A 57,671-nucleotide genomic window follows, 5' to 3' on the forward strand; every position below is an offset into this window, starting at 1 on the left:
ATTCGGAGATCGAAACAGACTTCCACGTTGGCTACAATTCCACCTACGTGTGGCGTGGTCAGGATCTTGGCGACAACATGTATGAGTATGGCCTCGACGTTGCTGGTTCCTGCGATTGCGGACTCGATTGGAGCGCGGGTGTCTGGTATGCCAATCCTTCTGACAACGAAGCGAATGACGAGCTGAACATCTATGGTGAAGTTTCCAAGGACTTCAGCTACTTCACTGCTGCTCTCGGCTTCATCCACTACGAATTCGACGACACTATCGATGCTGACAACACCGAAGCTTACGGTTCTCTTGGTGCTGCCTTCTACGGCGTTGACCTTGGTGCCACTCTCTACTGGGTTGTCGATGGCGACACCGATGCCAATCCTGCTTGGGGTGAGCTGAGCGCTTCCTACGGTTACGACATCAGCGACAAGCTGAGCGCTTCTTTGGGCCTTACTTGGGGTTTCACTGTCGATGCGGACGGTGGCGATCACTACAACAGCTACAATGCGGCTCTCTCCTTTGACTACGCTGCTAGCGAGAACATCACTGTTTCTCCCTACGTGGCTTACAACGGTGCCGACGGCTACAATGTGGACCGTATCGGTGTTGAAGACTTCGACGGCATCTACGGTGGTGTTTCCGTCAGCTTCAGCTTCTAAGACTGTTTCATTCGTTTGAATTTTTCCAGAAGACGGCTCCGACTGGGTTCGGGGCCGTTTTTTTGTGATCCGGGGAAGAGTCCAGATATCTGGACAAGAAAAAACCCCGGACGAAGGTCTCGTGCCGGGGTTCGTTGGAAGGGGAACGGGGGTTCTCTTAGAGTTCTTTCAGATAGAGGTTTTTCCAGAGAATGTCACCGGATTTTCCACTGTGGACCTGGAGGGCGATGAAGCCTTCGAGGGTGGTGTGCTCGTCGTTGGTGTCGGTGTAATCGGCACGTTTTTCGCCGTTGAGCCAAGTCTGCAGGTGATTCCCCTCGCATTTGATGACGATGGTGTTCCAGTCGTCCCATTTGAAGACTTTCTCACCTTGCTCGGTGAAGGCGGCTTTCACTTCTTCGGGGGCGTCTTTATGGGGATCGAGCCAGCCACGACGTGCTTCGTCAAAGATGCCCGCGGTCCAGGAACGTGCGCCGTTTTTCCAGTTGTCGTGCTCGCATTGATAGCCCATCACCCGGCCATCGGGATCGTCACCTTTGTGAATGCCGCGGAACATGCAGCCGGAGTTGCCGTCTTTGTCGATGAATTTGAATTGGAAGACGTAAATGAAATCGCCGAAGACCTCATTGGTGCGGAGGAAGGTATTGCCTTTTACATTTTGCCCGAAGCCTCGGATAGCTCCGTCTTTCACTTCATACTCGGCTGTGCCGCCGGTTTTGCGCCAACCATCGAGGGTTTTGCCATCGAAGAGAGCGGTGAAGCCGGATTCCTCTAGCTTTGCGGTATCGAGTTGGGCGGGCAGGCCGGCGGGGAGAGCGGCTTTTTCTCCGTGATGGTCGGCCAAGGCCGGAACGGCGAGGAAGAGGGTGAGAGCGAGTGTTTTCATCATTGTTTTGGTAAAAAGTATCCTCGTTGCTTCTCGGAGATGGGCAAGGAAAGCTTTTCCATCACTACGAGGAGCTCTTCCCAGATTTTTCGCTTCTCTTGCAAAGCATCGGCATCATTGAGAAGGAGGAAGGAGGGGTGGTGGGTGACGCGGGTGGGCACCCCTTCGACTTGGTGCCAAGATCCGCGGAGGTCATCAAAACTGTCCGTGCGGTTGAGGAGGCCTTGCGCGGAGGCCGCGCCGAGGGCGACGATGGCTTTTGGTTGCACGATGGCGATTTCGGCAGCGAGAAAAGGGAGGGAAAGGTGGACTTCCTCCCGGCGGGGAGGGCGGTTGTTGGTGGTTTGCCCTGGCATGGCGGGCCGGTATTTGCAGAGGTTGGTCAGGTAGACGTCCTCCCGCGAGAGTTTCATCGCTTTGAGAATGGCGTCCAGTTTCTCGCCTGCGGGGCCGGCGAAGGGATGGCCTTTTTGCTCGTCGTGGTGGCCGGGTGCGTCGCCCACCAGCATGAGGTCGGCGGTGACCTTGCCGCTGCCGAAGACCAGGTGCTTGCGGAAGGAACCCAGCTCGCGGAAGGGGGGCCAGTGGGCGGCTAGAGACTGGAGGGAGGCGAGCTTTTCGGCAGGACTGGAGCCTTGGGGGACTGGTCGAGGTGCTGGTTCGTTACCTGCTGCCGGGGAGGGGGATGGGGTCGCCTTTTTGGCCGGGCGATCCAAGCGAGGAAGCTCTTCAGACGAAGGAGCTTGCTTCGCCAGGTCGGGGGCTTTCCTCTCACTGGGGCCATCGGGGCCGAGGGTGAGTTCTTGTTTGTAGAGTTTGCGCAATACCGCCCGGGCCTCGGGGGTGACCGCGAGGTGGGTCTCGCCCTGGGCAAGGAGTTGGCGGAGGTAGGGCAGCAACATGGCGGGGGCGAGCTTGGGTAAGTTGGGGAGGGGAAACCAGCTCTTTTTAAGGGGAAACCTTGCTCACCATGTTTGCGAAAGAGTCTTTATGAAGATCGTTGGCTCTCGCTACCGGGCGGGGTGGATTTTGAGGAAACGACGGGAATTCTCGAAGAAGTAGCGCTGGTAAAAAGGGCGGAGGCCATCGGTTAGAAAGACCGCTTGGGTGGCCCGGAGGGCGGCGGCGGGATGAGCGCCGTCGGGGAGGAACCAATCGGTGCCATAGAGCAGCTTGTCGCCGAAGTGGTTCTTATGCTCGGTTTCCTCTTGGAGCAGGTTCGTCAGCCGGTGGCCAAAGCGAGCCTGGTCCTTGGGTTCGACCACAAAGGAATTGATGGTGATCTCGCAGTAGACGTGCGGAAACTCGCGGCAGAGGGCGAGAGTCTCCTGGCCCCAGTTGGAGTAGTTCTTTTTCCCCAACCAGAATTCTTCGCCGCCGGCGTGGCCGAGGCAGAGCCGCAAGCCGGAGCGACTTTTGCCGGAGGGAGTCTTGCTTTCCAGGTAAGCCCGCCACCATTTGGGGTGGGAGTGGTGTTCGCCGTAGCCCTTCCTGGCCTCGAACTCGCCATGGCCGGCGTGGGTGAAAACGGGCACGTCATTCTCGAGGCACCAGTCCAGCACTTCGGCCAGGCGTCGGTTGAGCTCTGCGGCATCGAGGGAGCCGAAACGATTTTCCCACTGGGCACCCGGATGGCGGGTGAAGAGGGGGCGGGGTTTGCGGGGAATGTCGTTGGCCGCGGGCCGGTAGCCGGAAGGGGGGTAGATTTTGACCCCGCTGGCACCGTATTTTTCCACCGCCTCCCGGACGATGCGCAGGGCCGAGCCGGGTTGGCCGCCTTCGGTGTGATCGCGGAAGGGGTTGTAGGCGACGAACCAGAGCATGCGGCCCTTTTCCCGGGCGGCTTGTGCCCGGAGGCGGGGCAGTTGCTCTGTGACGAAGTCGTAGAAGCGGCCTTCTTCGCGCTGTTGAGCATAGACGGGGCCCAGATCCATGGCGTGGGAGACGAGGGTGATGCGGGCGCCCTGGTCTCCGTGCAATTGGCGGAAGATGGGCACCATATCGCTGTCGCTCTGGGTCAGCAGCCAGAGGAAGCGGACCAGGGCTTGATCGCTGGTGGGTCCGGAATGATGGGTGAGCAGTTCCTCAAATCCCATCATCTTTCCTGCGGTGCGAATGGCGGTGCGCTCGAGGGGATTCATTTGGTCGGCGACGGCAGTGATGCTTGCCAAACGGGTGTCAAAGTCGACTCCGGGGTCCCAGGCCCCGGCTTGGATTCCTTTTTCGATGAGCCCGATGAGGATACCACAGAGAAAGCCGGGCTGGCCTTCCTGGCGGAGCAGTTCGGGTGTGATTGCTGGCTGGGAGGCGGCTTCGCCTGCGAGTGGTCCCTCGCGGGTGAGGCGGCTGATGGCATCGGCCAGATGAATGGCGCAGCAGTCGGAGATGAGCCAGGAAAAGGGGGGGAAGAGGTCGCGTTTGCCCAAGAGAATCCCGCGCAGGGGGAGGTAGCGGGAGTTGAAAGTGTGGGTGTGAATGTCGATGATCTCGGTTTTTTGGGCCAAGGGCTCCGAGACGGGATCGATTTGTTGCAGGGCGTTCTGGAAGCGTTTTTCCGCAGGAGTGAGGGAGTGGCAGGAGAACATGAGTGGAGTGAGGGTGAGAAGAAGGAGGAGAGATTTCATGAGTCGGTGGCTGGGTGGTTGCTGGAGTGCGGGAGGTGGTGGGAAAAATGCCACTGGCGATCGCCTGCTGCAGAAGCGACGGCGGCGTGGAAGAGAATGGTGCCGATGCGGTGCCATTCGGTTCCGGAGAGTTGGCCGGAGAGGCCTTTGCGAGCCCCTTGGTCGGAAACCCAGATTTCGCCGGAGAGTGGTTCGAGCGTTTTCTCGTTGGCAAAGCGGCGGAGGATTTCCTCGCGAAAGTCGCTCTCCTGCGAGTCGGTGGTGGGGGGGCTTCCCTGCAGGACCACTTGCAGGAAACGGGGCTCTCCGGCTCCTGAGGTGAGAACGTGAAGGGGGCGGGTCCAGGGGCTCCGGCTTTGGAAGGGGTAGGTGATGAGAGTGAGAAGAAGGAGGGGCAGGCTTTGGCGTGACAGACGGAGAGTGGCCGGGGGCGAATTGCTGAGGTGGCTACCGATGATGCTGGGGGCGTGCAGGCCGCCAAAATCTTCGTGGAGAAGAAGTGTGTGGACTTTGTCGTGCTCATTTTCCCGGGGGAAAAGTTGGCAGGCGAGTCCCAGCGAACGGGGGTGTCCATTCTTGGTCTCGGCAGTGAAGGAGGAAAGACGGGCGAGGAGGGGGAAGTTGGTGCCGGGGGCGAGCAGGCCTTGGTAGGGGTTGTCTTTGTTTTCGGCGATTTGCCAAGTTCCCTTTAGGCAAATGCCATTGGCGTTGATGAGTTTGGGGTAACCCTGGCCGGTGGCGCGGAAGGGGGCTTGCGAGTGGAGGATGCGCCGCTGGGCGGCGAGGTAGTCGAAGAGGGGGTGGCGGGTGAGCGTGCCCCACAGAAGGCGCCGAAAGGAAAGCTGGTGAAGGGGGAGCTCCTGATAGGGCTCGGCGGAGAGCTTTTGCCAGGTTTCCTCGCAGGAGAGGGGAGTGGCCTGGCGGTCTTCGTAGTCGAAAGCCTGTCCTCCCCTGGAGGGGTTCGCAGCCTGGCGTGCGTGGAATTCTCCCCCCTTCCAAGCGATAAAAAAGAAGAAAGAGGCGGCGGCGAGAGTGGTGAGCACGAGGGTGAGGAGGAGGAGAGCGAGCTTGAGGCTGGGAGCAAACGAAGCGGCTCCTGCCAGAAGGGTGAGGGCGGGCGCTCCGGCGAGGAAGAGCAGGCCGAGTTGGGCGGGGAGGAGGCGGGAGCGGGCCCAGAGCTTGGGGGTGACGAGGCCGAGAGCGAGAAGCAGGGCTAGAAGGGGGAAGGCCACTTTGCGCCAATTGGCCGGGGTGAGGTCCGGGCGGGGGGAGGGGACCCGGGCCGGGTGATGGGAGAGAGCAGGACCAGTCCACGGGGGCGCGAGATAGGGGAATGCCGCGAGGAAGGGTTTGTCATTTCCCCGGGCCGCATCGTAGTGGGGATCGTCGGTCTTGGCGACTTCCAGCAATTGCCCGTCGCCTTGGATGGCCAAGGGGAGGAGCACGTCATCATTCAGCGCGCGGCCATTGGGGAAGCGAGCCCTTTGACCCGGGCCCGTCGGCAGGCGGAAGATGACGACGTCGGGGGCGGCGTCGTAGGGGCGATGGGCGAAGAGTGGGGAGAGGAAGGTGCGCCGAAAGTCCTCTTCCAGGGTTGGTTGCTCGTGACGGCGGAGGATTTCCCGCACGTGTTGCGAGGGTGGCAGGGTGTTGAGGAGCTCGAAGCGGGGTAGCTGGGTGCGCTGGGCCCGCCCGACATGCTCGACCTTGCGGCCCTTGCGCCAGGCTTCCCCCCAGACGATGACCTCCTGAGCGTCGTCCAGGGTATTGAGCGGGAGGCTGATGATGGCGGCGACCACGTTGTGTCGCTCGAAGCGGGGAAGGAGGAAGGGATCGTCGAAGAGACCGGAAGCCACATTGATGCGCCCGGGCACAAAGTCTCCCTCGGTGAGGGCCTTGCCTGTCGAGAGTCCGGTGACTTCAAAGCGGGCAATTTTTCCTTGTTCATCGAAGGTGAAATCAAAGGCAATGTCGGCGGCAATCTGTTCGGGGTGGTCGAAGTGGCCCCCGTAGCGCTGCTGCATCATGGCCTTATCGTGGCGCAGGCCGAGAGTCCCTCCCCGATTCAGATCGAGGGCGAGGCGATACTCCAGATTGTCGAAGTCGAGAGGCAGAGCCTCTTGGGGCGGGCCCAAACCGGGGAAAACCCCGAGAATGAGGACGAGAGCCCCGGGGGGATGGCTGGAGTCGCTGAAAACGTAAAGATCGGTCAAGCGGGCTTCCCCATCCTGGGCAGGTTTCAGGGGGTTGATGACGAGGGGGTCGGCGTGATCAGAGCTCGCCAGAGGAAGGGAGAGGGCCCCGGAGAGCAGCAGGACTAGGCCGGGAAGGTGGAAGAACGGGAGCTTCATGGCGTGCCTAGTCGTGATCGGTCGCTGGCTCCGGTCCGTTGTTCAAATCGCGCAGTACCCGATTTCCAATTTGTTGACCCAAGGCGCGGTAGCTCTCCCATTGGGCGCTATCGAAGGATTGGTCCAGGGTGGAGTCTTGGGGGAAGTGGGGCCAATTGCTGGCGTAGTTGAGAATGTCGCCCGAGAGCTCGCGATTCAGGCTGGGCTTGATGAGCAAGAGCCAGCTCACCTGTCGCTCCGGGCTATCCTGATCGCCGGGACCGTGTTCATAGGTGATGCGGGCCAGAGCGGCGTGGGGGCCATTGCCCTTGAAATCCCGGGTGAGCTGGTCCAGTGAGCCGAGATAGCGAGCGTCGATCCAAGAGCCGAAGTGGGCTCGGGCCTGGTGGGCGCTTTCTCGCAAGGTCTCCGAATCCGGTGCTGTTGTGGCATCGGGGGGGCGCATGTCGTTCGCAGCGGTGACGATATCATTCCAGGCCTTCTCTTGCGAGTCGCCGAAAAACGCGGCCGACTGGGGCTGGGGCACCCACTGAATCTGGGCTCCGAAGTCGACGCGGACCCGGCGTTCAAGAAGGGCCAGGTCATTGTTGCGGTACTTGGGGTCCTCCCCCGCATCGACCAGGATGATGTAAGGCACGCGGCGGCGGACCAGCTCGTAAGCACCGGTCACCTCGAAGTGCCCCCCGTCGCTGAGGTGCCAGAACCAGCGGGAGGCTCCGTGGAAGCGGCCCCGCCACTCGGCGAGGAGCAGGCTCTGCACTTTGAACAAGCGCACGGGCAGGCTGGAGAGTTTACGGAAGATATTCTCCGGATAGCGGTTGGGGCGCTCGTTGGCCCAGATGCCGGAGTCCCACCAATAGCCAAGGCGGAAATTGACGAGGCCGAAGAAGAGGGAGAGCAAGGGGCTGGTCCGGCGGCCCATTCCGGTGCTGAAGGCCGCGCCCGAGATGGCCATCCAAGTTCCCAGCGAGAGGGGCTCGGCGTTGGCTGCTTCTCCCTGGCGGGTGCCGAGGACGTGGAAGTTGTGGGGGTCGCCGAGGAGAGGGATCGCTTTCAGGGCATTGCGCTCTTTCCCGTTTCTTTCATGGCGTCGTTCGGGGCCATCGTGTCCGTGGAGGCGGCGGAAGAATTTTTGCCAGCGGCGGTGGGGGTCTGGTGCGGCCCATTGGGCGAAATACTTCCGCCCCACCGAGACGCCGGCGGGTCCCAGAGCCATGGGCAGGGCCTTGCGGTCGAGAATGGAGCGATCGGAGGCATTGTCGACGGTCTCGTTGATGCAGACATTGATTAGGTGGAGGGGGCCTCCGGCTTTCTCGGGATGATACTGGTCAAAGGGGAGGTCGTCATCGCCATCTGCCAACTTGATATTTTCTCCTCCCGAGCCGCCGGCTCCGAAGACCCGCCGGGCATTGGTCGCTCCCAGATAGGTGCGGATGAGCCGGGCGGCATAGGACTTGTGGAAAGAGGAGCGATTGAGGACCTCAAAGGCGTAGCCGAAGGCGAGCGCGAAGCCAAAGGCGGTGAGCACGATGAGGAGAAACCAGGCGCGATGGCAGTGGAGCAGGGAATGGGTGCCGACGTGAACGATGAAGAGAAGAAGAGCGAGGAGCGGAAGGGCGAGGACTTTGACCGTGGTCTCGAGATTCCACCCCATCCCTTGGGCCGGGCCCGAAGAGACTTTGTTGGCTAGGTGGCTGAGGAAGGAAAGGGCGGGGGCGGTCATGAGCAGGGCCCCCAGAGTGGTGAGAAAGTCGCCAAACGAGCAGGTGTAGTGACGGGCGGCGGTGTCGAGCGTGGCGATCAGAATGGTGGCGACGAAGAGGGTGAGGGCTGTTCCCAACCAGGCGGTGATGCGGTTGCGAATCAAAATGGAATCTGCCCCCCCGGCTTGAAAATCGGTCCATTCCGTGCCGGGAGGAGAGCCTGCCCGGGATTGGACCCGGGCGAGCTCCTGCCCCAGCCAGCTCAGGAGGAGGATGACGAAGGCGAGCCCGCCCAGCAAAACTTGACCGGTGCCGAGCAAGAACAGGCTGGCGATGAGGAGCACGAGGGTGGCTGCCAGGGGGAGGGGAGAAAGGGGGCGGTAGCTCTGGGGGCCGGGGGTCAGCCAGTAACCCAGGGAGAGAGGAATGACGCCAGCGATCAGGAGGAAGATGGGGAAGAAAAAGAGGGGGCTGGGGTTCACCGTCTCTCCCCCCAGGGTGAAGGAGGCAGGGGCCAAAGTGTCGGGCAGAGCCAGCGAGAGGTAGGCAATGAGAGAGGAGAAAAGAAAGGCCACGGAACCGAGGAGGAAGTAGACCGTAAAGAGATTCCGCCACAGGATGGCGGCGTGCAGCATCAGGTTGCGGGAGCCTCCCCCCAGAATGTAATCGGCCTGCGAGCGGAGCCAGGAAATGGGGGCGGAATGATTTTCCCGCAGGAGATCCTGCACTTTGCCCACAGGGTCGGCCGCTTCGCTGCTATCCGGGGGAGCATTGGTCACTTGCGGACGGGTGAAGAGGCGGCCGAGGAAGCCTCCGGCATAGCCGCCGCCGGAGACTGTGCTGAGGTAGTCCACCCGGCGGAGCAGATTCTTTTCCGCCAGGGCTTGGAGAAAGCCGAGGCTGAAGGTGGCGCTGCGCACCCCGCCACCGGAAAGGGCCAGCCCCAGAGTGTCGGCCGGGAGGCCATTCGCCGGGGTGTCGGCCGCTTGCGGCAGGCGGGCCACCCGGCGGCGCTCGGCGATGGCTTGGGCTTCCGCGCGGCAGAATTCGGCGGGAAAATCCTCCCGCTTTTCGTCAGCGAGGATGGTGTCGGCGGCCTTTTCACTCACCATAAAGACGGGCGCGACGATGAAGTAGCCGGGAATCCGGGGAAAGACGGAGGCGTCCACCACGCGCAGTCCACGCACCCCGTGGACGCGGAACTGGCTGTCGAGGACGGCATGGCGATCGGTGAGCTGGTCCGGGTCTTTTTGCCATTTGTCCGCGCCGATGCGGCAGGTGCAGGAGCAGTGGTGCCCCCAGGCCTGGGACTTGGCCCAGAGGGAAAGTTCTTCGGAATGGTCGGGCAGATCGCTCCCGGGTTGGATCTCCCGTCGAAAGGAGGAGCCGCAGTTGCGGTTGACCTGGCGGAAGAAGGCAATTGCCTCGGTAAGGGCTTCCAGATCGTCTTCCACTTGCTTGGCGGCCCGCTGGGTGAGACGGGGATCGCGGCCCTTCTGGGGGGCGTCTTTCAGAAACTGGTGGTTGAAGGAATCAAAGCAAATGGCTGGCTGCCTGGCGGGGTCGAGGTTCCAGAGCTTGACCCCTCCTTGTTCATTGTGGGTGTAGGCCTTCAGGATGATCCACGACCAGAGGTTTCTTTGCTCTTTGGCCGCCCCCAAAGTGGGCCGGAGAAGCTCTCGCGACCATCCCCAATAGTAGCCGCGAAAGGCCGCCGGGGCCCCAAAGGCGAAAATATCCGGTTCGGCCCGGTTTTCTCGCCACGCGGCGGGACTTTTGCGCAAGACCGCGATCGCGCCTCCATTGGTGGCATAAAGTCCGCTGCGATTTTCCAGATAGCTTTTGCGGGCCGGGTCCGCCGGATCACCGGGCGCAAAGGAAACTCCGTCGAGGGTGGTGAAGTCCTGCGCCACTTCACTGACCAGACTGACTTCGTAGCGGTCCTGCAGATTGCGCCCGACGCCGGGAAGATGAACGAAGCGCTCCCTTTTTTTCTCTCCCTCTTTCTGGTCCACGAAGGTGAGAAAGCCAAAGTCGTCCTTCGCGAAGCGATCATTGGCCGAGCGTTGACGGGCTTCCGCCACCACTTTGCGGTCGCCAATTCCGCTTAGCATGAGTAGCTGGGGGGTGTTGAAGGCCCCCGCGGAGAGAATGACTTCTCGCCGGGCCCGGACTTCTACCCGTTTCCCCCCCTTTTTGGTCTCGGTGCAGGCGTCATACTGGTGCTTTCCCTTGCGATAGGAGACGCCACAGGCGATGGGGATGCCGTCGTCTCCTTCCCGGAAAAGCACGCGCTCGACGTGCACACCGGTGCGGATTTCCAAGCGGTCGGGGCACTTTTCCTGAGTGTTGAGGATGAACTCCCGCACCCCTACCCGTTCCCCTTTGAGGAGCGGTTTGCCGTCCTTCATGCCCGCTTCGCTCTCGATTCCGGTGGGAATGAGGTAGACTCCTTCCGGGCGTTGGCGTCGATTGTCCGGATCGTTGGGGTCCAGGTAGGTGGCGAAGTTGAAGCGCACAAGTGCTCGTTTCAGCATCGCGAGGGCGGGGCCGCGATGGTCCAGAGTGCTCGTCACCGCAGTCTTCAGGACATTGAAGAAGCTCTTGTCGGCCTTGGTGATATTTTCGACCAAAGTGGGTTCGATGAAGCTGGTGGGTTGCCAGCCATCGGAGCCATGGCCACCCCGGTTGAGGAGGGAGCGGGGATCGAGCCAGCGGAAAGCCTTCTCCGACAGCTTGACTAGGAGGGGTAGGCGGCTGGCCAGGAAGTTCCGGTAACGGTGGCGGTAGAGGCAGCGCTCCATTTTGGCAAAATACCCCTGCATGCGCTCTGCCCGCCAGGTCTCGTCTCCCGTCAGATCGGCGATTTCATTCCAATCCCGATCATTGGGAGCCACCACGATCATGGCGTGGTGGGAGGTGCAGCCTCCCAGAGAGGCACAGCGGGGGTAGAAGATGCCGCCCCGGCGCTCCTGGTCCTGAGCCTGATCCAGCCAATCTTCCCGGGGAGGGAAGGACACGATGTGTTCTGGATCGGCCGGATCGCGAAAGCCCTTTTGCAGCTGATTGTATTTCTCGTCCTTTGCCTGCTGCTCGTCGTCTGCGAAGTGGCGCACCGAGAACTGCCAGCTCATCTCCCGTTCTTCGGTGGAAGCGGCATGATAGCCGGGAGCGCGATGGATTTCCCCCGCTTCGGCATGGGGGAAGGCCACTGATTTTTCGCTGGTCGGGTTGTCCCCGGCTTCCAGAAGGAGCACGCGGCGCCCGGCGAGGGCGAGGCGGGCGGCGAGGGGACCGCCCCCGGCACCGGAACCGACGATGATGTAGTCAAAGGAGGGCTCGGCGGCTGTTGAGTCGTTGTTGCTCATGCTCTTGTTTCCTCACAGGGTTCGCAGGAAAGCCTTCAAGTCCTCCTTCTCTCCATCAGTCAGCTCCTCGCCGAACCAATGGCCGCGATCGAGCACGAAGTCGGGGCACTTGCTGGCTTCGATCAGGGCGGGAGCTGCTTTTTCTTGGAAAATTCTCCATGCTTCCTCATCGCTCATATCGTCCTCCGTGGCGGCCATGGCCCGCACCAGACCAAGGACGGCGGCAGGGAGCTTGTCCTTTTTCTCAGGATCCATATTCATCAGGAGGCTGACGGGAGTGCCTTTGGGAATGGGCCCAATCTCGAGGTCGCTTCCTTTGCCATTGAGAAAGCGATTGGCCAGGGTGCCGAGGACCAGGCTGGCCAGCGCTAGGCCGAGGAAGGTGTAGCGCACCGGTTTGCCCAAATCCCGACCGGTGAGGAGGAGCCAAACCCCCGCCCCTGCCAGAAGGAGGAAAAAGAGGACGGTCACCCAGCCCACGATACCCAGCAAGAGGCCCGCCACTGCTCCCACCAGACCGAGAACGGTGAGGAGAATGCCGAGATGGCGGGCCCTCCCCGCCCGGGCTCCCCACAGGAAGAGAACGAAGAGGACAATCCAGATTATGAGGGAAAGCAGCTTGTGCACGAAGGGCGAGGTGACCCCTCTCACCAGCTGGGGAATGAAGGGCGCGGCGAAGGTGAAATGAGTCGCCTGAGGAGTACGGTAAATCATTCCCGGATCCTTGGCGGCGAGAGAGCCCGCCCCCGCGCGGCGGAGATCGCCAAAGCGGAAGCCCTTGGGGTCCAATTCATATTCGGCCTGGTAGCTCCGGGCGCGCTCGCTTTGGTTCAGAAGGCGATCAATGCCGTCCTCGAAGGCGGCCAGCCGCCCGGAGATGCTCGGATCGTGGTTGTAGATTCCTAGGGCGTTGTTGTGGAAATAGGGAGCGGTGGCCCAGAGGGAAATCAGGGAAGGAGGGCGATAGTAGCCGGGACCCCCACCTCCGGCAGGCGGGGAGAAGGAGTCATTGTTTCCGTAGGAATCGGGCGCTTCCTTCTTCGCAATATTGAAATAACGGATTTCTCCCACCGAAGGCAATTCCTTGAAAGTCTCCGACGAGTAGTCGGCCCACACCGAGCCCCGGGTGGCATTGGTGGCCAGTGCCCGGGCGGCATTGGTTCCCACCAGGGTGACGGGAATGCGGAGTTCATTGGAAAGGAAATTATTCTCGAGGAAGGGATCGGGGCCCTCCGCTGGAGCATCGCCTGCCAGGGCGTGGATGCGCCGCTGGTAATCGGCCATCGCAGGACTTCGGCGGAAGGCCTCCCAGTCAGCAAAGGAGGACGGCAGGTGATAGGTGGGCTCTTTCCCCTCCTCGGGAGCCGGCTTGTCGGCCCAGTTTGGTGTAAATTCAAGGTGGAATCCAGGGGGTTGCTTGCTGGAGTGGCAGAGGGCGCAATTATTGAGGAAAACCTCTCTCCCGGCGGAGACGTTGCCGGTTGCCTGAGTGCTTTTCCATTTCTCCAAGCGGGTGTTTTCCTCCTGCCAGGGAGCTTGTTCAGCCAGGGATTTGCCTGTGGTTTCGTGGTGTTTTAAGGCGTCCGCCAGCTTCATGGCTGCGGTGCTTTTTGGCACGGGCGAAGGATTTCCCTCCCCGTCGGGGCCGCCCAAGAGAAAGAATCGCGCCAAATAGGGCACGCGATATTTCTCGTTGGTCATCCAATAAACGGAGTTCCGCCGCGAGGTGGCTACCGAGAAAGGACGCTGGGGTTTGAAGCCGATCACGGGATTGTCCACTTTTTCCCACTGTTCGGAAAACATCCCGATATTGAGATAGACCCGGGCCAGCGCGGGCTCGGTGCCAACGCTGTCTTCGCCAGGGAAGAGCACCATGGGGCAGGGAGCCTCGAGGGGAGATTCGTCGGCAGAACGACCGTAGAAGAGCAAATTGGCCCCAGCCTGCTTCTCCGGCGGCTTCGTCAGGGAGCGTTCAATGCGGCTGGGCACATCGTAGATAGCATTGATGACATTTGTGTTATTTAGATGATCGGTGCTAACTAACGAGGTATCTATCGTGCCTGGAGGTTGACTATTCAGGAAGTGATAGAGAAAGTTTTTTCCGTCAACTGAATTGGCAAAGTTTCTCTGGGGTTTCCAATGTTGACTGCCAATGATAGAAGATAAGTTTTCCCAGCGGGGATTCTCCGGATCGAGGGGCGGGAGGAGAGGGTGGGCACCAATATGGCAAAAGCCACAAGACATGCTGGGACGGAAAGGACGGATGAGATGGGGATCCATCTGGATTTTCCTGTTGCCGTAGTAGTTCTCACCGTCGCTCAGATTACGATTGGCGGTGACTTGTCTTTGCCAGTATTTCCGCGCCTCGGCGGCGGCCTTGGTGTTGCCAAAGAAATCTGGATTGAGCACGAGACGGAGTCCGAATATTCCACTAGGAAAGCCGTAGACCGAGTAATCGACTCCGTCCTTGGGGAGGGCCTCGATGACCTGCCGGGCCAGGTCCTTGTCTCCCGGCTCAAAGAGCAGGCGGTTCCAGTCCGAGAAGTCATAGTCATTATTCGCGTCGCGGTAGGTTCCGGTGGGTGTGGGCACGCTCACCGGTTCGGGGAGGGGGCGGCCTTGCGCGTCGTGAGTTTGCACCAGACTCCGAGCCCCTTGGCCCGCGGCTGGATCCTGGGGAGGCAGGAGAAGGGCTTCGGGGGTGGCTTGGTCAATGCGCAATCCCAACAGTTCAAACAGTTTGTCGTCCTCTCCGGCGGTGACGAAGCCGGGCTGGTTGATGATTCCCTTGTCCCGAAAACGAGAGCTACGCGCCTTGGAATCCATGAGGACGAGGAAATCCTCCAAGCCATAGCCTTGCTCCTGCAACCAGCCCCAGAAGGCCTCGTTGCCCGCACCCCAGAGCAGCCAGGTATTGCGGCCCCGCACGGCATCGCGTTCTCTTTGCGCCATCGCTCCTTCGCTAACGTCCTCCACCTGGCCGTTGCCATTGGCATCGAAGTCCAGGGGCTTGATCTCGCCATCGGCGTGTGCCACCTGGTCCATCAGATAGAAGAGATCGCGGGGCTCGGCGGGAAAGTCTTCCGGAGAGCGAGGGTAGACCGGGGTGCCACGCAGGGTTTTCCCTCCCAGCGCTTCATCCACTGCCTCGTCCTCGTCGACTTCGGAACGCAATTCCTTAATGACGTCTTCACTACTTTTGTCCCAGTAGTCGGGAGTGGATGGTTGCTCCTTGCAGGAGATGAATGATAAAGAAACAGTGACTATCACTAAGTGAAGAGTATGATTCGCCAGTTCCCAGCGCCGAATCGACTTCTTTTTCATGGTTATCTTTTTCTTAGAGAAATATTATTGTTAGAGCAAAGGGTAATTTCTCTTTTTTTAGGTTTGTTAGCGGGTTTGCTGGAAAGGGTGTTAAATAAGTGGATGATACCGCATTTTCATGATGATGATTCAGGGAGAATTGGGGTTTGTGCTCACCGCGAGAGCGGGCCTGCACTTGGGAGAAGGGGGTGGTGCGGCGTCCTCTCTGGATGGGCTTCATGGGGCCGGGAGGAGCAGGACAATTGTCCATCGCTTTGCTTGCGGTAACTCCAATCTTGACCTCTCCGCTGAGGGAGGCATGCTTCCCGTTGTAACCTAGGGAGAGAATCGTGGAGAGTAACTTGTTGCATACGGAAAAGATTTTGGCGGATCGGAAGACCTTTTTCTTGGATCTGAAAGAGAACGCGCGCGGGCGAGTGGTGAAGATCACCGAAGACGTGGGCGGGAACCGGGACACCATCATGGTGCCGAGTGAGATTCTCGGGGACTTCATCGCCGCCTTGAGTGACATCAAGGCCACCAACGACAGCGTTTAGTATCTGAGGTCCAGTCCTTCGCCGGGAGGACGGGCCGACGGCGGGAGAAAAAAGTGAAATTTCTTTTGGTGCGAGCTTGACACCGGTGGGGGAATCCTTATTCTCCGCCTCCCGCCGCGCTGAGAATGCGCTCGTAGCTCAATTGGATAGAGCGCCTGACTACGGATCAGGAGGTTAGGGGTTCGACTCCCTTCGAGCGTGCTCTCAGTGCGGCGGATTTTTTTTATTCGGGCAGTCGATCGGTTGGAGCCCCGGTAGATCGACCTGTGACAGGGGCAGTTGCCGGATAGAAAGTGAACCAAGGAACCTAACCTTAACCTACAGAAACAGAACATGAGTGCAGAACTCGCACCCGTCGACAACGAGGAGTTGTCGGCTCTTATTGATCAGGAGTTTCGCGAATTCCGCGAAGGCTCCATCGTGAATGGAACCATCCTCGACATCCGCCCCCAGGTCGTGATCGTCGATATCGGATACAAATCGGAGGGCGTCGTCCCCGTGCAGGAATTCGAGGATGAAGAAATCGAAGTCGGCGACGAAGTCGAAATTTTGTTGGAGAAGCTCGAAGACGATGAAGGCATGATCGTCCTCTCCAAAGAGAAGGCCGCCCACAAGCAGAACTGGGACAAGATTGTCGCCGTTTACGAAGATGGCGGTCTCGTGCGAGGCAAAGTCAAAGCTGCCGTCAAAGGTGGCCTCATGGTCAACGTCGGGGTGGAAGCCTTCCTGCCCGGCTCCCAGGTGGACATCATTCCGCCCAAGGACCTCACCGAATACGTGGGCAACATCTACGAATTCAAAATCGTCAAGGTCAACGACGACCGCAAGAACATCGTTCTTTCCCGCCGCGAGGTCATCGAGGCCGAGCGCTCCGAGCGCCGCCAGAAGTTCCTCCAGACTGTGGCCGTGGGCGACAAGGTCACTGGCCAAGTCAAGAACCTCACCGATTTCGGTGCTTTCGTGGACCTCGAGGGCATGGATGGTTTGCTCCACATCACCGACATGAGCTGGGGCCGCATCGCGCATCCCTCCGAGCTCCTTCGCATCGGGCAGGAAATCGAGGTGCAGATTCTCGAAGTGGACCGCGAAAAAGAGCGTGTTTCCCTCGGGCTCAAGCAGATGACCGACAACCCCTGGGAAGACATTCAGGGCAAGTTCCCCATCGGCAGCGAAGTGTCTGGCAAGGTCACCAAGCTTCTTCCCTACGGCGCTTTCGTGGAGCTGGAAAAAGGAGTGGAAGGCCTCGTGCACGTTTCCGAGCTCTCCTGGGTCAAGCGCATCACCCGTCCCAGCGACGTGCTCGAGCTCGACCAGGAGCTCAAGGCGGTCGTTCTCGGCATCAGCGAGGAAGAGCAGAAGATTTCTCTCGGTGTCCGCCAGCTCGAGCCCAATCCTTGGGACGAGATCGAAGCCCGCTACCCCATTGGCAAGCAGGTCAAGGGCGAGATTCGCAACCTCACTGCCTACGGCGCCTTCATGGGCCTCGAGGAAGGCATCGACGGGATGATTCACGTCTCCGACCTCTCCTGGACCCGCAAGATCAACCATCCTTCCGAAATCCTCAAGAAGGGCGACGAAGTGGAAGCGGTTGTTCTCAGCATCGACAAGGAGAACCAGCGCGTGTCCATGGGCATGAAGCAGCTCGACAGCGACCCTTGGTCCGACATCGACAGCAAGTTCAAGGTGGGCGACATCGTCAAAGGCACTGTTGCGAAGATCGCCAGCTTTGGCGCCTTCGTCAGCCTCGACGGCGACATCGACGGCCTCATCCACATCTCGCAGCTCAGCGAGGAGCACGTGGAGCGCGTCAAGGACGTCATCAAGGTCGGCGACGAAGTGGAAGCCCGCGTCATCAAGGTGGACAAGATCGAGCGCCGCGTTGGTCTCTCTATCAAGGCTGTGGCTTACACCGAAGACCAGTTGGAGAAAGAAAGCGCCAGCTTCGAAACCCTGCGTCCGGCCGGCGACCTGGTGGGTCTGGAGCAGGCCTTCAACCTCGCCTCTTCGTCTTCCGATTCGGAGGAATGGAGCCCCAGCGACGACAACTGAAGCTTGCCGCGTTAACAACTTTTACCACAAAGACGCCTCGGGAAACCGGGGCGTTTTTTTTGGTTCCCGTCCCGGGTTTGGAATAGGGCCGTTTGGCTACTGTGCACTTGCCCGGACGAAGGCTGCCAGCAATTCCGGGGTCAGGTTGGTGCGCAGGGCGGCGAGGAGATCCTGCGCATCAAGGTCGGACTGATGCCAGTATTGTCCGAGAGCGGTTCCTATTTCTTCCGCAGAGGGCTTTTGATAATGGGGGCGGCGCAGGGTGTGGTCTCCGCGATAACCCCGGAAAGCGGCAGCGAAGCTCCATTCTGGGTAGCGGGCTTCATCCCGCTCCGGCCGGGCCTGCAACCAAGCCACTGCGCCCGCAAAGTCGCTCATCCCCCAGTTGAGAAAGAGGTCGAAGGGCATGGCGCTGAAATGCTCCTGAGGATGAGTCTCCAACCAGGCGTGCATCTCATCCGCTACGAGGCGGTAATCGAAATTCGCAGGCATGTCCACGGCTTGACTGGAGTGGAAAGAGCGGTGGGTGCGGCTGGCCTTGAGGGCTTGGAGGAAGGTGGCCTCCGAGTCTTGGGCGGCAACGTCGAGATAGTGCGTGGGCAGGGCTACACAGTGGTCGACGAGGGTTTCGCCAGCCGCCGTGTGTGTGGTGGCCGGATAGCGCAGGAAGGCTGGCACCAATTCGATGACAAGGGCGATGTCCTTCTGGCAAAGAGCGGTGAAGACCTCCTCCCCGGGGGAGGAAAAGGCGATTGGCGAGGCAGAGCTTTCTTGGACGAGAATGAAATCGAGGTGCTTGGCAAATTGGGTTTGTATTTCATCCCGGCTCCAATCGTCACTGGCGATAGCTGCTAGAAAGGGAGCGAGGGCTTCCTCCCGATCGGCCTCAGAGATATAAGCTTTCGATGCTGTCTCAGGGCGGTTTTCAGGCTGACTCTTGCTCGCGTGCCCGGGCGGTGCTGATTTGGTATCGTGCTTGCTTGGAGAGTTGGCTGCTTTGGCGACTCCCGATTGGAAGGGGAGGATGAGGCCAAAGCCGGCGGTGAAAGCGAGGGCGGAGGAAACGATAATTTTCATGGTTTTGTAGGAGCGAGAAGGCCACTGGTTTCGGCAAAGCCGGTGAGGAGCTCGGGAGTGAGGGATTCGGCGAGGACGGCAGCGATAGACTCTCGACTGAGGGTTTGCTCGCGCCAGAGATGGCCGAGAATTCGTCCCCCGGCGGCTGCTTCCTTTTCCTCCTTGCTCACGCCGCGGTAGTAGGCGGCCAGATCCCATCCCCGATACCGCGCGGGGTCTTCGTCTTGCTCCTGGGCTTGTTGCAGGAGGGCGAGAACTGCTTCCGGGTCTCGCTGGGCCCAGTCTTCGTAAAGATCGGCAGGTTGCGGTCCTTTTTGCAAGAGGGTGGGGGAGTTTTCCGACTGTTGGTAAAAGGCTTTGAGCTCACGATGGACGCTGGCGAAGTCAAAAGAGGGGGGATAGTCGACGGCGACAGACTCCCGATTCTGGTTCTGCGTAGTGGCCTTGATGGCTGCGAGGAAGAGTTCGGGGGAATTCTCGGCTGCCTTCTGATAGAAAGTGGGGCCCACTCTGATCACGTGGCGACTTTTTTGGGTGTGGTCCTCAAGGTTCTCTTCATAAATGAGATGGGTCTTGAGGAGTTCCAAAGCGAGGGAGATGTCTCTTTCGCAGACTGCTTGGAAAGCATCCATTCCTTCCGCATTGAACTGGACGGGCGAGCCTAAGGGCTTCATGTGCGGAAAGAGTTCCTCGAACTGACGGTGAATCTCGTCCGCAGCGAGATGGCCTTCCCTTACCCGGGCAGTGAAATCGGTCACTTGGGCGAGTTGTTCCGCGCTTGGCAGGAGAGCTGGGGTCGGGGGTGACGTGCTGGAGCTGCCACCAATGGTGCTTCCTCCCATCGAGCCTCCCAGCGAAAGAGGGGGAGGTGGCTCGTTGACTACTGGCGTGGGAGGAAGGCTGGTGCTGGCCGCCGGGGGAATGTTCGGAAGACGGGGGTCCGAGGGGGCTGGAGTCGGGCGGAATTTGAGAAAGAGGACCCCGGTGCCCAGCCCTAGCAGGAAAAAGCCCAATAAGCGAAATTTCACATGTTTCAAACTGGCAGAAGGGGGCTTTTCTTCAAGAAAGATTGCGGCAAGGCGTAAAGACACAAAAAAACCCCGGGAGGTTGTCCCGGGGTTGGTGGAGAAAGTGGTTTTGAGACCGCTTATTGTTCGGCGGCTTTCTGGGCCTGTTGCTCTCTCATGGCCAAGTTGAGCGCTTTGCTGAAGTCTTGCAAAGAGTGGGGAGTGTCGGTCGCGAAGCTTCCCGCGAAGTCTTCGATCACTCCTGCAGGCACTTTGTCGCTGGTGATTCCGGTCGCCGTTTCCTTGGCCAGCTCCTTGTCGCCCAGCAGCCACTGCAGGCGGGCGGTGATGGGGCCGTCGTAGAAGTGGGGTGCTTTCGCGGCCTGCACTTTTTGCAAAATGGCCTTGCGAAGGCTGTCGGGAATGACTTCGCCTTCGGGATCGTCGTATTGGAAGGCCAGCTGGCGAGCGACCATGCTGCCTGCTGCTTCGTCCATATTGGCGAGCAGCTCGGCGGCGGCGGACCAATCCTCTGCCGCGATTTTCAGGTCGAGTTGGAAGCTCGGCAAGTAAGGGGCACCCGGGGAAAGCTCCGCGATCGCATCGTAAGCGGCTTGCATGGCGGCCAAATCGTTATCCTTGCTGGCAAGGCGGAAGGCTTTGATTTTCTCGGTGACCAGCTCCTTGTTCTTTTGTTCCTGGAGCACCTTTTCAATCACTGCGGTTTCCTCGTCTCCGCCGGCGAGCAGACCCTTGATGGTGTCTTCGTGCAGGCTGGCAGGGTGGGTGGTGAAAAGCAGTTTGCCATTTTTCACCACAAAGGCATGCGGGATGCCGGTCACTCCAGCGGCTTTCAGCCAGCTCTCCTCAAAGGCCCCCCCGCGACCCACGTAGGCCACCGGGTAGGACATGCCGTCACCCTTCTTCTCGACGAAGCCGCTGACTTTTTCTTTTCCCTCTTCCCACACATTCATGCCGTAGATGTGGAGCCCCTCTTCGTGGAAGGTGTCGAACAGTTCGTCGACATGGGGAATGGCGGCGATGCAAGGGCCGCACCAAGTGGCCCAGCACTCGAAGATGTAGACCTCGCCCTCTTTCCATTCGCCCGGTGCTTCTCCTTGAATGAAATCCGCACTGGAGACGGCTTCCAGAGCCACGCTATCCCCTGGACTGAGGGCTTGCAGAGGAAGGCTAAGACTGAGGCCGGCGAGGGCCCATTGCGCAAATTGTTTTCTCATAACGACTCAAATGAAGCAGATTTCGGGCTAATATCCACAATTAAACGATTTTGCCGAAAAAATGATTGTGTTCTTCGGCTCTTCCGAGGGCGGAAAGGCTCTCTTGCCGGTCTGCCGCTCACGGCTGCCACCCGGAGAGATCGAGGGGATCGCCCAAGTTTTGCAGCTCCATCCGCAGGCGCTGGAAGAGCTCTGCCACGCGCTCTTTTTTCGCTTCCTCATGAGCGAGGTCGTTGATTTCGTGAGGATCCCGGGCCAAGTCGAAGTAGCGCACCGTTTGGCTGGTGGGGTAGACGATGAGTTTTTCCTCGCCGACCCGGATCATCCGTTGATGGTTTTTGTAGGCGGCGACAAAGCTTTCTCTTCCCGAGGGCGCACCGTCCTCGGCCAGATAGGGAAGAAGGCTTTGGAATTCGATGAAGTCTGGAAGGGAGACTCCTGCCAGTTGGAGAGTGGTGGGAAGGGCGTCCTGAAGGTGGATGAGCTGTGGGCGGCGCTCATTGGCCGGAATGCCGGGGCCGGCAATGAGGAAGGGGGCCTTGAGGCTGTGCTCATACATGTTTTGTTTGCCGAGGAGGCCGTGTTCGCCACAGGCCAGCCCGTGGTCGGAGGTGAAGATAATCACGGTGTCCTCGGCCTTGCCGGACTTCTCCAGCGCGGCCAGGATGCGGCCGACTTGGGCGTCGAGATGGCTGATGGCAGCATAGTATTCGCGCCGATGCACTTGCACGGCATGTGGGGTGCGGGGGAGGGGCGCGAGGTCTTCATCGCGGAGCAGGGGGCGCCGGCCATCCTGGTTGAGGAGGTCCATGGCTTCCATGTAGGGGTATGTGGGGAGGAAATTCTTGGGAAGGGCGATTTTTTCACTTGGGTAGAGATCGAGGAACTCCTGAGGCGCTTGCCGGGGATCGTGGGGCGCGGCGAAGGCGAGATACATGAAGAAGGGGTCCTCGCGTTCGGCGATTTCAGCAAAGTAGTGCTCGGCATCATCGACCAGGACTTCGCTCCAGTGCTTGCCGCCCTTCCAGTGGCCTTCCCATTGGGGGTCGGCGGCATCCCAGGGGTCCGAGCCGTCGGCCTTCGGGCGTTGGTATCCTTCCTGGAAGTCATTGGGCATCCCGGGCCGTTTGTGGCGCACTTGGTCGAAGATTTTTTCCGGGGGCAAGGGCACGTGCCATTTGCCGGCAAAGTAGGTTCCGTAGCCGGCATTCTTGAGCAGCTGGGGCCAGGTTTCTCCGCTGGCGATGAGGGCCCGGCCGTCCTCGGGATTGTCGATGGCTTGGGCCTGCCACAGGGTGCGTCCGTGCAGGAGCATACTGCGGGAGGCGACGCAGACCGCCCCGTGCCAAGCCCCCATGTTGTAGGTGTTGGTGAAGGCGGTGCCGCTGCGGGCGAGTTTGTCGAGATGAGGGGTCTTGATCTCGCTATTGCCCAACGCCGCGATGGTGTGGTGGCTCTGATCGTCGGTTAGGATGAATAAAAAGTTGGGCTTTCCCAAGAGGGGAAGGGCAAGGGACAAAAAAGCGAGGACGAACTTCATGCCTGAAGAACGTCCTCGCGGATGGGAAAATTGCAGAAAGCTCGTCTAGCGGGCGGGCTCCAGGCAGAAGCGCCACTGCAGCTCTCCCTGTGCCTTCAGCTTGTGCTTGGGCAGCGGTTGCGCCCCCCAGGAATTGATTCCGCCCACGCCCGTCTGGGCATGGTCGATGAGCAAGCTGGTGATTTTTCGCTGCGGGATGTCACAGGGATGGCGCGGGCCTTCGAGGTCGGCGGGGCGGAAGGGGCGGGCCGTGAGGTTGATGGGCTCACCGACTCCGCGCACGGTCAAGCCCCGGCCGGTGGCATCGGTGAGGCTGGCAAAGCGCACCTCCGAGCGGTTGCCCGTCTCCTGAGGCTCCACGTAGGGGAACCAAGCCTCGCTGACCGGCAGTTGGTAAAGGCCCAGGGCTTGCCCGTGGCGGCGGTCGCGGTAGCTCTCGTCGGGCCCCCGTCCATACCAGGCGAGTTGGTCGAGGGAGCCTGGAAGCTCGGTGACAAAGCCTGCACGGGGAATTTCATCCAGCTTCTCGCCCTTCAGGAAAAGGGTGGTCTCGATGTGCAGGCGCCCGGTGTCTTCGATTTGGTAGCTCACCGTGGCCGTGCTGTCGCCCACCGGGAGGGCAAAGTCGACACTCAGCGCGGTGGTGTGGGGGATGCGGGTGTGACCCGAGGCGATTTCCTCCCGCAGGGCGGTGACGGTGGCCTGCTCGCCTGCCGTCTTCCACATGCCATTGCGGGCGACGAAGCGGTTGGCGCGGTCGTTATCGGTGGGGGCCCGCCAGAAGTTCAGCGCCAGGGGGGCCCGGAGCCATTCTTTTCCTTCCGTCTGATAGCTCTCCAGGAGGCCGCTTTTCTCGCCAATGGCAAGGCGCACTCCCCGGGTGGCGTAGATGAGTTGGCCGTCCTTTTTCTCCGCTTTCGGCGGGCGGGGAAGGTCCCTGGTCAGGCGGGGAGGGATCACTGCCGCTTGCCCGGCGAGGACTTTCTGTCCCCAAGCCAGTTGGTGGCCAGCTTCCGCCCAGGGAGTGGGCTCTTGTAGGGTGGCGGTGACCGTCGCCACCAGTTCGCTACCGGGGCGGGCGGGAAGGGCCGGGGGAGTGAGCTTGGCCTCGTGGCTTTCCCCGGGGGCCAGAGGGGGGACTGCCAGCGCTTGCCGGGATTGCTCTTTGCCGTTCAGGCTGTATGTGACATGGAAAGCCACCCCCTGCAAGGCTGTGAAGAAACGTTTGTTGGTGATGCGGACGGTCTCGTCAGCGGGGAATTCGATGCCGATATTCTGGTAGCAAAATTTGACCTCTGCCAGCTGGGGAGTCGGCGTGCGGTCGGAGGCGAGGATGCCATTGCAGCAGAAATTGTCGTCATTGGGCTTGTCCCCGTAGTCGCCACCGAAGGCGTAGTAGGTGCGTGCTTCTCCCTGGCGCTCGAACTTCGTGAAGTCGATGCCCAAGAGCGTGTTCGTCGCTTTTTTCTCATCGAGGGCGACGATTTCGACTTGTCGGATTTCGCCATGAAAGCTGCGGTCCGGGAAGTCGGCATTGGTGGAGATGCCCACGGGCTTCTGGTTGCCGTTCACCCTCCCTTGATAGGGGCGGGAGGCGATCTCGACCCCATCGAGATAGAGGCGCAAGGCCTCGCCGTCAAAGGCTCCGGCGACTTCGTGCCGCTTGTTGTCAAAGCCCTCTGGCAAGGCGGCGGTGACGGTGCGGAAACCTTGGTCGTAGATGAAGAATTCCAATTCCCCGGCAGCATTGATCTTGAGGGCCCAGCCGTCATCACCCTTGGTGACGATGGCATTTTGGCCGCTATTGCCGTGCGAGACGACCTCGGCGCGCACCAGGAAAGGACCCTTGAAATTAAAGCGTTCGTGATGGGGAAGGGTCACCCGACCTTGCGTGAGCCCTTTCTCCTCGTCGACCGAGCCATTGAGCTGGAGATTGTTCTTCTGGCTGGAGAGGTCGCGCAGGATGGCCGGGGCGGGCTTGCTTTCCAGAAGGCCCTGGTCGATGTAGTCCCAGATGAAGCCCCCTTGCAGGAGGCGCTCTTTCTCAAAGATCTGCCAGTAGTCCCACAGCCCGCCCGAGGAATTTCCCATGGCGTGGGAATATTCGCACTGGATGAGCGGGCGTTGCTGCGCCAAGGGCTTCTTCTCTTCGTTGCGGCAATACTGCAGGCAGCGCTGGTGGCTGGCATACATGGGCGAGTAGAGATCGACATGGGCAGCCAGGCCCGCGCGTTCGTAGTGAACCGGGCGGCTGGGTTCGTTCTCTTTAATCCACTTGGCGGCGGCCACGAAGTTCACCCCGTCGCCTCCTTCGTTGCCGAGGGACCAGAGGATGATGGAGGGGTGGTTCTTAAAAGCTTCCACCATGTTGATGACCCGGTCGAGATGGGCTTTTTCCCAGCTCGGGTCCTTGGCCAGCGACTTTTCGCCATAGCCCATGCCGTGGGATTCGATGTTGGCTTCCGCACAGAGATAGAGCCCCAACTCGTCGCAGAGTTCGTAAAAGCGGGGGTCGTTGGGGTAGTGGGCGGTCCGGATGGCATTGATGTTGTTTTGCTTGGCGATGAGGAGGTCCTCCCGCATCTGTTCCTCGGTCAGGTAGTGTCCCAGCTCGGGATGATGGTCGTGGCGGTTCACTCCCTTGATGAGAATGGGTTGGCCATTGACGAGGAGTTGACCGTCTTTGATTTCGCTGCGCGAGAATCCCATTCGGCTGGCGTAGTGGTCCATCACGCGCCCCCGGCCATCGCGCAGGGTCACCGTGAAGTCGTAGAGATTAGGCTCTTCGGCGGACCAGGGCTTGATTTGCAGGCCACCGGGGATCTCGTAGTCGACGGTCTGGCCGGCCTTTCCCTTCACCACCGGTGCGGCAATGAGCTGGCCCCCGGCATCACGCAGTTCGGCATGAATGGTGAAGTCGGACTCGCCTCCACTGAGGTCCCGCACGGTGGGCGAAAAGAAGAGAGTTCCCGACTGATAATCGTCCGTCAAGCCGCCGCGCACGAAGGAGTCCTGCAGTTGCAGGGGTGCGGAGGACCAGAGATAAACATCGCGGAAGATGCCGGAGAGGCGCCAAAAATCCTGGCACTCCAGATAGGAGCCGTCCGAGTAGCGGTAGACCTCCACCGCGAGGGTGTTCTCCCCGGGTTGCAGGAATTTGCTGATCTCAAATTCCGCTGGCGTGCGGGAATCTTGCGAATAGCCCACTTTTTCCCCGTTAATCCAAAGGTAAAAAGCGGAGGAGACTCCATTGAAGGTGAGGAAAGTGTGGCGGCCTTGCCAAGCCTCCGGCACCGTGAAGCGATGGCGGTAGGAGGAGACCGGATTGCGTTCTAGGTAGGTGGTGAAATCCTTCGGAGGCTCTGCCATCACGACAGGCGGTATGGGCTTGAAGGGATAGGGATGATTGCAGTAGATGGGGGTGCCGTAGCCGAGCAGCTCCACATTGGAAGGCACGGGAATCGTCTTCCAGCTGCTGTCGTCAAAGTCGGTGCTGAAAAAGTCGCGGGGCCGCTGGCTGGGTTCGCTCACCCAATGGAATTTCCAGTCGCCATTGAGGACCCGGCAGTAGGGGCTTTCCAAGCGCTTCTTCTGGAGAGCTTCGTCCACACTGGGAAACGGCATGGAGGTGGCGCGGGGGGCCTCCTTGTTGACTCGGAAAACATGTTGGTTTTCCCAATCGTGGGCTTCTTGGGCAGAGCTCAGGAGCGAGCCCACCAGCCCGGCGACAAAGGCAAGACAGTTCGGTAGTTTCACAATACCGCCAGTAGAACGCCTTTTGCGACTGGCGGCAAGCAGACTCGGTAGGAATTAGTCAATTTTGGAAAAATTTTCCAGAAAGATGGCTTTCTGCCAGGTCTTCGAGCTGAGCGACTGATTCCACTTGAGAGAGGGCGCGGCGCAGGGCCTTGGAGCCGGGAAAGCCCTTGCAGTAGGCCATCAGGCGCGAGCGCATGGCCATCATGGTGTGGCGCTCGTCACCGTAGCGATCGGACTGGATGGCGAGGCGGCAGTGGCGGAGGATGAGGGGCCAGCGCTCCTCCACGGAGAGCGGGGGGAGGGTTTCTCCGGTGGCCAGATAGTGCTTGGCTTCGCGGAAAATCCAGGGCGTTTGCATGGCGGCGCGACCGATCATGAGTCCGGAAACTGCCGTCTCCTCCTTGCGGCGGGCGATCACTTCCCCGCTGGTTAGGTCGCCATTGCCAATGACCGGCACCTTCACCGCCCGCGCAGCTTGATCGATGACCTCCCAATTGGCTTCGCCGGAATAGCCTTGCGAGCGGGTGCGCCCGTGGATGGCGATGCTCTGGATGCCTTCCCCTTCCAGGATGCGGCAGACCTCTTCGGCATTGATGCTGTCGAAATCCCAACCGACTCGGATCTTGGCAGTGACTGGCACGCGGTGGCCGACCGCCTTCACGATGCCGCGCGCGGTCGCTGCCAGCAGGGGGCAGTCTTTCAGTAAAGACGAGCCGCCATTCTTGGAGACCACTTTGTTGACCGGGCAGCCGAAGTTGATATCGATGAAGTCCGGGCGCTTCCAATCGATGATTTTGTTGGCTGCTTCCCCCATGCGCACGCCGTCGGCACCAAAGAGCTGCACGCCCACCGGTCGTTGCTCGTCAGTGAATTCGGTGTATTTCCGCGTCCGTTGATCGGCCTGCATGATGCCCTCCGCGGAGACGAATTCGGTGACCATGACATCGGCGCCGAGTTCTTTGCAAATAGTGCGGAAGGTCACGTCGGTGACTCCGGCCATGGGGGCGAGAAAGAGCGGAAATTGATTGTCGGCGAACCAAGGAAGCATGGTGAAAAGTGGACGGAGACCTTACTGGATTTTGCTGAGAATAAAAGGCAAACTGGTTCGGATTGGGTTGGGTGTCCTGAATGGAATTATCGCGGCGGGAGGCTTTGCTGACACCGGTGTCGCCAGCTCTGGCAGCCACCAGCATCTTATGACATTGACGGAAAGAAGGTGATGGTGATAGTTTACTTGAGAATATGAAACTGTTTTCTGTCGTCGCTGGTTTCGTCTGTTTTCTTTCTTTGTCCCTGGCGGGGGGCAAGCCGCTTGCCGTGCAATTTGTCGTGCAGGCGCTACCGGAGGGGGCGGAGGAATTTCGCCTCAGTGACGGGCGCCAAGTATCTGAGCCTTTTCGGTTGAATATTCACGGGGTGTCCTCGGCTATCAAGGTCGGGACCCGCCAGCTTATCCTCGAAAATCGCAATAATGGCAGTGAGCTGACCTCCATTGCCTTGCCGGAAGAGGGGGAGGAGTTCGTAGTTTTTCTTTATCTCGCCAATGACGGGGAGGCCCGGCCGATGAAGAGTTCCGTCCTCTCCTTGCCGGGGGACTTCCGCCCTGGCACTTATTTTTTCATCAACCGGACGGCGGAGAAGATCGAGTGCGACTTCGGGGACGGGGAGGTCAGCATCGGACCCGGTGCGGAGGCCTTGCTGAAGCCCCGCTTGGGCGACGGGAAGTCGACCTTGAATGTGGAAATTCATTCCGTGCCTCTTACCGAGGAAGGCGAAGAGGGAGCTCAGAAGCCTCTCAGCCGCACCCGTTGGCCGTTGACCCGAACCACGCGAAGTTACGTTTTTTTCACCCAGAATGCTGCCGGAACGATTGATTTCCGGGCGGTGGATGAGTTTGTGGAAGAGAATTGAGCGAGTGGTGACGAACTCGCCTCCCTTTGTTTAAAAAACGGTCGCCAGTTGATCGACATCCATTTTGCCTAAGAGGAAGAAGGCTTTATCGTCGTCTCGCCATTGCGCCATGGACCAGCCGGTGCGGGTGCACTGGCGGCAGGCGAAGCGGGCATTGGCCAGCTCGGGCAGGTCACCCTTGACCGCTTCCCGGCGCAGCACGATGAGGTGCACCACGGGTTGATCCGGCGCTTGTTGGTAGCAGATAAGGGAGGCTGGTTTGCCATTGAAGTTGACGATTTTGCAGCCGAGTGGGGAGGCGTTTTCCAAGCCGGCGGGGAGGATATTGGGGGCGGGCAATTGCTTGCTGGTGAGGAAGCGGTAATTGGCCTCTTTCTCGGGAGCGCGGTGATCGAGGCGGAACTCCTGACCGCTGAGGAAGTTGATGGCCTGGGCCTGCACGTTGTCGGGGGTGATGGAGGCCAACTGGGCTGCGGGGGTGGTGGTCTGGTCAGGGGCAAGGCCTCCGGTCCAGACGAGAGCAGCCACGATCCCGGCAGCAGCGGCGAGCCCAAAAGAGGGCCAAGTAAACCAGGTGTTTTTCTTGTGCGGCAGCTCGGAAAGGGGAGCGGCGGCGGGCAGGGCGGTCACTTTTTGCTCCACCTCCATGGCGGCCAAGATGTCGCTGCGGAGATTGGAGGGCGGGGCCAAATTCCCCAGCACTTGGGCAAACTCGTGGTCGAACTCGTCATAGCCGGGCGGGTCTTGCACATTGGCGAGGGCCGCAAAGAGATTCTCCCGCAAATTCTCCGGAATGGGGAACTCGGCGAGACTGTCGGCGAAAGCCATGTCGCGGGCCCGCTCTTGAGCCAGCCATTGGCCCAAGTCCCGGTCTTCGGCGGCCAAGGCGAGAGCTTCGGCAAAGGCGGGATCCTGGAAATCGGACCCATTGGGGCGGAAGCTGGCGAGAATGAGTTTGGCTTGATCTTGGTCCATTATGAGAGGGCTCCTTTCTGTTGAAAATTAACGATGTTGCGGGTTTCCGGATCGGCGGCGGTTTCCATCAGTTCACGCAACTGCTTTTTGCCACGAGAGATACGCGACATGACGGTGCCGATGGGGATATCGAGGGTTTCCGCGATTTCCTTGTAGCTGTGTTCTTGCAGGAAAAAGAGAGTGAGGGGCGCGCGGAAGGTCTCGTCGAGCTGACTCAGTAGGGCGACGGCGCGCTTGGCATCGAGCTGTCGGTCCGCGTTGGCTTCGTTGGCCGGAAGCTGGAATTCGGCTTCTTCCAAATCGCGCTCGGGAAACTTGGTGGAGCGGCGGGCGTGGGAGAGATGCTCCCGGTAGAGAGTGGTGAAAAGCCAAGTCTTGGCCTTGCTGCGATCTTTCAGCTGGTGCCCTTTCTCAGCCCATTTCACGAAGGTTTGCTGCACCAGATCGGCGGCTCGTTCCGGCGTCTTCGCCAGCGAGTAGCCAAAGCGGTAGAGCGCTTCGTAGTGCGCGTCGACCAATTCTTCGAATTCTGTCATGAGTGTGCTTTTTGCTGCCTTTGGGGCTGTGATTTGGTGGTGAGAGGGTTTCCCCAGGTCTTTATTCCGTCATTTTTGTTTTTCTGCTCTTAGCGGGGCGGTGGGAATTTGGCGAGCCGCTCTTTCCGGTTTTTTCCCGCCTAACCGCTAAGGGGGAGGAAAAGGGTGATAGCTCTCAATCCGCCATCTGGTAGTCATTCTCTCATGAAATCCGGTTGGCAAACGATGATGGCGGCGGGCGGCCTTGGTGCGGGGCTGGCGACAGCGGAAGTGACTATCCAGCTTGACGAACAACGGGCGAGTATCCGCTACAATGGCGAGGAGGTCGCCCTTTACCGCGGAGAGGGACGCATCCCCTGCATCTATCCTCTCCTCGGGCCCACCGGCAGCAATGTGACCCGGCATTATCCTTTTCAGAAAGAGGTGGCGGGGGAGGAGAGCGACCACCCCCACCACGTGTCCTTTTGGGTGGCCCATGGCAAGGTCAATGGCGTGGACTTCTGGCTCGACAAGGAGCCTGCCAATCGCATCGTGCATCAAGGGTTTACCCAAACCCAGAGCGAGAGCTCCGGGGGAAAGGAGATGATTTCTTTCGCTGTCGATCTGACTTGGCAGTCTGGGGAGGAGGTGCTTTTGCAGGAACAGCGTTCCTACGCGTTCACTTTTACGGAAAAGACCTGGCTGGTCGATGTCACCAGCCGCTTCATGGCTCCCGGCGAGGTGGTTTTCGGTGATACCAAGGAAGGCTCCTTTGCCATCCGCATGACGCCCAGCCTACGGGTCAAGGGCGAGGTCGCCCAGGGCCAGATGGTGGATTCGGAGGGGCGGAAGAATGACGATTGCTGGGGTCAGCGTTCCAAGTGGGTCGCCTATCATGGTCCTGATGCAGAGGGGGAGGACCTCGTGCTGGCGCTGATGGACCATCGTGACAATTTGCGCCATCCCACTTGGTGGCATGCGCGCGATTATGGCCTTTTGGCCGCCAACCCGTTCGGCCGTCACGATTTCGAAGGGCGGCGCGACGAACCGCAGTTGGGGGATTTCACTTTGGAAAAAGGCGAGACTCTCACTCAGAGCTACCGGCTTGTTCTCAGTGCGGGCACCTTCGACCGCGAGCAGCTGGGGGCTCTTTGGGAGAAATGGTGACCCCGGGGTGAAGGCTGTTTCTCCCGGCTCCCTCGTTAGAGAGCCGGGGGGAGAGACTTTAGGAGCGGCGGCGGCGGGACAGGGTCCACAGGGCACCCAGTCCCAGCAGCATGCTTGAAGAGGGCTCGGGAATGGCCACGGAATCGAATTCCCGGGCAAACAGGGAGAAGCGAGCCTGTGTTTCGGAGTTGCCTGCTCTGCGGTGCCTTGGGTCTCGCCTCCACCTTGGAAGGTGGCCTATTGCTAGTCATCAAGATATTGAGCCTGCGCGGAAAGGTTTCCCGCCGTCAAGGGGACGAGACCCAAGGGGCACAAGAGAGAGAGGGGAGTCGACGAGGCCCGAAAGGGTGAGGGGTGAACTAATTTCATGGGTGAGGATGAGGTTGAATTTGAAATTGCTACCAGTTTTCCGAGTGTTAGCAGTAAAAAATATCTGACCTTCATTTGGTTCAAATTTTGTCAAATCATTACAGCGATTTCTAATAAATCATGCAAAATAATAAGATATATGTAAAGATGGTTGTTTCAACTATTGCGGCCGGGCCGATCTTAATCCTTGCGCAATTGTTGCGAAATCCCGCTTTCCATGGGGAACGCAACCTGCTTTTTTCGCCCTCAGATGCAACCGACTATTCACCTTGTGGGAGGCGAAAAGGGAGGAGTGGGCAAGTCCGTCTTCACTCGCTTTCTGGCTCAGTATTTGATCGATGAGCAAATACCCTTTGCGGGGCTTGATTCCGACCGTTCCCATCAATCCTTTCTCCGCTTTTACGGCGATTTCGCCCAGGCTATCGACTTGGAAGATCCCGAGAGTCTTGATGAAATCGTGGAGTTAGCGCTCAGTGAAGAATCCCAGCAAGTGCTCGTCGATCTGGCGGCCCAGAGTGCCAAGTCACTCTGGGAATGGTTCAGTGAAGCGGAAGTGCTCGAGCTTTTGGAGGAAAGCGGTATCCGGCTGATGTGTTGGCATGTCCTCGACGACAGTCGTGATGGGGTGGAGATGCTGGGTCGTCTGCTGGATGAGTTTGGGGAGAAAGCCAACTACGTGGCGGTCCTCAATCAGGGGCGGGGCCAGGATTTCACGGTCTTCCGCCGTTCGCCTGAAAGCGAGACCCTCAAGGAGCTGGGTGGCACGGTGATTGAGTTTCCCAAGCTGCATCACGGCACGATGAGCAAGATTGACCTCGCTGATGCCAGCTTCTGGGCGGCGGCCAACAATCCGGGTTCCGGGCTGTCCCTCATGGACCGTCAGCGCTCCCGGGTCTGGCTCAAGCGGGCGCGAGCCAGCGTCGCTTCTCTGCTGGAGGGTTGAAGGGGGACTGGCAAGCTTCGTTCCGGCCAGTCCCACTCTTCCGGCGGCGGTAGCGGCTTTGTGCGTCCCGTCGCCCCAGCCACTCGCCTGAGGCTCGCGGGAGGATTTCGCTCAAGCGATATTGGTGTAGACGGCTTGCACGTCTTCGTCGTCGTCGAGCTTGTCGATGAGGGCTTCCACTTCCTCGATTTGCTCTTCGCTGAATTCCATCGGGCTGGAAGGGATGCGCTGGAGATTGGCCTTGGTGGTTTCGATGCCGAGGTCGTCCAGCTTTTTGGAAAGGGAGCCGAAGGCCTCGAACTCGCCGTAGACGTAGACGGTGTCCTCGTGCACTTCCAGCTCTTCGAGCCCGGCATCGATGAGCTCGAGTTCGATCTCCTCGAGGTCGTGATCGCCCTTCGGGAATTGGAAGACGGCCTTGCGGTTGAACATAAAGCCGAGCGCGCCCGACTCCAGGAGCTGGCCATCGTTCTTGTTAAAAATGGTGCGCACGTTGGAGAAGGTGCGCGTGTTGTTGTCGGTGGCGCATTCCACCCAGATGAGGACGCCGTGGGGGCCTTTTCCCTCGTAGTTCACTTCCTGGAAGTTCGCGGCATCTTTGCCCTCGGCCCGCTCGATGGCCTTCTTGATGTTGTCCTTGGGCATGTTCTCCGTCTTGGCGGTGGCGATGGCCGCGCGGAGTTTCGGGTTCAGTGCGGGGTCGGCCCCTCCGTCCTTGACGGCCATCGTGATGGAGCGCGCCAACTTCGGAAAGACCTTCGACATCTTGTCCCAACGTGCTTCTTTGGAAGCCCTGCGATATTCAAATGCTCTGCCCATAAATTCGTGAGGAGGAGTTAACACCAAGGTGCCCGCCAGCTCAACCCTTGTCTCTTCCGGGTCCTCGCGGGTCTGGGAGACGTGATTTTGCTCGTTTCCGTCTTTTCTTTTTCTTATTGAGGGCGAGATTTTTGGGCCATGAATCTGCTGAACGTTTTTCACTGGTCGAAGCTGACGCTGACGCTGGTCGCGCTGGGGTTGGGGATCCTCCTCGCCTCCACGCCCATCATCATCATTGCGCTGGCCTTCCTTTTTCTCATCCGGTTCGAAAAGCGGTTGAAGCTCAAAATTCCCTCGGGACTGGCCACGACTTTTATGCTCTTTATCATTTCGTCGCTGGTGCTCGGCAGTTACTACAATTTCTACGAGCGCTTCAGCTGGTGGGATGATGTTCTGCATGCTTTTTACGGGGGGGCCTTCGCGCTCATTGGCTTTCTCGTGATCCAGTATGTCTCGGTGAAGCGGGGCACGGACAATGATGTCTTCATCGTCTGCCTTTTTTCCTTTTGCTTTTCGGTCACCTTCGGAGCGATGTGGGAGATTTATGAATTCACCTACGATTCTCTGACGGGTGGGAACATGCAGCGCACCGAGCATGGTCGGGGCGTCAATGATACCATGCACGATCTCATTCTGGAGTCTGCTTCCGCTCTGATTCTCAATATCTTCATCTATCTCTACATTGCTTCGGGGGCGGACAATCTCGTCAGTCGCATTTGGGAAAGCTTTCTCTTGGCCAATAATCCTCGCGAGACTTTGCGGGAGGAGATCGCTAAACGGCGGGAGGCCCGCCGGGCCCGCGAGCAATCCTAGCAGCAGGCAAAGAAGTCCGTGCCTTCCCGGTAGCCGGCCTGTCTGGCCACAGTGCGCACCCGTTCCCGTCCTCCCCGGCCCACGCAGCCAAGCAGCACTGCGGAGCGGTGAATTTGGCCAAAGTCGCCCATGCCCCAGACGGGAAGGCCGAGGATAGTGCGACCGATTTTGCGGGCGTTGACCTCGAAGAAGCCGTGCACCCGCACTCCTTCTGCGAGGAGGAGCTTGGCGAGGGCCCGCCCGATGGGGCCTCCTCCGGCGAGGGTCACTCCGCGTTCCCGCACGGCCGGGAGGCGACCGAGGTGGCGCGCTTTGGTGGCCGTCATCCGGCTTTGTGAGTAATCCTCATGGCTGCGGGTGAGGCGTTGTGGGGAATCCCGCCAATGGAGGAGCGCCTCCGGGGCCTGGACAAAGCGCGCGCCTTTCTCCAGCATGCGGAGCCAGAGATCGTAGTCCTCGGGGCCGTCTTCGACCCGGTAGCCGCCAGCGGCCTCGTAGGCGGCCTTCGTCATGAGCACTCCGGGCTGAATGACGGGAGACTCGACGAAGCGCTCGCGCCGAAAATCCTCTGGCCGCTGGAGATCATTGGCCCAGGCCACGAAACGCTCCAGGCCCGCTCCGAGGGAGTGGGTCACTTCGATCCGGCTGGTGACGAGGTCCGCCCCTGTCGCTTGCCAGGTGGCCCACTGCCGGGCAAAGCGCTCCGGGTGAGCCCAGTCGTCGGCATCCATGCGGGCGAGGAGAGGGTGGCGCGCGGCGGCACAGCCGACCCGGGCCGCTTCCGCCACCCCTCCTTCCGGGGAGGACGAAAGAAGGCGCAGGCGGGGGTCTACGGCGGCCAGGGCCGTCACCCTCTCCCAACTTCCGTCGCTGCAGCCATTGAGCACCACAATGAGCTCCGAGGGGGCGAGGGTCTGCTGCTGCAAGGAGCGGATTGCATCTTGCACGGTGGACTCGGCGTTTCGCACGGCCATCACCACTGAGAACTCGGGAGAGGGGGTCGTCATTCTTCCAAACCGAGGGCGTGAATTTCGCTGGGGCTGTTGCACAGAATGCGCAGCGGGCGGCAGCAAACCTCGCAATCATAGTCAATTTCGCAGGGGCACTCTTCGGCAGGAGGGGCCATCACGGCAAAGAATTCCCAGCAGGAGGGGCACTGGATGGATTCGGTATCCATTGTGCTGAAAAAGTAGATCATGAGGCTCCTGAGGCGAGCGGAAAGCGACAATTGATGTGGCTTTTTGTTCTCCTCGCCTGTCTCTGCGAGAGTAAGCTTTCGCTGGTATGAGCCCTGACGGGAGCCCAACAACCTACCCCAATAATTGAACATGAAAAACATTGTCTATTTGACTGCAATCGCTGCTGCCGGTTTGACCCTCTCTTCCTGTAAGGAAACGAGCAATGCCGTTGAAGAAGCGGGAGATGCCGTGGAGCGCGGAACTGACGCTGCGGCTGAAAATATGAAGGAAGCCGGCGAAAAGGCTGCTGAGCAGGCTGAGGAAGCCAAGCAAGCAGCCAAGAATGTGGGGGCCAAGATTTCTGAATCTGCGGAAGAGGCCAAGCAAAACACGGCGGCCGCCATCGAAGAAGGCAAACAGAAGCTGCAGGAAGCGGAGGAGAATGCCGCGCGCGAAATCGAGGAAGCCCAGCGGAAGGCTGCTGAGAAGACAGAAGAACTCAAGGAATCTGTCGGTGAAGGAGTGCGCGATGCTGCCGATGGAGTGGGCGAAGCGCTCAAAGAGGCTGGCGAAGAAGTCGAGAAAGTGGGCGAGTAAGCTTCCTTGAAACCCCTTGCTTAATGACAAGCCTCCCCTTTTCGGGAGGCTTTTTTGGTGGAAAACGTTCAGGGTTGGATGACCACTTTGTCGCCTAAACGGAGCAGTTTCCAGAGCTGGAGCACATTCCCCTTTGGCACGCGGATGCAGCCGTGTGAGGCGGGATACCCGGGCACGGAGCCCTCGTGGAAGCCAAAGTCGCTGCAGCTGAAGCGTTGGAAATAGGGCATGGAGGACTCGTAGATGGTTGAATTCCAGTTCGGATAGCGATTGGTGATGACGAAGGTTCCCGTGCGGGTGGCGAAGCCAGTTTTGCCGGTGGAGACGCTGGTGGAATAAATTTCTTCCTCGCCCTCATAGACCCAGGTCCGTTGCTGGGAGAGGTCGACCTTGGCCCAGCGGGTGACTTGGGAGGGTTCTCGTCCCAGGAGGAGCTGCATCATGGGAACATCGCCGCGTCGTGCCGCCCAGCTGATGGGATACCAGTAGTGGTAGCGCCCGCCACGGGTGAAAAGGGTGGCGTCGGCCCCGTAGCTGAGGAGCAAACGCGCCAATTCCAAGTCACCGCTATCGACGACGATGGTGAGGGGGGTGACTCGTCGGGTGTGGCGCAGGGTCGAGCGCGCGATATTAGGGCTGGTCACCTGGTCCTGGAACTCTCGCGAGGGAGGGTGGGCGAAGGGGCGGTTGGGGTCGGCTCCCCGGCGGAGCATGAGGCTGATGAGGCTGTGATCCAGCAGGGCGACGGCGTGGTGGAAGGGGGTCTGGCCATTGCGACCCGGCAGGTTGGGATGAGCCCCCGCCTGCAACAGCCGTCTGACCGCCCAGCGATCTTTTTTCCAGAGGGCGAGAGTGAGGGGAGAATCCAGAGCCAACGGGGGGCGCGCCTCAGGATCGGCTCCGTGGGCCAGTAGAAAGTCGAAAAGCTCTCGATCGCCGTCGGAGAGGGCTTGGAAAAGGTGATGGGGTGAGAGGGGGGCCCCATAGCGCAGCAAGAGGGAGGCGAAGGCGAAATCACGCTGCGCGAGCGCGTGATCGAGCGCCTGGTGATGCTCAAGGTCGGTGAGTCGCGGATTGGCTCCGAGCGCGAGGAGGGTGCGGAGGCTGGCCGGAGCGCGGCGTTGCACGGCCCGGTGCAGGGGGCGAAAGCCGTCTCGGTCGGCTTGGTCGAGGGAAACGCCGTGGGCAGCGAGGGCTTGGATGGCTGGGGAATTGTCGAGAGCGATGGCGGCATGAACGGCATTTTCTCCCTGGGGATTGAGGGCCTGGAGGTCGATGCCTTGCTCTGCCAAGAGGTCGATGAGGGAGCTTTGTCCAGAGCTGGCTGCGAGGTGGGCGAGGGGCTGCTCCCGCGTGGCGGCAGAGGGGCGATAGTGCCAGCCCCGGCTGATGAGGTCGGAGACGAGCCAGGCCTGCCCTTTGCGGATAGCGATCTCCATCAAGGGAGACCCCGTGTGGTCCCGGGACTCCAGCCGGGCACCGTGTGCGAGGAGCAAGCGAGCCGAGGCCAGGCGGCCCGCCGAGAGGCATTCTGCCACCAGGGTGCCTCCCCCGGGCAGATCGTGATTGGGAGAAGCCCCACGCTGCAAGAGCTCACCCACCAACCAGACCTCGCCCGCGCGGGCGGCGTGGACCAGAGCGGTGTGTCCCTTTTTATCCTGAGGGAGGGTGGCTCCCACTCGCTGGGGCAGGAGCTGCCAAGCCACCCGGGGGCATCTCGCGCGGGCGGCCGCCATGAGGGCGGTGTGGCCCTCCCGGTCGCGCTCATGCTGCTTGACCCCGTCAGCCAATAGAGCCAGGGCGAGATCTTGATCCCCGCGTTGCAAGGCCTCAAAAATGGCGAAAGGAGAGTGCCGGGCAGCTTCTCTCGCTTTCGCCGTGATCCCGTTCTGATCTTCCGGGACACATCCGGTGAGAAGAACCACACCGGCAGCCAGGGACAGAAAAGTGGGGGACTTTCTGTAAAAACTCTTCATCCCGCACCCTTTGTAGAGAAGTTTTTAGAAAACACAACTTCTCATCAGAGGGGTGGAGGGAAATTTGTTAATTGCTCAAGTTATCTTTAATTCTTTGGCAGACTTCGATGATGTTTTCGCGGGAGTTAAAGGCCGAGACGCGGAAGAAGCCCTCGCCCGCAGCCCCGAAGCCGGAACCGGGCGTGATGACCACCTGGGCGTCGTTGAGCATGCGGTCGAACATGTCCCAGCTGGTGTTGCCTGCCGGGCAAGCGACCCAGACGTAGGGGGCGTTTTCTCCTCCAAAGACGGAGAGTCCGATCGCTTCGCAGGCTTCGCGCAGGAGGCGGGCGTTCTCCATGTAGTGGTTGATGAGCTCGCTGACCTGGGCCTTGCCTTCCTCGCTGTAGAGAGCTTCCGCGCCGCGTTGCACGGGGTAGCTGGCACCGTTGAACTTGGTGGAAGTGCGGCGGGACCAGAGGTCGCGGATGGCCACTTTTTCGCCGCTCTCGGTGGTGCCAAAGACGGACTTGGGCGCGACCACCCAGCCGCAGCGCACGCCGGTGAAGCCGCCGTTTTTCGAGAAGGAGCGGAACTCCAGAGCGCAGTCACGGGCACCTTCGATCTCGTAAATGGAGCGTGGCACCTCGGGGTCCTGGATGAAGGCCTCGTAGGCGGCGTCAAAGAGGATGAGGGCGTTGTGCTTCTTGGCATATTCGACCCAGGCGGTGAGCTGCTCGCGGGTGGCGGAGGCTCCGGTGGGATTATTGGGGTAGCAGAGGTAGATGAGGTCCACGGGCTCCTCGGGCAAAGCGGGCACGAAGTTGTTTTCCGCCGTGCAGGGGAGGTAGACGAGGCCTTCGTAGCGGCCGTTCTCATCGGCTTCCCCGGTGTTGCCGATCATCACGTTGGTGTCGACATAGACGGGGTAGACGGGGTCGGTGATGGCGATGCGGTTGCCGGGGCCGAGGATGTCGAGGATGTTGCCGGAATCGCATTTGGAGCCGTCGGAGACGAAGATTTCGTCGGCTTCGATGTTCAAGGCGCTATAGTTATTGGCGATGATCGCTTCGCGCAAAAAGTCGTAGCCTTGCTCGGGGCCATAGCCGCGGAAGGTGTCGCGGTTGCCCAGTTCGTCGACCGCTGCCTTCATGGCATTGCGGGCGGCCTCGGGGAGAGGCTCGGTCACGTCGCCGATGCCACAGCGGATGAGGCGTCCGGCTTTGTCGGGATTGGACTCGGTAAAGGCCTTCACCCGGCGGGCGATTTCGGGGAAAAGGTAACCAGCTTTCAGTTTCAGGAAGTTCTCGTTGACGCGTGCCATGATGGCCACGGCATAGCGGGAACGAGCCCGCGCGCCAAAGAAAAAACCGCGAATCCGCAGTGGGCGCGGGCGGGTTCTTTTGCTTGCGGGAGGACGGGGCGCTAGCGATGGTAGGGAGAATGAAGACTTTCCTTCTCTCTTCCCTATGGCTGGGCGGGCTGGCCCTCGCTGAGGACCCAACCTGGCAGCTGGTGTGGCAGGATGAATTTTCCGGCGACCAGATCGATGCCAGCAAGTGGGACTATCAGCTGGGAAACGGCTTCTACTCCTATGATGCCCAGATGTGGATCGCGGGTTGGGGGAATGGGGAGCGGCAGTATTACACCGACTCGCCAAACAATGCCTTCCTGCGCGAGGGGCACCTGGTCATCCGGGCCCTCAAGCAATCCCTGCATCAATGTGGCTACACCTCGGCGCGGCTCCGCACCAAGGGGCAAGATGGTCGGTCACTCTTCGCGCAACGCTATGGCCGCTTTGAGGTGAGGGCCCACCTTCCCTCCGGGCAGGGGCTCTGGCCGGCGATCTGGCTTTTGCCGGAAAAGGAAGATTACGGTCCTTGGGCAGCCTCGGGTGAGATCGACTTGATGGAGGCGCGGGGCCAGGAGCCGGGCAAAGTGCTCGGCACGATTCACTATGGAGCGCGCTGGCCGCTCAACCAGCACAGTGGCGGCGAGTATCTCTTTCCCGAGGGAGAGGATTTTACGAGCTTTCACACCTATGCCCTGGAGTGGGAGCCGGGTGAAATTCGGTGGTTTGTTGATGGTCATCTCTACTCGCGCAAAAACTTCTGGTGGAGTAGCTCCGCGCACGAGAACGGGCAAGGGCTGCCTCCGCAGTCGGCGGAGGACCTCAATGCTTGGCCGGCACCCTTCAACCAGCCTTTCCACCTCTTGCTCAATCTGGCTGTGGGCGGGCAGTTCCCCGGTGATCCGGAGGCGACCACGGAGTTTCCCGCCGAGTTCGTCATCGATTATGTGCGCGTCTACCAGCGGGAAGGCGGAGCGGGAGAGGTCCAGCCCCGCGGGGAGGGAGAGATGCCCTTTGCCCCGGCGGAACCATGAGGGCGGGCTTCAGGAGAAGAGCGACTTCATGAAGTCCAGGCCCTGCTTGGCGAAGATATCCTGGTTGTCGGCAAATTTTTTCCAGATACAGACCGCGCCCGCGAGGTCGCGATTTGCGGGGGTGAAGGACTCGATGGTGATGTGACCGGAGTAGTTGATCGCCTGCAGCGCCTCGCGGAAGTCACCCCAGGGAGTGAGCCCGGTGCCGGTGATGCCCCGGTGATTTTCGGAGACCTGCACATGAAGGAGCTGGTCGCCGGCTTCGCGGATGGCTCCGCCGAGATCGCCCTCCTCAATGGTCATGTGAAAGGTGTCGATCATGACTTTGGCGGCGGGGTGGCCGATGTCCTGGACCATGCGGAGGGTGTCGGCGGTGGTATTGACCAGATCGGTCTCGAAGCGGTTGATGGCCTCCAAGGCGATCTGGAGATTGCGGGAAGCGGCTTCTTCGCTGACTTTGCGCAACTGTTCCACGGCCTGGTTCCACTCTGCGAGGCGTTCTTCGGGCGGGAGCTGGCGAGCTTTTCCGACTTCGGAATACATGGGGCCGGCGAAGAAATCCGCGCCCAGTTCGGCGGTGAAGTCCAGACAACCCTTGATGTAGTCGTGGGCCCCTTGCACCACCTGGGGGTCGGAGTTGGTCAGATCGCGACCGGGTCCGAAGGCTCCGCAGACCGTGGCGGTGAGACCTTCGCCATCGAGGGCCTTGCGAATCTCTCCCGCATCCACCAGGGAGAGGTCCTCGATGGGGAGCTCCACGCTATCGAAGCCGAGGTTCTTGATGGTGGAGAAAAGGGAGACCTTGTCGGTGCCGAAGGGGGAAGTCCAAAGCCAGGTGCTGGCGCCAAATTGAATGCTCATAGATGGTCCAGTGTCGCGGGATTCCCATTTGGGCTCAATCTCTTTTCATGGCGAACTTTTACCAGAAAATGTGCGAGATTATGCCTTTTGCCCCGCCGGGCGGAGTTGGATATCACCAATATTGACGTGCGCGGGGGCGGCCAGGATTTGGTAAACGCAGTCGGCGACATCGGCCGGACGGAGGATGGGAGCGGACTCGCGGAGCTGGCTGAGTTTCTCTTCGCGCCCTTCGAAATACTTGTCCAGAATGGCGGTGTCGACAAAGCCGGGGCTGACGGTGGCGACCTGATGGGGAGAGCCATCGCCGGCCAACTCGCTGCGCAAGGATTCGGTGAGTGCGCGCACCGCGAACTTGGTGGGTGAGTAGAAGCCGCCGGTCTGGGGCACGCGGTGGCCGCTCATGCTGGAGAGATTGACGATGCGGCCTCCGCTGGCGGGGAAGAGCTTGAGGGCGTGCTGGGTGGCCATGATGAGCCCGTGGACGTTGACTTGCCACATTTGTGCAAAGCGTTCGGGATCGCCATCGCTGACCCGCTCCATCCAGGCCACGCCTGCATTGTTGACGAGGGCGTCGAGGGTGCCGGTGGCTTCCTGGATGATCTCAAAGGCATGGCCGATGCGCTCCGGTTGGCTGAGGTCGCAGGAAATGCGATCGGCCCCGGCGGGCACCTTGCCAATCTGGCGGCAGAGGCCAAAGACGCGTGCTCCCCGAGCGAGAAGGAGCTCCGTGATGGCGGATCCAATGCCACTGGAAGCTCCGGTGACGGCGATGCATTTCCCTTGTAAATCGGACATGGGTCTACTCAAAACCAGCCCGCCGAACTTGGCAAGAAGACAGCGGGCGAACCCCCGCTGGCCGGACTGCCCTTTTCCTGCTAACACTGCCCCTTCCTATGAAGCCCACCACCAACGTCGCCGAAACCCGTGCTCCCGACGGCGCGCACTTCCGCCTCATCGAACACGACGGCGAATACTATCTCTACATGAATGATCGCCAGGTGATGAGCACTAAGATGACCTACTCCGAGCGCATGCTGGCGGACTACGGATGTGACTTCCGGGGCACTCGCCCGGGGTGCCGGGTGCTGGTGGGCGGGCTGGGTTTGGGCTTCAGCCTGCGGCGCGCGCTGGAACTCACGGGGCCGGATTCCCGCTGCGAGGTGGCGGAGCTCTTGCCCGAGATCGTGCGCTGGAATCGTGAGTTGGTAGGGGGCTACAATGACGACATTCTCACCGATGAGCGCACGGTGGTGACCATTGACGACGTCTTTCATTGCATCCGCCGGGCGGCCAGAGGCGAGGTCGCGCCCTACGATGCCATCCTGCTCGATGTCGATGACGGGCCTTCCTCCCTGCTGCAGCCGCAGAATTCCCAGCTCTACCAAGCTGAGGGGCTCGATCTGCTCAAGCAGGCCCTCGCGCCTGATGGCCGCATCGCCTTCTGGGCGGTCGAAAGGGATCCGCGTCTTTTCCGCAGCCTCAAGAAGGCAAAATTCTGGGTGGAGGAATATCCCTGTGCCAAGCACGAGCGCGCCAAGCGCAAGGAACATGCCATCTACCTTGCGGTGAGACGATAAGAGGATTTTTCGAGGAGGCTTCCAGTGGCGTTATTGCCCAGAAAGCGGAGAGTTGTGAGTGCCTCGCAATGTAGGTGGGGGCTTTTGTTGTTTTCTAATTCACGAGAAATATAGTAGGACCTCATGCGGTAAACTCGAAATCTCCTGTGAACGCGCACTCTCCTTTTATCCTGACTGTTGGCAGCCTTTGGCTGGGCCTATCCACTACCAATGCGGTCAATATCGTCCTCGATTTTGTCCCCTCCAATAATCTTTTCTCAGGAAATGCCACCGCGCGGGCAGCGGTTAGCCAAGCGGCCTCCGATATCAGTGCGGCGTTGACCAATTCGCTTTCTCCGCTGGCGACTGACACCTACACGGGGACCAATGGCGCGAATTCATCGACCGTAGATTGGCGTTTGCAATACACCCAGCCCAATTCCGGGAATGCGGTGACATTGGAGAATCCCCACAGTTCTCCCGGGTTCGGTCTTGACGAGATTAAGATTTACGTGGGAGGGCGTGATTTGGGGGGGAACACGCTGGGGCAGGGCGGGCCGGGAGGAATTGGCTTTAATTTGGGTGGCACGATCGGGCCGGGTTCATTTGCCGATGCCGTCGACCAGATGGAGGCCCTTTCCGATGCGGCCATGCTGCGGGGGAGTGGGCCGGTGCTCTACGTTCAGAGCACAACCTTCAACGGAGAAGATGTGACCTTGCAATCGGGAATTTTTGTCGGAAATCTCTGGTTTGACACCGATACCGACAATGATGGGAACACGGATAGTGCTGCTGAGTTGGGGTTGAGCTGGCACTATGACCACACCATCGGGGTGGCCGGTGGAAAGATCGATCTCTACACCGTTGCTCTTCACGAGATTCTCCATGCCATTGGTTTCGGCATTGGCGAAAGCTGGAATAGCCAGGTCTCGGGCAATGAATGGACCGGGATGGAGGCCAACAGTGTCTATGAAGGACTAGGCGCGGTGCCCATTGATGGCGGACATTTGGCGGCCGGGACGATGAGCACCAGCATTGTGGATGGCTCCACCCAAGAGGCGGTCATGGGCCCCACTCTCAGTGCGGGCCAGCGCAAGACCTTGACCGAGCTGGACCTCGCCATCCTTCGGGACCTTGGCTACGAGACCATCCCCGAGCCCTCTTCGCTCTCGCTCTGTGCGTTGGGCTTGCTCGCGGTATTCCGGCGCCGGAAGTAGAGCAGTGCGGCGACGGCCCCAAGGATCGGACAGAGGAAAATGACGAGCATCCAGAGCGGGACCTCGCTGCCCTCTCCCTCGCACAGCACCCTACGAACGGCTGCAATCGTGCTCCAGACCCAGAAGACAATGATGAGGACGTTGAGGACCTGAGCGAGAAAGAATGGCCAGCGAAATCCGGAATCGTATGCGAGGTCGCTCTGGACCAAGAGGTCAGTAGGTTGGGTGAGGAGTGAGGCAGTCATGGCTATTCAAGCGAAGGCTATCGGCGGATGGAGTTGCCGTCGACGAAAAGCGAGCAGACCGATGAAGGTCAGCGCCAAAGCGAAGAGTTGATAGCCGGAGAGCCCGAGGAAGGGCTTGGGGGTGGCGCGAAGAAATTCGTGACCAAAGCGAAACAAGCCGTAGGCGATGAGGTAGAGGTGGAAGTGTTGGCCCCGGAGAAGGCCGAAACGGCGAAAGTTGAAGAAGAGAAGGAAGGCGAGCCCATTGAAGGCGATTTCCACCTGCACGGCGGGCCAGTGGGTGAGGGGCCCGAGCGAGCAGGCGATCCCGCGGCAGCAGCCGTGACTGAGACACCCGAGGCGGCCCACGATGAGGGCGAGGGGGACCACGGCGGCGAAGCCATCGCCGGTCGCTTTGCGATAGCCGAGAAGTTTCTTGGCCCCCTCCACTCCGAGGAAGCCGCCCAGCAAGGCTCCGGTGACGGATTTGCCAGTGAGCCAGTGGAGAAGCCGCTGATCGGAGGCCGACACCAGCCAGCCTTCGGAAAGGAGGTAGGCCAGCTTGGCTCCGAGAAAGGCACAGGCCAAGGCGGCGCCGTAGATGAGCGGGATGAGGGGGTCGTTTTTGCTACGGCGAATCCAGTAAACGGCGGAGAGGATGATTCCCAGCAGCAAGGTGAGGGGGTAGTAGGGAAAACCGGCGTTGGGAGCGCTGGGGAAGAGCGTGCTCATGGCTGTTCGGCGGGGGCGGGCAGAGGCTCTCCCGCGGGGGTGAGGTCACGGCCCGTGCCCAAGAACCCTTCATCTTCATCCGCAGTCGTTTCCCCGGGACTCTCGGTTTCTCGGGCTTTTCGTTCCTCTTGTTGCCGCACCCAATCATCGGGCGGGCGGTGTCCGAAGCCCTCATCTCCGAGGCTGCCGAGACAACCGGCGAAGAAGATGATGAAACAGAGCGTGGCCTCTGCGATGGGATAAATAATCAAGCCCAGTGCCAGCATGCCGCCGCTTACTTTTTTCCGGAGAGTGACGAGCAGAAGAATCCACCCAACTAGAATGGCGAAAGCTCCCGAGCCGAGGGCCGAAAAAGCGAGGTCGGGGTTCTTCTCGATCGCTGCCCAGAGAGAGAGAAGAGCGGTGACCACGATGGGCAGGAGATAAGCGATCCAGAGGCTCTTGGTGTGGACCTTAGCCCGAGGTGGAAGAGCGGGAGGAGTCATGTTCGGATGGTTTATCAGAGGCGAGCCACAAGGGCGAGAACAAGAAGCGGGATAGAGGTTCCCTCAATGGATGGGATTGTCCATGAAGTAGAGGGCGCATCCGGTGAGAGCGAGGGTGAGTAAGATAATCAGCTGGGCAAGAGGGTAGAAGAAAACGAGGAGGCAATGACTGCTTCCCTGATAGCGGTCTGCAGTCATTCTGGCAAAGACTCCCCAGCCTATGCAGTAAGCGGTTGCGAGAGAGATGAATAACCAGGCGCCGACGAGAGGGGGGTCACCTGAAAAAATGGGGTAGCTAAGGAGGGCGATAACGAGTAAGACGAGCCCGGGCGGCCCCAGCATACTGAGCCACAGTCCACGAGTGTTGAGTTCGGGAGGTTCGTCGTTCATCAGGCCAGGCCGTAGTAGCGGCAGAAGGAGTCGAGCTGTCCATCGGGACGAATGACGTGGGTGCAGCAGCGGTCGATGCGGTCGTCATCCCAAGTGCCGGCATCCATGAAGGGCTTGATGAAGAGGCGGAAGGTGTCCTTTTCGCGCAGTTCGAAGTCCTTCAGAATCGCTCCCAGTTCGGTGTTTTCGCAGCCACATTACACGAGGTCGGAGAGATGGTAGCGAATCTTGTCCTGCAAAAATCCCTGCACTTTCGCAAAGTCGATGAACTCGGAGACACTGCGCGTGCCCAGGGGGGTCTTGAGCAGATAGCCAATGGTGGCGCAGTTCGGGTCCCCGCAGGGCAGGGGGGTGAAGTCGTCGGGCCCGAGCTGGTCATCCGATTGCGCCATGAGCCCGAGAATGATGTCGGCGGTGTTCAAGCGGCGTTCGCGGGCGTGGGTGCGGCCGGAATGGAACAGGGGCTGGAAGGAGACGCCCCGGCAGCTCTCATACCCGAGCCCGAATTGCACCGTCTCCCAGAGGTGGGGAAGATTCTCCGGCATCACGGTCATGGCGAGGGTGACGGGCAGACCGATGGCTTCGCAGTTGGCGAGCGCTTTTTTCTTCATCTCCCGCAGGTCTGTCCCCCGCAGCTCGACTTGTCCTTCCTGTTGGGGACCATCGAATTGTAAGTAAAGTTGCAGGTGTCCGCGCGAGACCCGCTTGCCGAGTTCCTCCAAGAAGCCCTTGTCGCCTGCCAGCTTCACGCCGTTGGTATTGATCAAGGCATAGTCGATACGAGGTTCCTCGTGAATCCAGTCGAGGAGTGCGAAGAACTCGGGATGGAGGGTGGGCTCTCCGCCGGAGAGTTGCAGCAGCTCGATGGGGCCTTTCCGATCGAGGACTCCAGTGATGCGTTGCTGGAGGGCGGCGAGGGAATGATACTTGAGGCGCTCGCCCGTGCCTGCCGGGGAGTCGGCGAAGCAGGTGGGGCAGGCGAGATTGCACGAGTCGACAATCTCGATGAGGGCGAGGCAGGTGGAGAGTTTTTCGATGGTGTCGGGCTGCCCGGCGTTTTTTCCCAACGTCCCCGGCAAGCCCGTGGAATCGGCGGGAGTGCAAGCGCAGCCGGGGCCGCAGCGATTGTCCTCCGAGCCTTGCGCCAGCCAGTAGAAGCGGGCGTCGGAGGAGATCACGGAGGTGCTCTCGCCATGTTCGGGACAGCGCCGCCGTAGATGGACCTCGCTGTGGCCCTCGGCGGAGGAGATTTTCAAAACCTCCGCTGGCACCCGCTGGAGACAATCGGGACAACGCGAGGTGGTGCGCTTCAGCTCGCGCGGATCGCGTAGGAGTGAGGTGGAAAAGTTCATAGAAAAGAGAAGGATTTAAAGAAAGGCCTGACAGCCGAGACTCATGGCAAAGATCACGAGCGGGATGACGACAACCTGACAGAGGAGAAAGAGGAAGGTGCTCCAGGCCAGCGTCTTTTTGTTGACTTGAGCGCGCCCCTCTTCCTTTGAGATTTGGAGATAGGAGGCAAAGAGTCCGCAAGCTAGCAAAACGCAGCCGGCGACAGTTAGGAAAAGGATGTTCAGGGGGATGTGGTGAGGATGAGCGCTCAACAAGAGAAGTGTACAGCCCACAAGGGCTCCCCCTGCACAGATGCCGGGCACGATCCAGCAGAGCAAGAGGAGCCAGTTGCTTGCCGACGAGGGGCGGGGAGGGGGAGATTGCGGTTTGATAATGGAACTCTGCCCGTTTTTTTCCCGCGGGGGAAATTGATTTGTCCGAAGCGACTATCGATTCGGGTGATGATTTCACTCTCTTTGCCCGTCGCGCAGTTTGAGGATGCGCTTCATTTCGGCGATGGCTTCGGGGTGGTGGAAGGCTCCGTGTCCAGCGGGGATGAGCTTCTCCGACACCGCGCGGGGGAAGTGGCTGCTTTGCCAAGTGACCACCCCGTCCGAGCTTTTCTCCACCGGGCCCTTGCGCCCGCGAGTGCCGATGATGCTGTGATAGATCACGGGATGGGCTGGGGGCAGAGTGTCGAGGATTTGCAGCGTGGGCTGGCGGGGGGAGAGCGAACTCACGCTATCCAGCTGTCCTTTGCCGAGAGCGGCGTAAGCGGGGGTGAAGACACCGGGATTATCGGCGCTGATGCGCTGGTAAAATTCTTGGAAGGGGCGCGGGGGCGCGGCGATGAGGCGGCCCAGTTTGCCGATGAGATTATCCGCATAACTGCTCCCCCGGTGGGGCACATTGCAGAAGATGATGCGGCCGATGGCTTTCTCGCTTTTCCACTCGAAGGCATTGGTCAGCTTTTGCCTATCTTCGGGCGAGAGCTTGAGTTGCTCCGGGGGCACCTGAAAAGCCGCTTTCCAAAAGGTGTCCCGGGGTTCGACTACGAGGGCCTTGCCCACCAGCCCGCCCATGCTGTGGGTCAGCAGGGTGATGTGTCGACTGGCGTAGTCGTCGCCTTCCGGGTCCAGCAATTGCCGCAGTTCCTTCAGCTGATTGCGCAATTGCCGCGAGGAGTAGAGGGACGGGGCCGAGGTATTATACTGGTAGTGCCAGATTTGATAACGTTTCTGGATTTCCGGGTCGCCCCACATCTCGTTGCTCACCTTGGCCCAGGCCAGGGCGGTGGAGAGGAGGCCGTGGATCATGATGAGAGGTTGCTTGTCCGGATCGTAGGGCTCCATCAGGTAGAGCTGGGGCGGGCGGTCGGACTTGCGGGTGAGGACGTCGGTGACTCCGGTGCGCCAGAGGCTGCCCGTGCGCTCGAGAAAGGCCGCCCAAGCCACCGAGAAGTCGGCGGCCAAGGGCACCCGCGAGGGGCCCGGGACATCCTCGTGCAAGAGGGGGCAGGCCAGATAGATGGAGGCCTCGCGGGGGCCGGTCTGGGAGATGAAGGCGGTCAGGGGGCGGGTGATGCCATGAGGCGGGTAGAATTTTTCAATGGGCAACTCGCCCTTGTTCTCGCGCAGTCCCACCAGCGAGGCCCCCCGCCCCTTGCGCTTGAAGTGGGGTAATTTGACCACCCGGAAGTCCTCCGCCGGGAGCAGTTGGTCGTAGAACTTGAAGCTGAAATCCGGCTGGGGATGGCTCTCGAAGTGGACCGTCCAGGGCTGGCTCTCGCCGGGAAGGACGATGGTGTCACGCTCTCCCCGGCCGGCTTCCTTCCATTTTTCCACAAAGTGAGCTAGGGCGTGATCGGCCTCCTCGTCCTCGCTGAGGGCCAGCTGGAGCAAGGCTCCCTCTTCGGAATGAGCCAAGGCATGGTCGTTGCTGTGAGCCATGCGCTTGATCTGAGCCGGAACCAGAGAGCAGGAAGGGAGACAAGTGAGGAGGACGAGGGCGAGCAGAAGAGAAGAGAGGCGCATCGCCCCTCACCTTACATTGTTAATAAATTTTCCAAAGCTTCTTTCAAAAAAGGCGCGGTGCGGGAGGCTTTGCTTTTCGCCACTTGCTCGGGTGGGCCGGCCGCGACGATGGTGCCGCCGGCCGCTCCGGCTTCGGGGCCGAGGTCGAGGAGGTAGTCGGCCTGGGCCGCGAGGTCCATGTGGTGCTCAATGACGATCACGGTGTGGCCTTCCTCCACCAGGCGATGGAGGACCTCGACGAGCTTGGCGACATCGGCCCCGTGTAAGCCGATGCTGGGCTCTTCGATGAGATAGAGGTTCGCTTGCTTCACGCCGGAGAGGGCGGCTTTGGGGGAACGGCCTTTGATGAGTTGGGAAACGAGCTTGATGCGCTGGGCCTCGCCGCCGCTGAGGGTGGGGCTGGGTTGACCGAGCTGCAGATAGCCCAGGCCGGTGTCGGCGAGGAGGGAGAGGGTCTTGCTCAACTTGGGCACGGCGGCGAAGAATTCCGCGGCCTCCGCAATGGTGAGGTGGAGCACTTCGCCAATGTTCTTGCCGTGGTAGGTGACCTCGAGGGTGGCGGGATTGTAGCGAGCCCCTTCGCAGGCCTCGCAGTCGATCCAGGTGGAGGGCAGGAAGTCCATCTCGAGCTTGATGCGGCCATTGCCTTTGCAGTCCGGGCATTGGCCTTCCTTGTTGTTGAAGGAAAAACGGCCTGCCTCGTAGCCGCGCATGCGGGCCTCGGGCAGTTGGGCGAAGAGCTTGCGAATCTCGTCAAAGAGTTTCACATAGGTCGCCGGGCAGGAGCGGGAGGTCTTGCCGATGGGGGTCTGGTCGACCTCGTAACAGGCCTTGAGGTGCTCGAAGCCCTTGATGGATTGCCAGCTCTTGTCGCTGTTTTTTTGGGAAAGGGAGTCGAAGGCGGGCTTGAGGGTGCCGCGCATGAGGGAGGATTTCCCGCAGCCGGAGACGCCGGTGAGCACGGTCAGGCGGCCGAGAGGCAGGGCCACGTCGATGTTTTTGAGGTTGTTGTAGCGGCAGCCCTTGAGCTTGAGCCAGCCTTCGCGCGCGTTCTTGGCGGGAATCTTGCGTCGGGCTGGAGCGGGCAGGGAAACCCTTTCCACCGCTTCGGGCGTTATCAGCTCGCCGCCCAGCCGTCCGGCGCCGGGGCCGAGGTGGATTTGGTGGTCCGCGCGGGCCATTGTTTCCTCGTCATGCTCGACGATGAGGAGGCTGTTCCCTTTTTGCTGCAGGGCGCGCAGGGTGTCGAGGAGCTTGACGTTGTCGCGGGGGTGGAGGCCGATGGTGGGTTCGTCGAGAACGTAGAGCACGCCGCGTAGATTGGAGCCCAGTTGCGCGGCGAGGCGGATGCGCTGGGCCTCGCCGCCGGAGAGGGTGTTGGCCGAGCGGTCGAGGGTGAGGTAGCCGAGTCCGACCTCGGCGAGGAAGTGGAGGCGCTGGGTGAGCTCGGGCAGGATGTCGCGGGCGATGAGCTTGTCGCGGCCCGTGAATTGAAGCAGGCCGATGAGTTCCTGGGCCTCCAGCACGGAGAGGGAGGCGAGTTGGGGCAGGCTGAGCGATTCCTCGCCGTCGTTGGGGAGGAAGACGTGGCGGGCGGCTTCGTTGAGCCGTGAGCCTGCGCACTCGGGGCAGGTTTTCAGTTCCTCCTCGTCGGCGCGGTCGAGCTTGCGGTCGTAGTCCAGTTCGGCCTCCGAGACCGAGTTGTAGCCGGAGGCGTCGTATTTGCTGCGCTGGACGGTGACGTGTCCGTAGCCCCGGCATTTGGGGCACCAGCCGCGGGGGGAATTGAAGGAGAAGTGGCTGGGGTCGGGGGCCTCGAAGGAGCGCCCGGTGGCGGGCGAGACGCGGGCGGTGGAGAGGGGGAGGAGTTCGCCGGAGGCGGTGAGGAGGCGGCAGGTGCCTTTGCCCAACTTGAGGGCCTCGGAGATTTTTTCGGCCAGGGCCGTAGCAGAGGGCGGACGCTTCGGCGAAGCGTCCCTACCGCCGAGGAGCACGGCGTCGATATCGTGTTCGACGAAGCGTTCGAGGCGCTCGAAGTTGGCGGAGTCTTGGAATTCCCCGTCGACGAGGAGTTGTTCGTAGCCGTGTTTGTCGGCCCATTTGGCGACATCGGTGTGGTAGCCTTTGCGTCCGCGCACGAGGGGGGCCAGCAGGGTGACTGGTCCCTTTTTGGCCTCGTCTTTGACCCGTTGCAAAATGGCGTCCTCGGTTTGGGAAATGACGGGCAGGCCGGACTCGGGGCAATGCTGCACCCCCACTTTGGCGAAGAGGAGGCGCAGAAAGTGGTAGAGCTCGGTGATGGTGGCGACGGTGGATTTTCCTCCCCCACGCGAGACCCGTTGCTCGATGGCGACTGTGGGCGGGAGGCCTTCGATCTTGTCCACCTCCGGTTTCTCCAGTTGTTCGGCGAACTGCCGGGCGTAGGGCGACATGGAGTCGAGGAAGCGCCGCTGGCCTTCGGCAAAAACGAGGTCGAAGGCGAGAGTGGATTTTCCGGAGCCAGACAGTCCGGTGACCACCACCATTTCGTCGCGGGGAATATCGAGAGTGATGTTTTTCAGATTATGGTGACGCGCCCCGTAGATGGAGATGGCGTTTTTCTGCTTTTGAACAGGATGAACAGGATTTCCTGAAACTTTGTCTGAAACTTTAGTTTTTAAGTTTTTCGTTTTTCGTTTTCCCCCAAGGAGGGGGGCGAGGAATTGCCCGGTAAGGGTCCCCGCCGCCGCCACCTCCTCCGGCGTGCCTTCAGCCACGATTTGGCCTCCGTGGCGCCCGGCTTCGGGACCGAGGTCGATGAGGTGGTCGGCGCACTTGATGACGTCGAGGTTGTGCTCAATGACGAGGAGGCTGTGGCCGCTGTCGACGAGCTTCTGGAAGATGAGGAGCAGGCGCTCGATGTCGGTGAAATGCAGGCCGGTGGTGGGCTCGTCGAGGATGAGGAGCGCTTTTTGGATCTCAGATTTGGAATTTGAGAATTGGGATTGGGCCAGGAGTTGGCAGAGCTTGAGGCGTTGGGACTCGCCGCCGGAGAGGGTGTTGAGGGGTTGCCCGAGGCGCAGGTAGCCGAGGCCCACGTCGATGAGGGGCTGCAGGAGAGTGGCGGCTTTGTGGAGGAGTTTCTTTTCTTTCGCGGATGCCTGCGGCGAGGTCGTTTTGGGTGCGGATGCCTGCGGCGAGGCATCCCTACCGGAGTGGGCCCAAGTGACGAATTCCTCGATGGTTTGGTCGAGAAGGTCCGCGATACTATGTCCCTCGTAAGTGAAGTCGAGGGCGCTGCGGTTGTAGCGGCGGCCTTCGCACTCGGGGCAGGTGAGATAGAGATCGGAGAGGAACTGCATCTCGACTTTCTCAAAGCCATTGCCCAGGCAGCGCTCGCAGCGGCCGGCCCCGGAGTTGAAGGAAAAGTAGCCGGGCTTGAGTCCGGCGGCCTTGGCCTCGGGCATGAGGGTGAAGAGCTGGCGCAGCGCTTCGAAGGCGCCGAGGTAGACCGCCGGGGTGGACTTGGGGGTGCGGGCGAGGGGAGTCTGATCGATCAATTGCACGGACTGGATTTGTTCCGGGGGGAAGGTCAATTCGCTGATGGGGGCAGGTTCGTCTTCGGTGGCTTCTCCCAGTTCGCGGGCCAGATTGAGATAGAGCACGTCGTGGGCGAGAGTGGATTTGCCACTGCCCGAGACCCCGGTGAGGCAGGTGAAGGTGCCGAGGGGAAGGTTCAGCTCGACCTCGCGCAGGTTGTTCTGGTTGGCCCCGGTGAGGGTGAGGAAGGTGTGGGGTGTGCGGCGTTGTTCGGGGAGGGGGATGGTCTTTTGCCCGGTGAGATAGGGCAAGGTGATGGAGGCCGTTTTTTTCTGCTCGCTGAGGGGACCCTGATAGACCAGCTCGCCGCCGTGCTGTCCGCTGCGGGGACCGATGTCGAGAAGCTGGTCGGCGGCGCGCATCACGATTTCGTCGTGTTCGACGGCGAGGAGGGTGTTGCCCTTGTCGCGGAGGTCGTGCATCACCTTGACCAGGGCGGAGATGTCGCGCGGGTGCAGTCCGACGGTGGGCTCGTCGAGCACGAAGAGAGTTTGGGACAGGCTGGTGCCGAGACAGGTGGTGAGATTGACGCGGGCGATTTCGCCGCCGCTCAGGGTGCGGGCCGGGCGGTCGAGGGTGAGGTAGGAGAGCCCGACTTGGAGGAGGTATTGCAGGCGGGAGGTGATTTCGCCCAGGATGAGGCCCAGGGTTTTGTCGAAGGCCAGCTTGCGGGTGACCTCGGCGCTGGCCTCGAGTTTCTGGAGAAAATCGGCCAGTTCATCGACCGGCATTTGCCAGAGATCGGGGAGGGTTTTGCCTTCGATTTTGAAGGCGAGGGCCTCGGGCCGCAGGCGGCGGCCGCGGCAATCCGCGCAGCGGGTGTAGCTGCGGTAGCGGGCGAGGAAGATGCGCACGTGCATCTTGTAGGACTTGCTCTCCATCCAGTCGAAGAAGCCCTTCACGCCATACCACTTGCCTTCCTGCCAGAGCTTCTCGCTATCATTGCTACTACCTTCCCCGTAGAGAATCCACTCCTGCTGGTCGGGGGTGAGGTCGCGATAGGGTTCGTGGAGATCGATGCCGACTTCGGGGGCGAGGCGTGCGAGATCGGCCTGGCATTCCTCCCCGCGCTCGCCCTGGAAGGGTTTGACCACCCCGTCGGCGATGGAGAGGGAGGGATTGGGGACCGCTTTTTGCAGATCGATGCCTATGACGCGACCGAAGCCCCGGCAGGTGGGGCAGGCGCCGAGGGGATTATTGAAAGTGAAGAGCGCGGAGGTCGGTCGTTGCAGGGGCGCCCAACTGGTGGAGAAGGTCTTCCTTTTGTCCCCCGCTGCAGGGGTCACCGTCGCTTCTCCTTTGCCGAGGCGGAGAGCGGTCTCCAGGGCCTCGAAGAGCCGGGAGCGGTTGCGGGAGCTGGCCTTCACCCTATCCTGAATGACCTGCACACTTGTCGTCTCGCTGAGGTCGAGGTCCGGGGCCGGATCGTCGGTGCGCACGAGGGTGCCATCGGGCAGGAGGAGGCGCAGGTAGCCCTGATTTTGCAAAAAGGGGAAGAGGTCCTCACTACGGGTGTCCTCGGGGATGGGCACGGGAAAGGTGATCAGCACGGGCTCGTCAGCGAGGTTTTCCAACGTCCAGGCGGTGGCGCTGGCGGGGGTATCGGGAGCGATTTCCTCGCCCGTGCGGGGGTGGTAGCCCTTTGCCAGGCGGGGGTAGAGCAGCTTGAGGTAGTCGTTGATCTCGGTGAGGGTGCCGACCGTGGAGCGGGTGGTGCGGATTTGGTTTTTTTGCTCGATGGCAATGGCCGGGGGGATGTTCTCGATGGCATCGACCGCGGGCTTGTCCATGCGGTCGAAGAACTGGCGCACGTAGGGGGAGAAGGTCTCCACGTAGCGGCGCTGGCCCTCGGCGTAGAGAGTGTGGAAGGCCAGGGAGGACTTGCCCGAGCCGGAGGGACCGGTGACCACCGTCAGTTGTCCGAGCGGAATATCGACATCAAGGCCCTTGAGATTGTGTTGGCGTGCGCCCCGCACCTCGATGGAGGGAGCTTTCTTCGCAGTCGAATTTTTAGCGGAAGCCTTCTTGGTGGCTTGGCGGGAACTCTTTTTGGCGGGCACGGCAGCAGATTAGCGCGGCCTGTTCACTTGGCTAATCGTTTTTTGCGTGGGAGCCTGTTCGTTTTGTCACCTCCTCCCAGCACCAGTCGGCCACTTGGCGACCGAGCTTTTGCCCTCCTTCGTCGGAAAAGGAGAAGTGAATTCCTCCCAAAATGCGGCTGTGGCCCATCTCGCGGGCGCATTCCCGCAGACTTTGATAGGTCTTTTCGACATCGGGCACGGAGTCGCTGGTGGTGGAAAAGCTGAGGTCGTCGCGGCCATAGCAAAGTTGCAGAATTCGCGAGCCCGCTCCGGCAAAGCTGCTGTGGCCGGAGGGGTATTCGGGATGGGGCGGGGCTTCCAGACGAGAGTTCCAAGTGGGGTCTCCCGCTGCCCGGATGGCATCGATGGGGCGCCAGAAGTTGTGGTGGTATTTGCTGTCCCAGCAGGCGATGGCGGTATCGGCCAAGGTGATATTGAGAACGAGGAAGCGGTGGAGGGCTTCCTGGAAAGAGAGAGAGGGATCCTCGGCGAGGAGCTCGCAGAGGATGACGTTCCAGTGGCCGGCCGGAGTGGTGGTGTAGGAAAAGCAGGACCAGAATTTGGCGATTTCCGCATCTTCGGGATTGGCGCGGGATTGGCCCCCGGCCTCCTGGACCTCGGCGAGGGCGGCCTCGTAAGCGGAAGAGCCCAGGGCGGGGGGCGGGGGAAGGCGGAATTGATCGGGGCTCTCGAGCGCAAAGGGCCGCACTTTGCCCCAATGGGAGAGCTCGGGGGGGCGAAAGCGGGGAGGCGTGCGCCGCCACTGGCCGGGCTCGCGGGAGGGCACGTAGGTGCGGCCGCTGCTGGCTCCGTCCTCAATGCGGAGGTCCAGAGTTTCGGCGCTCACTGAGTGCCCGAAACTGGCACTCAGCTGGAATTGGCCTGCAGGCAGACCTTGGGCGAGCTGTTCCTCGCGATAGGTCTGCCAGCCCTTTCGATAGCTGTGGCGATGGCTGGGAAAGAGGTACTCGCTTCCTTGGTAGAGAGCGGCCAGAGCGGCCACTTCGGGATGGCGCGGGGAGTCCGGCGCGGTGACCATTCGGCCTTTGAAATAACAGTCTTCGGAGGTGGAATCGGCTGCGAGCTGATAGGCATCGTGGGCGGAGATAAAGAGCAGAGCCAGTCGGCGGGAGACCTGCGCTGGTGCCACGGCGTCCTGGCGCACCGATTGGAAGAAATGGTCGCACCAGGCGAGAATGGGCGCGGGACCAGCTTTCGGGTCTTCTTCGGCGGGATTTGCCTGCAGGGCGGAGGAACCCAGGAGAAAGGCGCAGGCGAAGAAAAAAGCCCGGACCGGGTTGCACGGTAGTTGGAAAACCACCGTGAAACCTCGTGCCGGACTGCTGGGGGAGCGCATGGTGAGACAGACTCAGGGAGTCAGGGTGAATTCGGCAAAGGCCTGAATCGTCCCGGTTCCTTTGGGCACTACGGTATTGAAGGTTGCCGTGCCACTGGCATTGAGGCTCACCACCGGGTCGTCTCCACTGGGGAGCTCGATGATGCCCTCGTTGCTGGTGATGCGAACCGAGACCGGGGTGCCCTGCGGGATGTTCTGGCCTTGCACGGTGATAGAGACCGGGCCGGCTTCCGTGAAGATGACATCCGGGCTGCTCAAGCTACCGGACGGAGGCTGGGCCACATTCTCTCCGGCCACCGAAATGACGCTGAGAGCGGGTTGATTGGAGAAGTCGATGGACTCCACGGGCGCGGTGGCACTGGGGACGGGCGAGGCATTGGGGGCCAGGGGGCGGTAGTAGCCCTCCATGCGGATGCGGCCTTCTCCTCCGCTGCTGGGACCTTCTGCCTCCAGATGACCGGTGCCGATGAGGCGGTCGGCGATGAGGCGGATGGCTCCTCCGGCTCCATAGCCGCCGTAACTGGCGCCACCGTAGGAGCGGTTCCCACCGTTGGCCTGGATGCCACCGTTGATTTCGATGTCGCGGGAAGAGGCAATGAGAATGGCTCCGCCCCCGCCCCCGCCATTGCCACCATTGGCATTGGAGGAGGCCGAGCCGCCGCCGCCACCCGAGCCCCCGATGAGAGGTTGCACAAGGGTGTTGCCGTAAACACCGGTGTATTGGCCATGCCCTCCAGTCTGGCGTTCCTCGGTCGGAGCTTCTCCTCCGCCGGGGCCTTGGCCGGGAGTGCCCGCGTAGCGACCGGAAATGTCAAAGCGCACTCCACCCAATCCTCCGTCATAGCCGCCGGGGCCGCCGAGGGCGACACGGCCGCTGAGGTCGTTGTCGGGTCCGGTTTCGCCATTGAGGTAGATGCGGCCATTGATGGTGACCTTTTCGGTGGCCAACCAGGTGACGGGAGAATTGGCGGCATTTCTATCGAAGTAAACGGCCACCCACTCTGGAATGTTGATGGAGGTGAAGTTCCAGATTCCATCAGGCTTTGCAGACATATCGAATCGATAGACGCGTCCTGTCAGCTGGGTCCAGTTTGTGCCGTCCCAGGCACTCGTGTTTTGGAAGTCTCCCGATCCGGTATCGCCGCCAAAGAGGAGCACGCGCTCGTTGCCGTTGTCCCAGACCATCCCCGCGTATTCTCGGTCGTGATCAGGGTTCTGTGGGTTTTTCTGCGACCACTCATTGTTCTTAAACACCCAAGTCTGTCCGCTGCTGGTCCCTCCCTGCCAAACAATTTCCTCGTTGAGTGGGTCATAGGCCATACGACCGCCGATACCCGTGTTAGGGCTATTGGCGGTCTCGATTTCAGTCCAAGCTTGCCCGTCGAAAGAATAGGTTTCGCGATAATATTCGTTGTAGTAAACTGCCCGGTTTTGGGTGCTGTCCCAGACAACTTGGCCGTAGCTCTGCTGAGAGGCCGAAGAGCCTGGAGTGTTGGTGGTGGCGATTTGGCTCCAATTGGTTCCGTCCCAAGTCCAGATGTCAGACAGCCAGCCCGAATCACTGCGACCACCGAAGAGAAGGACTCTATTATTGCTCGAGTCCCAGATCATTTGGTGATGATGGCGAGCGGGCGGTGTGGTGGCGGGCTCCTCCTTGTTCCAGTCATTCCCATCCCAAGTCCACGTGTCATCGAGAGTTGTCCCATCGGCGCGGAGGCCGCCGAACATCACGCATTGCTGCCGTTCCGGATCGTAGGCCATTTCCACCTCGTAACGGGCGGAGACGAAGGTGTCTGTTTGCCGGAGAGTCCATTCGGTGCCATCGAAGGTGTAGGTTTCCGGTTTGTAACCGGAGTTTCGAATCGTTCCGCTGAGCCAGGACACGGATTGCCCCCGGTCATAACCTCCGAAGACGACGGCTTCTTCGCGAGCGGAATCATAGGCAAAAGCGAAGTTGTAGCGGTTGGGCATGCTGGCCGGAGGAGCAAAGGCGCCGTCCGCTCCGGTTGAACCGCTCGAGTAGGGAAGGTCCGGCTCCTCGGTTTGCGAGAAGCCGAGCTGCACAGACCACATCAGCGTGGC

General features: G+C 60.6%; 42 protein-coding genes, 1 tRNA gene and 1 pseudogene (1 of these 44 running past the window's edge). 12 read left to right on the top strand and 32 right to left on the bottom strand.

Annotation, left to right across the window (positions count from 1 at the left end; genetic code table 11):
* Positions 1-653: pseudogene (locus JIN78_RS03680) on the top strand (hypothetical protein); the annotation flags it as partial.
* A gap of 157 nt (positions 654-810) precedes the next feature.
* Here the strand turns inward: JIN78_RS03680 and JIN78_RS03685 are convergent.
* The 6 genes from JIN78_RS03685 to JIN78_RS03710 form a co-directional block, all read right to left on the bottom strand.
* Positions 811-1,539 (bottom strand): 3-keto-disaccharide hydrolase, encoded by a 729-nt coding sequence (locus JIN78_RS03685; RefSeq protein WP_200390588.1) that lies wholly within the window; start codon positions 1,537-1,539, stop codon positions 811-813.
* Complete coding sequence (locus JIN78_RS03690; protein WP_200390589.1) at positions 1,539-2,441, bottom strand: uracil-DNA glycosylase; 903 nt, start codon at positions 2,439-2,441, stop codon at positions 1,539-1,541. The genes JIN78_RS03685 and JIN78_RS03690 overlap by 1 nt, the downstream gene beginning before the upstream one ends.
* Positions 2,442-2,549: 108 nt before the next feature.
* Complete coding sequence (locus JIN78_RS03695) at positions 2,550-4,163, bottom strand: amidohydrolase family protein (protein WP_200390590.1); 1,614 nt, start codon at positions 4,161-4,163, stop codon at positions 2,550-2,552.
* Positions 4,160-6,514, bottom strand: coding sequence for a hypothetical protein (locus JIN78_RS03700; protein WP_200390591.1), 2,355 nt, complete (start codon positions 6,512-6,514; stop codon positions 4,160-4,162). Before JIN78_RS03700 ends, JIN78_RS03695 begins: the two co-directional genes overlap by 4 nt.
* Positions 6,515-6,521: 7 nt before the next feature.
* Entirely contained in the window at positions 6,522-11,585 is a 5,064-nt protein-coding gene (locus JIN78_RS03705; protein ID WP_200390592.1) for a GMC family oxidoreductase, read from the bottom strand.
* 12 nt (positions 11,586-11,597) lie between these two features.
* Positions 11,598-14,909: a CvpA family protein gene (locus JIN78_RS03710; protein ID WP_200390593.1), complete on the bottom strand. Its 3,312-nt coding sequence runs from the start codon at positions 14,907-14,909 to the stop codon at positions 11,598-11,600.
* Positions 14,910-15,238: 329 nt separating this feature from the next.
* On the opposite strand from JIN78_RS03710, the gene JIN78_RS03715 reads away from it, so the two are divergent.
* From JIN78_RS03715 to JIN78_RS03725, 3 genes are all read left to right on the top strand, one after another.
* The gene (locus JIN78_RS03715) at positions 15,239-15,445 is read left to right on the top strand and encodes an RNA-binding protein (protein WP_200390594.1); all 207 of its coding nucleotides are present in this window, start codon (positions 15,239-15,241) and stop codon (positions 15,443-15,445) included.
* A 127-nt stretch (positions 15,446-15,572) separates the two neighbouring features.
* Positions 15,573-15,646: transfer RNA gene (locus JIN78_RS03720), tRNA-Arg, on the top strand.
* A 132-nt stretch (positions 15,647-15,778) separates the two neighbouring features.
* Complete coding sequence (locus JIN78_RS03725) at positions 15,779-17,494, top strand: 30S ribosomal protein S1 (RefSeq protein WP_200390595.1); 1,716 nt, start codon at positions 15,779-15,781, stop codon at positions 17,492-17,494.
* 96 nt (positions 17,495-17,590) lie between these two features.
* Here JIN78_RS03725 and JIN78_RS03730 read toward each other — a convergent pair whose 3' ends face one another.
* The 6 genes from JIN78_RS03730 to dusB form a co-directional block, all read right to left on the bottom strand.
* Entirely contained in the window at positions 17,591-18,571 is a 981-nt protein-coding gene (locus tag JIN78_RS03730) for a hypothetical protein (RefSeq protein WP_200390596.1), read from the bottom strand.
* Positions 18,568-19,599 carry a hypothetical protein gene (locus tag JIN78_RS03735; protein WP_200390597.1) on the bottom strand — a complete coding sequence of 344 codons (1,032 nt, stop codon included), beginning with the start codon at positions 19,597-19,599 and terminating at the stop codon, positions 18,568-18,570. The genes JIN78_RS03730 and JIN78_RS03735 overlap by 4 nt, the downstream gene beginning before the upstream one ends.
* A gap of 119 nt (positions 19,600-19,718) precedes the next feature.
* Positions 19,719-20,816 (bottom strand): redoxin family protein, encoded by a 1,098-nt coding sequence (locus tag JIN78_RS03740; RefSeq protein WP_200390598.1) that lies wholly within the window; start codon positions 20,814-20,816, stop codon positions 19,719-19,721.
* 118 nt (positions 20,817-20,934) lie between these two features.
* Complete coding sequence (locus JIN78_RS03745) at positions 20,935-22,356, bottom strand: sulfatase family protein (protein WP_200390599.1); 1,422 nt, start codon at positions 22,354-22,356, stop codon at positions 20,935-20,937.
* A 45-nt stretch (positions 22,357-22,401) separates the two neighbouring features.
* Positions 22,402-26,112, bottom strand: a complete 3,711-nt coding sequence (locus JIN78_RS03750) for a glycoside hydrolase family 2 TIM barrel-domain containing protein (RefSeq protein ID WP_200390600.1) — start codon at positions 26,110-26,112, stop codon at positions 22,402-22,404.
* Between the two features lie 58 nt (positions 26,113-26,170).
* Positions 26,171-27,163, bottom strand: coding sequence for a tRNA dihydrouridine synthase DusB (gene dusB / locus JIN78_RS03755; protein WP_200390601.1), 993 nt, complete (start codon positions 27,161-27,163; stop codon positions 26,171-26,173).
* Between the two features lie 194 nt (positions 27,164-27,357).
* Between dusB and JIN78_RS03760 the strand changes: the two genes are divergently transcribed.
* Positions 27,358-28,026: a hypothetical protein gene (locus JIN78_RS03760; protein ID WP_200390602.1), complete on the top strand. Its 669-nt coding sequence runs from the start codon at positions 27,358-27,360 to the stop codon at positions 28,024-28,026.
* 30 nt (positions 28,027-28,056) lie between these two features.
* On the opposite strand, the gene JIN78_RS03765 is transcribed toward JIN78_RS03760, so the two are convergent.
* Positions 28,057-29,001: a hypothetical protein gene (locus tag JIN78_RS03765; RefSeq protein WP_200390603.1), complete on the bottom strand. Its 945-nt coding sequence runs from the start codon at positions 28,999-29,001 to the stop codon at positions 28,057-28,059.
* Positions 29,001-29,537, bottom strand: a complete 537-nt coding sequence (locus JIN78_RS03770) for an RNA polymerase sigma factor (RefSeq protein WP_200390604.1) — start codon at positions 29,535-29,537, stop codon at positions 29,001-29,003. The genes JIN78_RS03765 and JIN78_RS03770 overlap by 1 nt, the downstream gene beginning before the upstream one ends.
* Positions 29,538-29,741: 204 nt before the next feature.
* Between JIN78_RS03770 and JIN78_RS03775 the strand changes: the two genes are divergently transcribed.
* Positions 29,742-30,683 (top strand): DUF6807 domain-containing protein, encoded by a 942-nt coding sequence (locus JIN78_RS03775; RefSeq protein ID WP_200390605.1) that lies wholly within the window; start codon positions 29,742-29,744, stop codon positions 30,681-30,683.
* A 58-nt stretch (positions 30,684-30,741) separates the two neighbouring features.
* Here JIN78_RS03775 and JIN78_RS17925 read toward each other — a convergent pair whose 3' ends face one another.
* Positions 30,742-30,822, bottom strand: coding sequence for a PEP-CTERM sorting domain-containing protein (locus JIN78_RS17925; RefSeq protein WP_377174643.1), 81 nt, complete (start codon positions 30,820-30,822; stop codon positions 30,742-30,744).
* Positions 30,823-31,302: 480 nt separating this feature from the next.
* Between JIN78_RS17925 and JIN78_RS03785 the strand changes: the two genes are divergently transcribed.
* On the top strand, positions 31,303-31,995 hold the full coding sequence (locus JIN78_RS03785; protein WP_200390606.1) for a P-loop NTPase family protein: 693 nt from the start codon (positions 31,303-31,305) through the stop codon (positions 31,993-31,995).
* 111 nt (positions 31,996-32,106) lie between these two features.
* Here JIN78_RS03785 and JIN78_RS03790 read toward each other — a convergent pair whose 3' ends face one another.
* Positions 32,107-32,814, bottom strand: coding sequence for a YebC/PmpR family DNA-binding transcriptional regulator (locus tag JIN78_RS03790; RefSeq protein WP_200390607.1), 708 nt, complete (start codon positions 32,812-32,814; stop codon positions 32,107-32,109).
* A 138-nt stretch (positions 32,815-32,952) separates the two neighbouring features.
* Here JIN78_RS03790 and JIN78_RS03795 point away from each other — a divergent pair, with 138 nt between their 5' ends.
* Complete coding sequence (locus tag JIN78_RS03795) at positions 32,953-33,627, top strand: DUF2238 domain-containing protein (protein WP_200390608.1); 675 nt, start codon at positions 32,953-32,955, stop codon at positions 33,625-33,627.
* On the opposite strand, the gene JIN78_RS03800 is transcribed toward JIN78_RS03795, so the two are convergent.
* Both JIN78_RS03800 and JIN78_RS03805 read right to left on the bottom strand, forming a co-directional pair.
* The gene (locus tag JIN78_RS03800) at positions 33,624-34,634 is read right to left on the bottom strand and encodes a glycosyltransferase (RefSeq protein ID WP_200390609.1); all 1,011 of its coding nucleotides are present in this window, start codon (positions 34,632-34,634) and stop codon (positions 33,624-33,626) included. The genes JIN78_RS03795 and JIN78_RS03800 overlap by 4 nt on opposite strands.
* Positions 34,631-34,825: a hypothetical protein gene (locus tag JIN78_RS03805; RefSeq protein WP_200390610.1), complete on the bottom strand. Its 195-nt coding sequence runs from the start codon at positions 34,823-34,825 to the stop codon at positions 34,631-34,633. Before JIN78_RS03805 ends, JIN78_RS03800 begins: the two co-directional genes overlap by 4 nt.
* 130 nt (positions 34,826-34,955) lie before the next feature.
* Between JIN78_RS03805 and JIN78_RS03810 the strand changes: the two genes are divergently transcribed.
* Positions 34,956-35,402 (top strand): hypothetical protein, encoded by a 447-nt coding sequence (locus tag JIN78_RS03810; protein ID WP_200390611.1) that lies wholly within the window; start codon positions 34,956-34,958, stop codon positions 35,400-35,402.
* 68 nt (positions 35,403-35,470) lie between these two features.
* On the opposite strand, the gene JIN78_RS03815 is transcribed toward JIN78_RS03810, so the two are convergent.
* The gene (locus tag JIN78_RS03815; RefSeq protein ID WP_200390612.1) at positions 35,471-37,378 is read right to left on the bottom strand and encodes an ankyrin repeat domain-containing protein; all 1,908 of its coding nucleotides are present in this window, start codon (positions 37,376-37,378) and stop codon (positions 35,471-35,473) included.
* A gap of 67 nt (positions 37,379-37,445) precedes the next feature.
* Entirely contained in the window at positions 37,446-38,681 is a 1,236-nt protein-coding gene (locus tag JIN78_RS03820; RefSeq protein WP_200390613.1) for an LL-diaminopimelate aminotransferase, read from the bottom strand.
* Between the two features lie 119 nt (positions 38,682-38,800).
* Here JIN78_RS03820 and JIN78_RS03825 point away from each other — a divergent pair, with 119 nt between their 5' ends.
* Positions 38,801-39,742: a glycoside hydrolase family 16 protein gene (locus JIN78_RS03825; protein ID WP_200390614.1), complete on the top strand. Its 942-nt coding sequence runs from the start codon at positions 38,801-38,803 to the stop codon at positions 39,740-39,742.
* A gap of 9 nt (positions 39,743-39,751) precedes the next feature.
* Here JIN78_RS03825 and JIN78_RS03830 read toward each other — a convergent pair whose 3' ends face one another.
* Positions 39,752-40,603, bottom strand: a complete 852-nt coding sequence (locus JIN78_RS03830; protein WP_200390615.1) for a sugar phosphate isomerase/epimerase family protein — start codon at positions 40,601-40,603, stop codon at positions 39,752-39,754.
* 78 nt (positions 40,604-40,681) lie between these two features.
* Positions 40,682-41,398 carry an SDR family oxidoreductase gene (locus JIN78_RS03835; protein WP_200390616.1) on the bottom strand — a complete coding sequence of 239 codons (717 nt, stop codon included), beginning with the start codon at positions 41,396-41,398 and terminating at the stop codon, positions 40,682-40,684.
* Between the two features lie 98 nt (positions 41,399-41,496).
* On the opposite strand from JIN78_RS03835, the gene JIN78_RS03840 reads away from it, so the two are divergent.
* Together JIN78_RS03840 and JIN78_RS17680 are read left to right on the top strand one after the other, a co-directional pair.
* Entirely contained in the window at positions 41,497-42,180 is a 684-nt protein-coding gene (locus JIN78_RS03840) for a spermidine synthase family protein (RefSeq protein WP_200390617.1), read from the top strand.
* A 146-nt stretch (positions 42,181-42,326) separates the two neighbouring features.
* Positions 42,327-43,376, top strand: coding sequence for a PEP-CTERM sorting domain-containing protein (locus tag JIN78_RS17680; RefSeq protein ID WP_200390618.1), 1,050 nt, complete (start codon positions 42,327-42,329; stop codon positions 43,374-43,376).
* Here JIN78_RS17680 and JIN78_RS17685 read toward each other — a convergent pair.
* The 10 genes from JIN78_RS17685 to JIN78_RS03895 all read right to left on the bottom strand — a co-directional run.
* On the bottom strand, positions 43,298-43,621 hold the full coding sequence (locus JIN78_RS17685) for a hypothetical protein (RefSeq protein WP_200390619.1): 324 nt from the start codon (positions 43,619-43,621) through the stop codon (positions 43,298-43,300). The two genes, JIN78_RS17680 and JIN78_RS17685, sit on opposite strands and share 79 nt — an antisense overlap.
* 6 nt (positions 43,622-43,627) lie before the next feature.
* Positions 43,628-44,332: a prolipoprotein diacylglyceryl transferase family protein gene (locus JIN78_RS03855; protein WP_200390620.1), complete on the bottom strand. Its 705-nt coding sequence runs from the start codon at positions 44,330-44,332 to the stop codon at positions 43,628-43,630.
* Positions 44,329-44,817, bottom strand: a complete 489-nt coding sequence (locus JIN78_RS03860) for a hypothetical protein (RefSeq protein ID WP_200390621.1) — start codon at positions 44,815-44,817, stop codon at positions 44,329-44,331. The genes JIN78_RS03855 and JIN78_RS03860 overlap by 4 nt, the downstream gene beginning before the upstream one ends.
* A 63-nt stretch (positions 44,818-44,880) precedes the next feature.
* Entirely contained in the window at positions 44,881-45,207 is a 327-nt protein-coding gene (locus tag JIN78_RS03865; RefSeq protein ID WP_200390622.1) for a hypothetical protein, read from the bottom strand.
* 197 nt (positions 45,208-45,404) lie between these two features.
* The gene (locus JIN78_RS03870; RefSeq protein WP_234037778.1) at positions 45,405-46,559 is read right to left on the bottom strand and encodes a radical SAM protein; all 1,155 of its coding nucleotides are present in this window, start codon (positions 46,557-46,559) and stop codon (positions 45,405-45,407) included.
* Between the two features lie 15 nt (positions 46,560-46,574).
* Positions 46,575-46,811 (bottom strand): hypothetical protein, encoded by a 237-nt coding sequence (locus tag JIN78_RS03875; RefSeq protein ID WP_200390623.1) that lies wholly within the window; start codon positions 46,809-46,811, stop codon positions 46,575-46,577.
* 195 nt (positions 46,812-47,006) lie between these two features.
* The gene (locus JIN78_RS03880; RefSeq protein ID WP_200390624.1) at positions 47,007-48,572 is read right to left on the bottom strand and encodes a lipase family alpha/beta hydrolase; all 1,566 of its coding nucleotides are present in this window, start codon (positions 48,570-48,572) and stop codon (positions 47,007-47,009) included.
* Between the two features lie 11 nt (positions 48,573-48,583).
* Entirely contained in the window at positions 48,584-54,133 is a 5,550-nt protein-coding gene (gene uvrA / locus JIN78_RS17690; RefSeq protein ID WP_425606130.1) for an excinuclease ABC subunit UvrA, read from the bottom strand.
* 109 nt (positions 54,134-54,242) lie between these two features.
* Complete coding sequence (locus JIN78_RS03890) at positions 54,243-55,589, bottom strand: vanadium-dependent haloperoxidase (protein WP_200390626.1); 1,347 nt, start codon at positions 55,587-55,589, stop codon at positions 54,243-54,245.
* A gap of 12 nt (positions 55,590-55,601) precedes the next feature.
* Positions 55,602-57,671 carry the 3' portion of a Kelch repeat-containing protein gene (locus tag JIN78_RS03895; protein WP_200390627.1) on the bottom strand. 30 nt of this gene lie beyond the right edge of the window, so only the last 2,070 of its 2,100 coding nucleotides appear in the window; its start codon lies beyond the right edge, outside the window; its stop codon occupies positions 55,602-55,604.

The sequence above is a fragment of the Roseibacillus ishigakijimensis genome (assembly GCF_016595415.1).
GTDB classification, from domain to species: Bacteria; Verrucomicrobiota; Verrucomicrobiia; order Verrucomicrobiales; family Akkermansiaceae; genus Roseibacillus; species Roseibacillus ishigakijimensis.

Bases quoted from the DNA above. Each gene is read 5' to 3' on its own strand.
- JIN78_RS03685 (WP_200390588.1), bottom strand. From the start codon at position 1,539: ATGAAAACACTCGCTCTCACCCTCTTCCTCGCCGTTCCGGCCTTGGCC.
- JIN78_RS03690 (WP_200390589.1), bottom strand. From the start codon at position 2,441: ATGTTGCTGCCCTACCTCCGCCAACTCCTTGCCCAGGGCGAGACCCAC.
- JIN78_RS03695 (WP_200390590.1), bottom strand. From the start codon at position 4,163: ATGAAATCTCTCCTCCTTCTTCTCACCCTCACTCCACTCATGTTCTCC.
- JIN78_RS03700 (WP_200390591.1), bottom strand. From the start codon at position 6,514: ATGAAGCTCCCGTTCTTCCACCTTCCCGGCCTAGTCCTGCTGCTCTCC.
- JIN78_RS03705 (WP_200390592.1), bottom strand. From the start codon at position 11,585: ATGAGCAACAACGACTCAACAGCCGCCGAGCCCTCCTTTGACTACATC.
- JIN78_RS03710 (WP_200390593.1), bottom strand. From the start codon at position 14,909: ATGAAAAAGAAGTCGATTCGGCGCTGGGAACTGGCGAATCATACTCTT.
- JIN78_RS03725 (WP_200390595.1), top strand. From the start codon at position 15,779: ATGAGTGCAGAACTCGCACCCGTCGACAACGAGGAGTTGTCGGCTCTT.
- JIN78_RS03730 (WP_200390596.1), bottom strand. From the start codon at position 18,571: ATGAAAATTATCGTTTCCTCCGCCCTCGCTTTCACCGCCGGCTTTGGC.
- JIN78_RS03740 (WP_200390598.1), bottom strand. From the start codon at position 20,816: ATGAGAAAACAATTTGCGCAATGGGCCCTCGCCGGCCTCAGTCTTAGC.
- JIN78_RS03745 (WP_200390599.1), bottom strand. From the start codon at position 22,356: ATGAAGTTCGTCCTCGCTTTTTTGTCCCTTGCCCTTCCCCTCTTGGGA.
- dusB (WP_200390601.1), bottom strand. From the start codon at position 27,163: ATGCTTCCTTGGTTCGCCGACAATCAATTTCCGCTCTTTCTCGCCCCC.
- JIN78_RS03760 (WP_200390602.1), top strand. From the start codon at position 27,358: ATGAAACTGTTTTCTGTCGTCGCTGGTTTCGTCTGTTTTCTTTCTTTG.
- JIN78_RS03765 (WP_200390603.1), bottom strand. From the start codon at position 29,001: ATGGACCAAGATCAAGCCAAACTCATTCTCGCCAGCTTCCGCCCCAAT.
- JIN78_RS03770 (WP_200390604.1), bottom strand. From the start codon at position 29,537: ATGACAGAATTCGAAGAATTGGTCGACGCGCACTACGAAGCGCTCTAC.
- JIN78_RS03775 (WP_200390605.1), top strand. From the start codon at position 29,742: ATGAAATCCGGTTGGCAAACGATGATGGCGGCGGGCGGCCTTGGTGCG.
- JIN78_RS03785 (WP_200390606.1), top strand. From the start codon at position 31,303: ATGCAACCGACTATTCACCTTGTGGGAGGCGAAAAGGGAGGAGTGGGC.
- JIN78_RS03790 (WP_200390607.1), bottom strand. From the start codon at position 32,814: ATGGGCAGAGCATTTGAATATCGCAGGGCTTCCAAAGAAGCACGTTGG.
- JIN78_RS03795 (WP_200390608.1), top strand. From the start codon at position 32,953: ATGAATCTGCTGAACGTTTTTCACTGGTCGAAGCTGACGCTGACGCTG.
- JIN78_RS03800 (WP_200390609.1), bottom strand. From the start codon at position 34,634: ATGACGACCCCCTCTCCCGAGTTCTCAGTGGTGATGGCCGTGCGAAAC.
- JIN78_RS03805 (WP_200390610.1), bottom strand. From the start codon at position 34,825: ATGATCTACTTTTTCAGCACAATGGATACCGAATCCATCCAGTGCCCC.
- JIN78_RS03810 (WP_200390611.1), top strand. From the start codon at position 34,956: ATGAAAAACATTGTCTATTTGACTGCAATCGCTGCTGCCGGTTTGACC.
- JIN78_RS03815 (WP_200390612.1), bottom strand. From the start codon at position 37,378: ATGAAGAGTTTTTACAGAAAGTCCCCCACTTTTCTGTCCCTGGCTGCC.
- JIN78_RS03820 (WP_200390613.1), bottom strand. From the start codon at position 38,681: ATGGCACGCGTCAACGAGAACTTCCTGAAACTGAAAGCTGGTTACCTT.
- JIN78_RS03825 (WP_200390614.1), top strand. From the start codon at position 38,801: ATGAAGACTTTCCTTCTCTCTTCCCTATGGCTGGGCGGGCTGGCCCTC.
- JIN78_RS03830 (WP_200390615.1), bottom strand. From the start codon at position 40,603: ATGAGCATTCAATTTGGCGCCAGCACCTGGCTTTGGACTTCCCCCTTC.
- JIN78_RS03835 (WP_200390616.1), bottom strand. From the start codon at position 41,398: ATGTCCGATTTACAAGGGAAATGCATCGCCGTCACCGGAGCTTCCAGT.
- JIN78_RS03840 (WP_200390617.1), top strand. From the start codon at position 41,497: ATGAAGCCCACCACCAACGTCGCCGAAACCCGTGCTCCCGACGGCGCG.
- JIN78_RS17685 (WP_200390619.1), bottom strand. From the start codon at position 43,621: ATGACTGCCTCACTCCTCACCCAACCTACTGACCTCTTGGTCCAGAGC.
- JIN78_RS03855 (WP_200390620.1), bottom strand. From the start codon at position 44,332: ATGAGCACGCTCTTCCCCAGCGCTCCCAACGCCGGTTTTCCCTACTAC.
- JIN78_RS03860 (WP_200390621.1), bottom strand. From the start codon at position 44,817: ATGACTCCTCCCGCTCTTCCACCTCGGGCTAAGGTCCACACCAAGAGC.
- JIN78_RS03865 (WP_200390622.1), bottom strand. From the start codon at position 45,207: ATGAACGACGAACCTCCCGAACTCAACACTCGTGGACTGTGGCTCAGT.
- JIN78_RS03870 (WP_234037778.1), bottom strand. From the start codon at position 46,559: ATGAACTTTTCCACCTCACTCCTACGCGATCCGCGCGAGCTGAAGCGC.
- JIN78_RS03880 (WP_200390624.1), bottom strand. From the start codon at position 48,572: ATGCGCCTCTCTTCTCTTCTGCTCGCCCTCGTCCTCCTCACTTGTCTC.
- JIN78_RS03890 (WP_200390626.1), bottom strand. From the start codon at position 55,589: ATGCGCTCCCCCAGCAGTCCGGCACGAGGTTTCACGGTGGTTTTCCAA.